General features: G+C 71.3%; 53 protein-coding genes and 1 tRNA gene. 29 read left to right on the forward strand and 25 right to left on the reverse strand.

The window, feature by feature from the left end:
- Window positions 1–19: 19 nt before the first annotated feature.
- The 7 genes from AB0H71_RS25760 to prfB all read right to left on the reverse strand — a co-directional run bounded on the left by AB0H71_RS25760 (window position 20) and on the right by prfB (window position 6,900).
- On the reverse strand, window positions 20–1,075 hold the full coding sequence (locus tag AB0H71_RS25760; protein ID WP_357025889.1) for a metallophosphoesterase: 1,056 nt from the start codon (window positions 1,073–1,075) through the stop codon (window positions 20–22).
- Window positions 1,075–2,931 carry a DNA helicase RecQ gene (gene recQ, locus AB0H71_RS25765; RefSeq protein ID WP_357025892.1) on the reverse strand — a complete coding sequence of 619 codons (1,857 nt, stop codon included), beginning with the start codon at window positions 2,929–2,931 and terminating at the stop codon, window positions 1,075–1,077. The genes AB0H71_RS25760 and recQ overlap by 1 nt, the downstream gene beginning before the upstream one ends.
- Before the next feature lie 83 nt (window positions 2,932–3,014).
- Window positions 3,015–3,920 carry a permease-like cell division protein FtsX gene (gene ftsX / locus AB0H71_RS25770; RefSeq protein WP_357025894.1) on the reverse strand — a complete coding sequence of 302 codons (906 nt, stop codon included), beginning with the start codon at window positions 3,918–3,920 and terminating at the stop codon, window positions 3,015–3,017.
- A complete protein-coding gene (gene ftsE / locus AB0H71_RS25775) occupies window positions 3,920–4,609 on the reverse strand; it encodes a cell division ATP-binding protein FtsE (protein WP_357025897.1) in 690 nt (229 codons plus the stop codon). Before ftsE ends, ftsX begins: the two co-directional genes overlap by 1 nt.
- 45 nt (window positions 4,610–4,654) lie before the next feature.
- Window positions 4,655–4,810, reverse strand: coding sequence for a hypothetical protein (locus AB0H71_RS25780; protein ID WP_357025900.1), 156 nt, complete (start codon window positions 4,808–4,810; stop codon window positions 4,655–4,657).
- Window positions 4,797–5,663 (reverse strand): mechanosensitive ion channel family protein, encoded by an 867-nt coding sequence (locus AB0H71_RS25785; RefSeq protein WP_357025903.1) that lies wholly within the window; start codon window positions 5,661–5,663, stop codon window positions 4,797–4,799. Before AB0H71_RS25785 ends, AB0H71_RS25780 begins: the two co-directional genes overlap by 14 nt.
- A gap of 115 nt (window positions 5,664–5,778) precedes the next feature.
- On the reverse strand, window positions 5,779–6,900 hold the full coding sequence (gene prfB, locus AB0H71_RS25790) for a peptide chain release factor 2 (RefSeq protein ID WP_357025905.1): 1,122 nt from the start codon (window positions 6,898–6,900) through the stop codon (window positions 5,779–5,781).
- A gap of 360 nt (window positions 6,901–7,260) precedes the next feature.
- Between prfB and AB0H71_RS25795 the strand changes: the two genes are divergently transcribed.
- From AB0H71_RS25795 to AB0H71_RS25810, 4 genes are all read left to right on the forward strand, one after another.
- Complete coding sequence (locus AB0H71_RS25795) at window positions 7,261–10,014, forward strand: DUF6301 family protein (RefSeq protein WP_357025907.1); 2,754 nt, start codon at window positions 7,261–7,263, stop codon at window positions 10,012–10,014.
- 271 nt (window positions 10,015–10,285) lie between these two features.
- Window positions 10,286–10,954, forward strand: a complete 669-nt coding sequence (locus tag AB0H71_RS25800; protein WP_357025909.1) for a DUF6301 family protein — start codon at window positions 10,286–10,288, stop codon at window positions 10,952–10,954.
- Between the two features lie 352 nt (window positions 10,955–11,306).
- On the forward strand, window positions 11,307–11,954 hold the full coding sequence (locus AB0H71_RS25805) for a hypothetical protein (protein WP_357025911.1): 648 nt from the start codon (window positions 11,307–11,309) through the stop codon (window positions 11,952–11,954).
- Window positions 11,938–12,465, forward strand: coding sequence for a DUF6301 family protein (locus AB0H71_RS25810; protein WP_357025913.1), 528 nt, complete (start codon window positions 11,938–11,940; stop codon window positions 12,463–12,465). The genes AB0H71_RS25805 and AB0H71_RS25810 overlap by 17 nt, the downstream gene beginning before the upstream one ends.
- On the opposite strand, the gene AB0H71_RS25815 is transcribed toward AB0H71_RS25810, so the two are convergent.
- Window positions 12,396–13,367 carry a helix-turn-helix transcriptional regulator gene (locus AB0H71_RS25815; RefSeq protein ID WP_357025915.1) on the reverse strand — a complete coding sequence of 324 codons (972 nt, stop codon included), beginning with the start codon at window positions 13,365–13,367 and terminating at the stop codon, window positions 12,396–12,398. The two genes, AB0H71_RS25810 and AB0H71_RS25815, sit on opposite strands and share 70 nt — an antisense overlap.
- A 128-nt stretch (window positions 13,368–13,495) precedes the next feature.
- Between AB0H71_RS25815 and AB0H71_RS25820 the strand changes: the two genes are divergently transcribed.
- The 4 genes from AB0H71_RS25820 (at window position 13,496) to AB0H71_RS25835 (ending at window position 17,700) form a co-directional block, all read left to right on the forward strand.
- Window positions 13,496–14,068, forward strand: coding sequence for an NAD(P)H-dependent oxidoreductase (locus AB0H71_RS25820; RefSeq protein WP_357025916.1), 573 nt, complete (start codon window positions 13,496–13,498; stop codon window positions 14,066–14,068).
- Window positions 14,069–14,078: 10 nt separating this feature from the next.
- Window positions 14,079–14,861, forward strand: coding sequence for a histidinol-phosphatase (gene hisN / locus AB0H71_RS25825; protein WP_357025918.1), 783 nt, complete (start codon window positions 14,079–14,081; stop codon window positions 14,859–14,861).
- A 190-nt stretch (window positions 14,862–15,051) separates the two neighbouring features.
- Complete coding sequence (locus AB0H71_RS25830; RefSeq protein WP_357025920.1) at window positions 15,052–16,458, forward strand: acyl-CoA dehydrogenase family protein; 1,407 nt, start codon at window positions 15,052–15,054, stop codon at window positions 16,456–16,458.
- A 24-nt stretch (window positions 16,459–16,482) separates the two neighbouring features.
- Window positions 16,483–17,700 (forward strand): acyl-CoA dehydrogenase family protein, encoded by a 1,218-nt coding sequence (locus AB0H71_RS25835; protein ID WP_357025922.1) that lies wholly within the window; start codon window positions 16,483–16,485, stop codon window positions 17,698–17,700.
- A gap of 84 nt (window positions 17,701–17,784) precedes the next feature.
- Here the strand turns inward: AB0H71_RS25835 and AB0H71_RS25840 are convergent, their stop codons facing one another.
- Window positions 17,785–18,210 carry a DUF4189 domain-containing protein gene (locus AB0H71_RS25840; protein ID WP_357025924.1) on the reverse strand — a complete coding sequence of 142 codons (426 nt, stop codon included), beginning with the start codon at window positions 18,208–18,210 and terminating at the stop codon, window positions 17,785–17,787.
- Window positions 18,211–18,330: 120 nt separating this feature from the next.
- Here AB0H71_RS25840 and AB0H71_RS25845 point away from each other — a divergent pair, with 120 nt between their 5' ends.
- From AB0H71_RS25845 to AB0H71_RS25885, 9 genes are all read left to right on the forward strand, one after another.
- Window positions 18,331–19,440, forward strand: coding sequence for a lipase family protein (locus tag AB0H71_RS25845; RefSeq protein WP_357025926.1), 1,110 nt, complete (start codon window positions 18,331–18,333; stop codon window positions 19,438–19,440).
- Window positions 19,441–19,514: 74 nt separating this feature from the next.
- Entirely contained in the window at window positions 19,515–20,108 is a 594-nt protein-coding gene (locus AB0H71_RS25850; protein ID WP_357025928.1) for a DUF4352 domain-containing protein, read from the forward strand.
- 40 nt (window positions 20,109–20,148) lie between these two features.
- Complete coding sequence (locus AB0H71_RS25855) at window positions 20,149–20,793, forward strand: hypothetical protein (RefSeq protein ID WP_357025930.1); 645 nt, start codon at window positions 20,149–20,151, stop codon at window positions 20,791–20,793.
- A gap of 194 nt (window positions 20,794–20,987) precedes the next feature.
- Window positions 20,988–22,613 (forward strand): acyl-CoA synthetase, encoded by a 1,626-nt coding sequence (locus AB0H71_RS25860; RefSeq protein ID WP_357025932.1) that lies wholly within the window; start codon window positions 20,988–20,990, stop codon window positions 22,611–22,613.
- Between the two features lie 231 nt (window positions 22,614–22,844).
- Window positions 22,845–24,485: an acyl-CoA synthetase gene (locus tag AB0H71_RS25865; RefSeq protein ID WP_357025933.1), complete on the forward strand. Its 1,641-nt coding sequence runs from the start codon at window positions 22,845–22,847 to the stop codon at window positions 24,483–24,485.
- Between the two features lie 50 nt (window positions 24,486–24,535).
- The gene (locus tag AB0H71_RS25870) at window positions 24,536–25,702 is read left to right on the forward strand and encodes a TerD family protein (protein WP_357025935.1); all 1,167 of its coding nucleotides are present in this window, start codon (window positions 24,536–24,538) and stop codon (window positions 25,700–25,702) included.
- A 91-nt stretch (window positions 25,703–25,793) separates the two neighbouring features.
- On the forward strand, window positions 25,794–26,372 hold the full coding sequence (locus tag AB0H71_RS25875; protein WP_357025937.1) for a hypothetical protein: 579 nt from the start codon (window positions 25,794–25,796) through the stop codon (window positions 26,370–26,372).
- Window positions 26,373–26,717: 345 nt separating this feature from the next.
- Window positions 26,718–28,166, forward strand: a complete 1,449-nt coding sequence (locus tag AB0H71_RS25880; RefSeq protein WP_357025939.1) for a PepSY-associated TM helix domain-containing protein — start codon at window positions 26,718–26,720, stop codon at window positions 28,164–28,166.
- Window positions 28,167–28,405: 239 nt separating this feature from the next.
- Window positions 28,406–28,885 (forward strand): SRPBCC family protein, encoded by a 480-nt coding sequence (locus AB0H71_RS25885; RefSeq protein ID WP_357025941.1) that lies wholly within the window; start codon window positions 28,406–28,408, stop codon window positions 28,883–28,885.
- A 67-nt stretch (window positions 28,886–28,952) separates the two neighbouring features.
- Here AB0H71_RS25885 and AB0H71_RS25890 read toward each other — a convergent pair whose 3' ends face one another.
- Together AB0H71_RS25890 and AB0H71_RS25895 are read right to left on the reverse strand one after the other, a co-directional pair.
- Window positions 28,953–29,222: a hypothetical protein gene (locus AB0H71_RS25890; RefSeq protein ID WP_357025943.1), complete on the reverse strand. Its 270-nt coding sequence runs from the start codon at window positions 29,220–29,222 to the stop codon at window positions 28,953–28,955.
- Between the two features lie 12 nt (window positions 29,223–29,234).
- Window positions 29,235–30,926, reverse strand: coding sequence for a sodium:solute symporter family protein (locus AB0H71_RS25895; RefSeq protein WP_357025945.1), 1,692 nt, complete (start codon window positions 30,924–30,926; stop codon window positions 29,235–29,237).
- A 331-nt stretch (window positions 30,927–31,257) separates the two neighbouring features.
- Here AB0H71_RS25895 and AB0H71_RS25900 point away from each other — a divergent pair, with 331 nt between their 5' ends.
- Genes AB0H71_RS25900 through AB0H71_RS25910 form a run of 3 tightly spaced genes read left to right on the forward strand, consistent with a single transcriptional unit; the run spans window position 31,258 to window position 33,949 of the window.
- On the forward strand, window positions 31,258–31,860 hold the full coding sequence (locus AB0H71_RS25900; protein WP_357025946.1) for a pyruvoyl-dependent arginine decarboxylase: 603 nt from the start codon (window positions 31,258–31,260) through the stop codon (window positions 31,858–31,860).
- Complete coding sequence (locus AB0H71_RS25905; RefSeq protein WP_357025948.1) at window positions 31,857–32,426, forward strand: hypothetical protein; 570 nt, start codon at window positions 31,857–31,859, stop codon at window positions 32,424–32,426. The genes AB0H71_RS25900 and AB0H71_RS25905 overlap by 4 nt, the downstream gene beginning before the upstream one ends.
- Window positions 32,426–33,949, forward strand: coding sequence for a GGDEF domain-containing protein (locus AB0H71_RS25910; RefSeq protein WP_357025950.1), 1,524 nt, complete (start codon window positions 32,426–32,428; stop codon window positions 33,947–33,949). The genes AB0H71_RS25905 and AB0H71_RS25910 overlap by 1 nt, the downstream gene beginning before the upstream one ends.
- 171 nt (window positions 33,950–34,120) lie before the next feature.
- Here AB0H71_RS25910 and AB0H71_RS25915 read toward each other — a convergent pair whose 3' ends face one another.
- Entirely contained in the window at window positions 34,121–34,999 is an 879-nt protein-coding gene (locus AB0H71_RS25915) for a DUF6319 family protein (RefSeq protein ID WP_357025951.1), read from the reverse strand.
- A 157-nt stretch (window positions 35,000–35,156) separates the two neighbouring features.
- Between AB0H71_RS25915 and AB0H71_RS25920 the strand changes: the two genes are divergently transcribed.
- Window positions 35,157–36,578, forward strand: a complete 1,422-nt coding sequence (locus AB0H71_RS25920) for a DoxX family membrane protein (RefSeq protein ID WP_357025953.1) — start codon at window positions 35,157–35,159, stop codon at window positions 36,576–36,578.
- A 71-nt stretch (window positions 36,579–36,649) separates the two neighbouring features.
- Here the strand turns inward: AB0H71_RS25920 and AB0H71_RS25925 are convergent, their stop codons facing one another.
- From AB0H71_RS25925 to AB0H71_RS25935, 3 genes are all read right to left on the reverse strand, one after another.
- Window positions 36,650–37,090: an STAS domain-containing protein gene (locus tag AB0H71_RS25925; RefSeq protein ID WP_357025955.1), complete on the reverse strand. Its 441-nt coding sequence runs from the start codon at window positions 37,088–37,090 to the stop codon at window positions 36,650–36,652.
- Window positions 37,091–37,282: 192 nt separating this feature from the next.
- Window positions 37,283–37,567 (reverse strand): hypothetical protein, encoded by a 285-nt coding sequence (locus AB0H71_RS25930; protein ID WP_357025956.1) that lies wholly within the window; start codon window positions 37,565–37,567, stop codon window positions 37,283–37,285.
- An 86-nt stretch (window positions 37,568–37,653) separates the two neighbouring features.
- On the reverse strand, window positions 37,654–38,475 hold the full coding sequence (locus AB0H71_RS25935) for a mycofactocin-coupled SDR family oxidoreductase (RefSeq protein WP_357025958.1): 822 nt from the start codon (window positions 38,473–38,475) through the stop codon (window positions 37,654–37,656).
- Window positions 38,476–38,690: 215 nt separating this feature from the next.
- Here AB0H71_RS25935 and AB0H71_RS25940 point away from each other — a divergent pair, with 215 nt between their 5' ends.
- A complete protein-coding gene (locus tag AB0H71_RS25940) occupies window positions 38,691–38,969 on the forward strand; it encodes a hypothetical protein (RefSeq protein ID WP_357025960.1) in 279 nt (92 codons plus the stop codon).
- A gap of 1 nt (window position 38,970) precedes the next feature.
- On the opposite strand, the gene AB0H71_RS25945 is transcribed toward AB0H71_RS25940, so the two are convergent.
- Entirely contained in the window at window positions 38,971–40,293 is a 1,323-nt protein-coding gene (locus tag AB0H71_RS25945; protein WP_357025962.1) for a deoxyribodipyrimidine photo-lyase, read from the reverse strand.
- Between the two features lie 7 nt (window positions 40,294–40,300).
- Entirely contained in the window at window positions 40,301–40,927 is a 627-nt protein-coding gene (locus tag AB0H71_RS25950) for a lipocalin family protein (protein ID WP_357025964.1), read from the reverse strand.
- Window positions 40,928–41,079: 152 nt separating this feature from the next.
- Between AB0H71_RS25950 and AB0H71_RS25955 the strand changes: the two genes are divergently transcribed.
- Window positions 41,080–41,958, forward strand: a complete 879-nt coding sequence (locus tag AB0H71_RS25955; protein WP_357025966.1) for a MerR family transcriptional regulator — start codon at window positions 41,080–41,082, stop codon at window positions 41,956–41,958.
- 12 nt (window positions 41,959–41,970) lie between these two features.
- On the opposite strand, the gene AB0H71_RS25960 is transcribed toward AB0H71_RS25955, so the two are convergent.
- Window positions 41,971–43,326, reverse strand: coding sequence for a TIGR01777 family oxidoreductase (locus AB0H71_RS25960; protein ID WP_357025968.1), 1,356 nt, complete (start codon window positions 43,324–43,326; stop codon window positions 41,971–41,973).
- An 84-nt stretch (window positions 43,327–43,410) separates the two neighbouring features.
- Here AB0H71_RS25960 and AB0H71_RS25965 point away from each other — a divergent pair, with 84 nt between their 5' ends.
- Window positions 43,411–44,196 carry a nuclear transport factor 2 family protein gene (locus AB0H71_RS25965; RefSeq protein ID WP_357025970.1) on the forward strand — a complete coding sequence of 262 codons (786 nt, stop codon included), beginning with the start codon at window positions 43,411–43,413 and terminating at the stop codon, window positions 44,194–44,196.
- 83 nt (window positions 44,197–44,279) lie between these two features.
- On the opposite strand, the gene AB0H71_RS25970 is transcribed toward AB0H71_RS25965, so the two are convergent.
- Window positions 44,280–45,266, reverse strand: coding sequence for a diiron oxygenase (locus AB0H71_RS25970; RefSeq protein ID WP_357025972.1), 987 nt, complete (start codon window positions 45,264–45,266; stop codon window positions 44,280–44,282).
- A 121-nt stretch (window positions 45,267–45,387) separates the two neighbouring features.
- Between AB0H71_RS25970 and AB0H71_RS25975 the strand changes: the two genes are divergently transcribed.
- Entirely contained in the window at window positions 45,388–45,786 is a 399-nt protein-coding gene (locus AB0H71_RS25975) for a hypothetical protein (RefSeq protein ID WP_357025973.1), read from the forward strand.
- 4 nt (window positions 45,787–45,790) lie between these two features.
- Here AB0H71_RS25975 and AB0H71_RS25980 read toward each other — a convergent pair whose 3' ends face one another.
- From AB0H71_RS25980 to AB0H71_RS25990, 3 genes are all read right to left on the reverse strand, one after another.
- Window positions 45,791–46,432 carry a hypothetical protein gene (locus AB0H71_RS25980; protein WP_357025975.1) on the reverse strand — a complete coding sequence of 214 codons (642 nt, stop codon included), beginning with the start codon at window positions 46,430–46,432 and terminating at the stop codon, window positions 45,791–45,793.
- Window positions 46,433–46,508: 76 nt separating this feature from the next.
- A complete protein-coding gene (locus AB0H71_RS25985; protein WP_357025977.1) occupies window positions 46,509–47,585 on the reverse strand; it encodes an alkene reductase in 1,077 nt (358 codons plus the stop codon).
- A gap of 62 nt (window positions 47,586–47,647) precedes the next feature.
- On the reverse strand, window positions 47,648–48,217 hold the full coding sequence (locus AB0H71_RS25990; RefSeq protein ID WP_357025979.1) for a hypothetical protein: 570 nt from the start codon (window positions 48,215–48,217) through the stop codon (window positions 47,648–47,650).
- A 120-nt stretch (window positions 48,218–48,337) separates the two neighbouring features.
- On the opposite strand from AB0H71_RS25990, the gene AB0H71_RS25995 reads away from it, so the two are divergent.
- Window positions 48,338–48,505, forward strand: a complete 168-nt coding sequence (locus AB0H71_RS25995; protein ID WP_357025981.1) for a hypothetical protein — start codon at window positions 48,338–48,340, stop codon at window positions 48,503–48,505.
- 54 nt (window positions 48,506–48,559) lie between these two features.
- On the opposite strand, the gene AB0H71_RS26000 is transcribed toward AB0H71_RS25995, so the two are convergent.
- Window positions 48,560–48,633: transfer RNA gene (locus tag AB0H71_RS26000), tRNA-Met, on the reverse strand.
- 428 nt (window positions 48,634–49,061) lie between these two features.
- Between AB0H71_RS26000 and AB0H71_RS26005 the strand changes: the two genes are divergently transcribed.
- Window positions 49,062–49,613, forward strand: coding sequence for a transglycosylase family protein (locus tag AB0H71_RS26005; protein ID WP_357025983.1), 552 nt, complete (start codon window positions 49,062–49,064; stop codon window positions 49,611–49,613).
- A gap of 181 nt (window positions 49,614–49,794) precedes the next feature.
- On the opposite strand, the gene AB0H71_RS26010 is transcribed toward AB0H71_RS26005, so the two are convergent.
- A complete protein-coding gene (locus AB0H71_RS26010; protein WP_357025985.1) occupies window positions 49,795–52,767 on the reverse strand; it encodes a UPF0182 family protein in 2,973 nt (990 codons plus the stop codon).
- Window positions 52,768–52,879: 112 nt separating this feature from the next.
- Here AB0H71_RS26010 and AB0H71_RS26015 point away from each other — a divergent pair, with 112 nt between their 5' ends.
- Window positions 52,880–53,476, forward strand: coding sequence for a PPA1309 family protein (locus AB0H71_RS26015; protein ID WP_357025987.1), 597 nt, complete (start codon window positions 52,880–52,882; stop codon window positions 53,474–53,476).
- 3 nt (window positions 53,477–53,479) lie between these two features.
- Here AB0H71_RS26015 and AB0H71_RS26020 read toward each other — a convergent pair whose 3' ends face one another.
- Window positions 53,480–54,505 (reverse strand): PDZ domain-containing protein, encoded by a 1,026-nt coding sequence (locus tag AB0H71_RS26020; protein ID WP_357025989.1) that lies wholly within the window; start codon window positions 54,503–54,505, stop codon window positions 53,480–53,482.
- Window positions 54,506–54,623: 118 nt separating this feature from the next.
- On the opposite strand from AB0H71_RS26020, the gene AB0H71_RS26025 reads away from it, so the two are divergent.
- Window positions 54,624–56,126, forward strand: coding sequence for a zinc-dependent metalloprotease (locus AB0H71_RS26025; protein ID WP_357025991.1), 1,503 nt, complete (start codon window positions 54,624–54,626; stop codon window positions 56,124–56,126).
- The last annotated feature ends 85 nt before the right edge of the window (window positions 56,127–56,211 follow it).

Below are 56,211 nucleotides of genomic sequence, written 5' to 3' on the forward strand. Positions count from 1 at the left end.
GCCGGGTGTTCGCGGCGTGTCAGGCCAGCGCACCGCGGAATTCGGACGATGCCGCGCCGGAGCCGGGATCCACTGTGACGACCTCCAATTCGATACCGCCGCGGCGGAACTCCGCGACCATGAAGCCGAGCTGGTGCCTGGTGTCGAAGCGGGCCGGGTGGGTGCCAGCCCCGCCGGTCGGCAGCCCGGTGGCGGTCTTGGCGGCGGCGCCGCTGACCAGCTGCGTGGTGCCGCGCGTCGCCGGGCTCGGTTCCAGCACCTGGAGGGTGTGGTCGTGGCCGGAGAAGAGCAGCTGACAGCGCCCGAGGACGTGCTCGTCCAGGAAGCGGCGCACGTGCACGCCGTTCACCGGCTCGACGGTGAGCCCCTCGTAGCGGCCCGCGTCGCCGTGCGGGCCATTGCTCCAGAACGGCTGGTGCGTGCAGGCCACCTTCCACTGCGCGGGTGACTCGGCGAGCGCGCGGTCCAGCCAGGCGGCCTGCTCGGTCATGAAGGTGCCGGTGCCGGACCAGTACGGGTCGAGCGGCGGCAGGTAGGCGGCGGCCGGGTTGATGTCGAGCACGAAGAACTCGACCACCGGGTTCTGCTCCGGCACCCGCACCGAGTAGTACCGGCTCGGCATCCACCAGCGCGCGGAGAGCGCGTGGTAGGCCACCTCGTCGTTGCCGCGCAGCAGCCAGCCGCCGTCGCCGGGCAGCGCCGAGCTGTTGTCGTGGTTGCCGAGCACCATGAGCCAGGGGAAGTCGAGGCCGTGGTTGGGGTGCTCGAACTTCTCGGCGAACTGCACGTCGCCGGGGCTGTCCGGGCCGTGCTCGTAGATATTGTCGCCGAGGCCGAGCGCGAGGCCGAAGGGCGCGCGGGCGTGCGCGGCGCGGGCCGCGTCGGCGACCGCCCACTGGGTGGCGGTGCCGGTGCCCGCGTCGCCGGTGACCAGCACGCGCACCGCGTCACCGGAGGGGAACGGGTACTTGGCCACCACGGGGGTGACCGCCTGCGCCGGGGTGAGCCCGAGCAGCGGCACCCCGGCCACGGTGATCGCGGCGCCCGCCAGGAAACCGCGTCTGTCCAGTGCCATCAACTCTCCTCGGCGAGCGCGGCGAGCAGCTGCTCGCCGTATTTGGCCAGCTTGTTGTCGCCGACGCCGCCGACGGCGCCGAGCTCGCTCAGGCTGCCCGGCTTGCGGGCGGCGATCTCGCGCAGCGTGGCGTCGTGGAAGACGACGTAGGCGGGGACACCCTGCTCCTTGGCGGTGCTCGCGCGCCACTGCCGCAGCCGCTCGAAGACCGGGACGTCGGCGGCGGGCAGGTCGGCGACCGCGGCCTTGGCGCCGCGGCTCGACCGCGAGGGCCGTGCCGCGCGCTCCGGCTCCCGGCGCATGGGCACCTGGCGGCCGTCGAAGAGCACCTCGTTCCCTGCGTCGGTGATCGAGAGCACCCCGTAGTCGCCGTGCACCGCGAGCAGCCCCTGGGCCAGCAGCTGCCGCACCACCCCGCGCCACTCGGTGTCGCGCAGGTCGGTGCCGATGCCGAAGACGCTCAGCTCGTGGTGGTCGTACTGCTGCACCTTGGCGTTCTGCTTGCCGAGCAGGATGTCGATGATGTGCCCGGCGCCATAGGACTGGCCGCGCTCGCGCTTCAGCCGCAGCACCGCGGAGAGCAGCTTCTGCGCGGCGACGGTGCCGTCCCAGGTCTCCGGCGGGGTGAGGCAGGTGTCGCAGTTGCCGCAGGGGTCGCCGGGCTGGCCGAAGTAGGCGAGCAGCCGGGTGCGGCGGCAGCTCACCGTCTCGCAGAGCGCGAGCATGGCGTCCAGGTGCAGCTGCAGCTGCCTGCGGTGCGCGGCGTCGCCCTCGGAGCTCTCGATCAGCTTGCGCTGCTGCACCACGTCGCTCAGGCCGTAGACCATCCAGGCGGTGGAGGGCAGCCCGTCGCGGCCGGCGCGGCCGGTCTCCTGGTAGTACCCCTCCACCGATTTGGGCAGGTCGAGGTGGGCGACGAAGCGCACATCGGGTTTGTCGATGCCCATGCCGAAGGCGATGGTGGCGACCACGATGAGCCCGTCCTCGCGCAGGAAGCGGGACTGGTTCTCGGCGCGGGTCCGGTTGTCCAGCCCGGCGTGGTAGGGCACCGCGGCGATGCCGTTCTGGTTCAGCATGGCGGCGGTCTTCTCCACCGAGTTGCGGGAGAGGCAGTAGACGATGCCCGCGTCGCCCGGGTGCTCGGCCTTGACGAAGTCGAGCAGCTGCTTGTCGGGGCGGTTCTTCGGCTCGATGCGGTACTGGATGTTCGGGCGGTCGAAGCCGGCGACGAAGCGCCGGGCGGTGCCGAGGTCGAGCCGCTGGACGATCTCCTCGCGGGTCTTCTCGGTGGCGGTGGCGGTGAGCGCGATCCGCGGGACCTCCGGCCAGCGCTGGTGCAGCACCGAGAGTTCCAGGTAGTCGGGGCGGAAGTCGTGGCCCCACTGGGAGACGCAGTGCGCCTCGTCGATGGCGAAGAGCGCGATCTTGCCGCGATCGAGCAGCCGGCCGGTGGACTCCAGCCGCAGCCGCTCCGGGGCCAGGTAGAGCAGGTCGAGCTCGCCGGCGACGTACCGGCGCTCGACCTCGCGGCGCTCGTCCATGTTCTGCGAGGAGTTCAGGAACCCGGCCTGCACGCCGAGCGCCGCCAGCGCGTCCACCTGGTTCTGCATGAGCGCGATGAGCGGCGAGATCACGACACCGGTACCGGGCCGCACCAGCGCGGGCACCTGGTAGCAGAGCGACTTGCCGCCGCCGGTCGGCATCAGGACGAGCGCGTCGCCGCCATCGACGAGGTGCGAGACGATGGCGTGCTGCTCGCCGCGGAAAGCGCTGTAGCCGAAGACGCGGCGTAGCACTTCGTGCGCGGCGTCATCGGTTCCGAGGTCGAGCTGGGCGGTCGCGGCGGGTGAATCCACGCGGCCATCCTACGAGTGCGCGGCGACCGCGCACAGCCGCGCAGGCCCGCCTGTGGATGAACCGCCGGCTGGGGACGGACCCCTCACTCCCGGACGTAGTAGCGCAGCGTCGCGTACGCCGTGGCGGCGGCGAAGACGATGCCGACCGGCGCGATCACCAGCGCCGTCGTCGCGATGTCCTCGCCGGTGATCCGCGGGAAGACCTTGCTGTCGAAGAGGTCGCCGAGCGCGCTGTCGATGACGAGGGGCCGCGCCACCGCCAGCCCGATCACCGCGAGCAGCGAGCCGGCCAGCGCGGCGACCACCGCCTCCAGCAGGAACGGCAGCTGGGTGTACCAGCGGGTGGCGCCGACCAGCCGCATGATGCCGACCTCGGTGCGCCGGGTGAAGGCCGCGATCTGCACCATATTGGCGATCAGCATGATCGCCGCGACGGCCTGCAGCACCGCGAGCCCGAAGGCGGCGTTGCGCAATCCGTCGAACAGGCTGACCAGCCGGTCAACGATGTCCTTGTCGTTGCGCACGGTGCCGACGCCGGGCCGCAGCGAGTACTCCTCCAGGATCAGCGGGTAGTTGGAGGCGTCGGTCATCTTCACCCGCAGTGAGGCGGGCAGCGGGGTCTCGCTCACGTACTGGGCCAGCTCGGGCTGGTCCTTGAAGGTCTTCTCCTTGGCCTCGCGCACCGCGTCGTCCCGGTTCAGGAACTGCACGGAGACCACGCCGGGGGTCGCCTTGAGGTCGGCCATCAGGTCGCCGCAGAGCGGCTGCGAGCAGTCCGGGTCGGTGGCCGAGATCTCCTCGGTGAGGTAGAGCCGCACCTCCAGCCGGTCCAGGAAGTACTGCTCGGTCTTGTCCGCGATGCGCACCGCGAGCAGCCCGCCGCCGAGCATGGTGAGCGAGACCGCCGTGGTCAGGATCATGGCGATGGTCATGGTGATGTTGCGGCGCAGCCCCTCGGAGACCTCGCCGAACAGGAAACTCAGCCGCATCAGTGACCAACTCCGTAGACGCCGATCGCATCGTCGCGGATCAGCCTGCCGCGATCGAGTTCGACCACGCGCCTGCGCATGGCGTCGACGATATTGTTGTCGTGCGTCGCCATCACCACGGTGGTGCCGATACGGTTGATCCGCTCCAGCAGGTACATGATGTCGGCGCTGGTGTCGGGGTCCAGGTTGCCGGTGGGCTCGTCGGCGAGCAGCACCAGCGGCCGGTTGACGAAGGCGCGCGCGATCGCGACGCGCTGCTGCTCACCGCCGGAGAGCTCGGAGGGCAGCCGGTCGGCCTTGCCGCCGAGCCCGACCATCTCCAGCACCTCGGGGACCGTGCGCTCGATGAACTCGCGCCGCTTGCCGATCACCTCCAGCGCGAAGGCGACATTCTGCTGCACCGTCTTCTGCTGCAGCAGCCGGAAGTCCTGGAACACGCAGCCGATGCGCTGCCGCAGCTTCGGCACCTTCCGGCCCGGTAACCGGTTCACCCGGAAATCGGCGACCCGGATCTCACCCTCGGTCGGCGTCTCCTCCTTGAGCAGCAGCCGCATGAAGGTCGACTTGCCGGAGCCGGAGGGGCCGATCACGAAGACGAACTCGCCCTTGCCGATCTCGACGGTGACGTTGTCCAGCGCGGGCCGCGTCGACGTCTTGTACGACTTGGTGACGTTGCGCATGGTGATCACGGGGAGCCAGTCTAGCCAGCGTGCCTGCCGGATCCGCGCACGCCGCTACGGCGCGGGGAGAGGGACACTGTCCACCACCGAGACCAGCGACGGCCACTGCGGGCCCGAGGTCGACGGCTCCGCGGGCTTGACGAACAGATACAGGACGAACGTGGCCACCCAGGCGGTGACCAGGATCGCCGTGGACTTACGTGGTCTCACTGATACCTTCCCGGCGCAGCGCCGCGGCGACCCGGACCCGCAGCTCGCGACCGACTTCGAATTGTTTGCCCGGCAGCGTGCGCGCCACCATGCGGATGTTCATCTGATCGACGGTGAGATCCTCGACGCCCATCACCGACGGCTCGTCGAGCAGCAGCGGCTGCAGCTTGCTGTCCTGGTAGGCCCGGGTGCCGACCTCGTGCAGGATCTCGTTGACGCGGGTGATGTCGGCGCTCGCCGAGACCGGGACGTCGATCGCGGCCCGCGCCCAGTCCTTGGACAGGTTGGTGACCTTCACGATCTGCCCGTTCGGCACCGTGATCACCTCGCCGTCGGCATTGCGCAGCGTGGTGATCCGGAGCGTGACGTCCTCGACCGTGCCCTCGGCCTGCTCGGCCGAGCCGGTCACCGAGATGCTCACCACATCGCCGAAGCCGTACTGCCGCTCGGTGATCAGGAAGAACCCCGCCAGCAGGTCCTGCACGATCCGCTGCGCGCCGAAGCCGAGCGCGGCGCCGAGCACCGCGGCGGGCGCGACCAGCCCGCTGACCGCGAAGCCGAGGCGGGCGAGCACCTCCATCCCGATCAGCACGTAGGCGACGGTGAGCACCACCCAGGTGACCACCTGGGCCAGCGCGTGCCGGTGCTTCGCCGCCTCGGACCGCACCAGTGCGTCACTGCTGCGGAACCCCGCGTCGATCTTGCGGGTCACCCGATCCCGGATGTAGGTGGCGAACCGGCTGAACAGGACCGCGCCGAGGAGCAGCAGCACGATCTCCAGCCCGCTGGAGCGTAGCCAGGCGGTGGTGTCCGCCGCGGGCGCCAGTGCCAGGGCCGTACCGAGCCCGTTCACCGCCACCACCTCCGAGATTCACCACTGTCCGGAACACGCACGCCGACCACATTACAACGATTCGGCCACGATCCAGACCTCAGCGCGGAAACCCCGAAAAAGGTTGAGCGGCAACCTACCCCGACTGCTGGGCGTCCGACATGCGCCAGCGGATGCCGGATTCGATGAAGGCGTCGATCTCGCCGTCCAGCACCGCGCTCGGGTTGTTCACCTCGTAGCTGGTGCGCAGGTCCTTGACCATCTGGTAGGGGTGCAGCACGTAGGAGCGCATCTGGTTGCCCCAGGAGGCGCCCTCGTTGGTCTTGAGCGCGTCCATCTCGGCGCGCTCCTCCTGCCGCTTGCGCTCCAGCAGCTTGGCCTGCAGCACGCGCATGGCCGAGATCTTGTTCTGCAGCTGCGACTTCTCGTTCTGGCAGGTCACCACGATGCCGGTCGGGATGTGGGTGAGCCGCACCGCCGAGTCGGTGGTGTTGACGCTCTGCCCGCCCGGGCCGGAGGAACGGTACACATCCACCCGGATATCGCCCTCGGGGATCTCGATGTGGTCGGTGGTCTCCACCACCGGCAGCACCTCGACCTCGGCGAACGACGTCTGCCTGCGGCCCTGGTTGTCGAACGGGCTGATCCGCACCAGCCGGTGCGTGCCCATCTCCACCGAGAGCGTGCCGTAGGCGTACGGCGTCTTCACCGCGAAGGTGGCGCTCTTGATCCCGGCCTCTTCGGCGTAGGAGGTGTCGTAGACCTCGACGCCGTACTTGTGCCGGTCGGCCCAGCGGATGTACATGCGCATGAGCATCTCGGCCCAGTCGGCGGCGTCCACGCCACCCGCGCCCGCGCGGATATTGACCAGCGCGTCGCGCTTGTCGTACTCGCCGGAGAGCAGCGTGCGCACCTCCATCGCCTCGATGTCGCCGTGCAGCGCGGTGCGCTCGGCGTCGGCGTCGGCGAGCGCCGCGGTGCGCGCCTCACCCTCCTCTTCCTCCGCCAGCTCGTAGAGGACCGGCAGATCCTCCAGCCGCTGCCGCAGCTCGGAGACGCGGCGCAGCTCGCTCTGCGCGTGCGACAGCTCGCTCGTCACCTGCTGGGCGTGGTCCTGGTCGTTCCACAGGTCCGGATCGGAGGCCTGGTGCTCGAGCTCGTCGATGCGGCGGCGCAGCTCCTCGACGTCGAGCACCGACTCCACCGTCTTGAGGGTGGTGTCGAGTTCGGTCAGCGCTGCGGAGACGTCGGGATGCACGAGGGTCAAGGTTACCGGGCGGCGGATCGCAGCCCGGCAGCGTGGTCCCGGTGTCGAGCGCAGAGCAGGATTCGCTCGGGGTTGCCGTTGACAGCCGCGGCGGTAATCGGTGACACTTGGCACAGCGCCACAGGTCTGCCCGCACCTCGAGATGCCGGCCCCCGATTCGCGCGAATCCCCTTCGCCCTGTACCGGCGGCCTTCCCGGCTCCCGGCGGATGACCTGTCGCTGCTGCTCCCGCCCGCCGAGGCAACCCCCGGCCGGTATTCCCCTCTCGGACGGACTCCACCCGTACCGCGATCCCCTCTCAGGGGCCGTTCCAATCGGAACGGCCCCTTTTCGTGTCAGCGAGGTATTGCTGTGGCCATCCAAGACCCCGATCCCGGTCGCCGTCTCGACGGAAAACGCGGAACCCACCACGCCTTCGATCCCTACCCGCTCATCGGCGTGGGGCCGGACGGCGCACCACTCCCCGGCGGCGGCCCGGCCCAGGGCGCAGCCAACCCCTACGACCCCACCGGCGTACTCGGAATCCCCGCCGACCCCCGCCCATCGGGCACTCCCGGCACCAGCAACACCACCACCCCCCGCCCCGAATCCACCACCACCTACCCGCGAACCGGCAACCCCGGCGCCACCGCCGAGGTCCCTCAGGACCTCGAATCGCTGCTGCTCCCCACAACCACCGACGGCCATCCGGGCACTCCGGCCACACCGCCCCCCGGCATCGACTTCGCAGGCCAGCTCCTGCTCGAATACGCACCGCCGGGAAGCCGATTCGAAGGACGAACCAGCCACAACGAGGACGGAACCTCGGTCACCGACTGGAACCTGATCGTCCCCGGCGAAGAACCCACCTACTGGTCCCGAACCCAGCACGTCCCCCTCGCCGACGGCAAGAGCATCGACCTCACCTACGGCCCCGACGGCACCCCCGTCCTCGGCGCACCGGGCCAGGGACAGCCCGCAGCCAAGGTCCGGCTCCCCGGCACCGACGGCGAGCTACCCCGCTGGGCAGTCCTCAACGACCGCGGCGAGTACCTGTTCACCATCGACGGGGCAGGCAACACCCACCAATCCGGCCCCGACGGGCAGATGCCGGGAATGGGAACGGGCACCACCATGGCAGGCGGCGCGGCGGCGGCGGGCGCCCTCGCTCTGACCGCAGGTGTCGAAGCCGCCGGAACCGGCGCCGCGGCCGGGGCACCGCTCGGCCCGGTCGGCGCGGTGGTCGGCGCCGGGCTCACCCTCGCCGTCGCGGCCGGACTGACCTACCTGATGTACGAGCAGGGCATGGTTCCCGGCACCGACGAATACAACAAACGCAACACGACCCCGATCGACCCCGGTTCCATCCCTGAGATCACCCCGCCACCACCGGCCACCTCGGCGTACCCCGGACAAGAACCGACGATCAGCGTTCAACCCGGACTCGGCGGTGCCAGCGCTTCCTCCACGCCTCGACCGACACCAACGGAGGACTCCGGCACGGTCTCCGAGCAAGTCCTCTTTCCCAGTGCGAAACCAGGCCAAAGAGGAGTCCCGCGCCCAGGCGCGTACTGGTTGGGTGGTTCGCTGGTATGGGATCACGGAAACACTGAGGGCGGACGACCCGGGAGATTTGCCGGGCAGGTCTTGGGCGACCTGCACCTGAAAGCATTGCTGTTCGAACTCGAGCATTGGAACCTGGTCGATATCGAAGAACAGTATCGAGGTCCGGTCACGGCAGCGATCGCGATGGTGGAAATCACCCGGCTCTACCGCGAAATGCAACTCGCCGCTATACGGGTGCTCGCCCCCGGCGCCGACATCAGCAACCTCACGTCGGTTGACAAGAGCAAGCGCGACGGCGAGTTGCTGTCCCTGCGAAGTCACGGGGTGGACGTCAGCACTATCCGGTACTTCCTGGGTGTTTGGTCGGATGGGAAGGTGCCGGAGGATAGAGCCAAGGAGCGGCTCGGCGAGCAAGGAGCTATCGCGGTATTGAGGTCCGATGGCTGGACAGTGAATCACCGGCCGCTGGGCTCCGGCAGTCACGACATAGTCGCCGTTCGTGACGGCGAGCTGATCGTCGTGGAAAGTAAGGGCGGTATCCCAGGGAAGAAGCCACAACCGGGCAAAGGTGCGTCGGTCCCCGATGGCCCCGACAGCTCCACCAACATCAACGCACATCAGATGACCGACCCCTACCTGTGGGCAAAACTGAAAGAAGACGCCGCAGCGAATCTTGAATTCAAACAGTGGCTGATCGACAACAATGTTTGGGATGCGGTCGAGAACGAAGACCCGACCAGGGTCGGCTATCGGCTCGGCAAGACCGATACCAACGGAAACGTTACTTTCTACGGCTCGACACAGGTACCCAGCACCGCCGGTGCACCTCCCTGCCTTCATCCCCGCACGACGGCACAAGCCGGAGAATCAATCCCTCACCATCACCATCACACCATCGCCCGCTCCGATCGATATAGTCAGCCGGGACGAGGCTCTCCGATGCCTGACCTACTCGTGAAGCCACCCCGGTCCGCGGCGGTGAGCGGCACGCAGGTCCCACTCCCCCCCCGTGTCGAGCAGAAAGGGTTCTCCATCGTGCAGGTCGACATGGATGGCGCCATACGAGCTATACAGGCAGCGCGGGAGTTCACATGGTCATGGACCGCCGGAGACCTGCCCGCTTTCGCCGCTCGGGCAGGATGGAGGACGGTCGATGTCGGCGAGAGATATCCGGGCCTCGTCACAGACCTCGAGGTGAATCGGCCGGACACCATGACATTCGTCGCCGAAGTGCCTTCGCCGTTCCCGCCGGGGCAATTGAATCAGATCACCTTCGATATCACCGATGTCGTTGTGGACCAGCCCGAGCTGGAGTCCGCTTTGCACGCGGTATTCGACGAGTTCGTGCAACGAGTATTCGAAACGGTGCGGCTCCGACCGACCGGTTGGTGGATCGAGCCCACCCGCGGTCTGCGCTGGACTCTTCCCGAACTCGTCCTCGAGGTAACGGTCAGTGAGCACCAAGTCTGCGTGAGCTTGAACAATCCCGCCTATCACCAGTGGGACGAGGAGATGGCGCGGAGTGCCGAAGAGGAGCGGCAGGAAGAGGAAGACGACTGAGCGGATCGCCGCCGGAGGACACAAGTACCATTTTCGCGTCGAGCCATACGCCGGCCGCGCACCGGCTGAATAGCACAGCCCGCAGATGGCGATCAGGGTGACGAGAGCGAGCAGTCCGCAGCCTCGCTCGGTGCGGCCCGGCGATCGGCGCGCCGACCACTCCGGACGAGGCCCTCCGCTGCCTGACGTACTCGTGACGCCGATCCCCCGTCCGCCGGTGTGAGACGGTTCATCTGCCCCTCGGCCCCGTCAAGCAGAGGGGCTGACCGCCGTGCGCGTCGATATCGATCGCGCCATCCGAGCTGTGCACGCAGCGCGCGAATTCGCTTGGTCATGGACCGTCGCTGACCTCCCTGCCTTCGCCAAGGCAGTGGGGTGGACGCTGGTCGACTTCGACAGGAAGTATCCGCGCTTCATCACAAATCTCGCAGTGAACGGGCCCCACACTCCGGTGAGTATCGCCGTGCCGCCCTCCCCGTTTCCGCCCGGCCAGCTGAACCGGACCGGCTTCAACGTCACCGATGTCGTGCTCGACGTTCCCGAAGTGAAGACCGCCGTCGACAAGGCGTTCGACGAACTCGTGCACCAGCTGTTCCAGACCGTACAGCTGCGCCCCACACACTCGTGGACGACGCCGACGCGCGGCCTGTACTGGGAATTTCCCCATCTTGTTCTCGAGGTGACGGCAAGTAGCCGGAAGGTCGGGGTGAGCCTGATCAATCCCGCCTACCTCCGGCGGAACGAGGAGATGGCGGAGATTGCCAGGCAAGAGGAAGAAGACGACTGGCCGTCTCGGCACCAGGTCAGTACGAGACCGCCCACAGCTCGCCCCGGTGTCGACCTGCGAGCTCGGCAAGGGCGGCTCGTGCACCTACCGGCGGACGACGCCACCGCCGCGGTCCGACGGGGACCGCCGGGACGGGGCCGGGCGCCATCATGACCAGCGGGGGTGCCGCTACCGCGGGTGCACTGGCGCTGACACCGTGCAGGCCCTCGCGCCCGGTGCGATCTGAGTAGGTTGACATCGGTCGACGAGAGCGTCAAAACACAGGAACTGGAACTCCTCCGTGACCGGGGGCTGGACCGCGACGCCGTGGAACTCGTAATCTCTCAATGGTGGGCCGCGAAAGGGCCGGAGGACCGGGCCAAGGAACTGCTCGGTGAGGCAGGCGCTATCGCCGTTCTGCGATCCGATGGGTGGACCGTGAATCAGCGCCCCAAGGGACCGTACAGTCACGACATCGTCGCGGTGCGGCGCCATGGTTCCCGACGGCCCTGACAGTCTCACAGCGATGCGCGCACAACAGATGACGGACCCCTATCTCTGGGCAAAACTGAAACAGGACGCCGCGAACGATCCCGAGTTCAAACAATGGCTGATCGACAACAACGCCTGGGATGCGGTCGAGAAGGAGGACTCGGCCCGCGTCGGCTACCGTCTCGCGAAAACGGACACCGACGGGAACATCGTCTTCTACGGTTCGACACAGGAACCCGCCAACGGCTGGGACGCCGACGATACGATCATCGGGAAGACAACCGGTAATGCACCGGATACACCGGAGGCCGAACGCAACCCCGGGCCTACCGTGTTCGGCATCGCCCAGCCGATCACCACCGGCGGCCCACTGGCCTGGGCGGAGGATCTGGCTCGGAATGGGATGAGCGCCCCACCGGCGCTCGCCTGGCTCGCCCCGCTACCGTTCCAGCCGCCTGCCAACCCTGCGGCACGACGACGTGGACGGGACAACCGGTCCTTGACCATCACCATCACGCCCAGAGCCGTCCCGATCGACGTCGTCTCGCAGGCCGAGGCTCTCCGATGCCTGACTTATCGTGACGCCGAAGCGATTCGACGGGTGTGGGAGAGTACAGCAGGCTCGCCGCCCGCCCCCTTTCGCCGGACCAGGAGGCTTCACCGTCGTGCACGTCGATATTGATCGCGCCGTACGCGCTGTCCGCGCGGCGCAAGAATTCGCCTGGTCATGGACCGTCGCGGACCTCCCTGTCTTCGCCGCGGCGGTGGGGTGGACGCTGGTCGACATCGGCAAGGAGTACCCGCGCCTCGTCACAGATCTGGCGGTGAACCGACCCGAAACCTCGGCGAACATCGCCGTGCCGCCCTCGCCGTTTCCGCCCGGCCAATTGAACCGGATCGGCTTCGACGTCACCGATGTCGTGCTCGATGATCCCGAGGTACAGCTCGCGGTGGACGAGGCATTCGACGAATTCGTGCACCAGCTGTTCGTGACCTTACGGCAGGGCCCCACAAGCTCGTGGGCAGCGCCGACGCGCGGGCTGCGCTGGGAATTTCCCCATCTCGTTCTGGAGGTGACGCCGGGTAGCCAGAAGGTGTGGGTGAGCCTGATCAATCCCGCCTATCACCATTGGTACGAGGAGATCACAGAGCTTGCCAGGCGAGAGGCCGAGGAAGAGGCGGACGACGACTGACCGCCTCGGCGCGAGGCGGATCGGCAAGCTGAGACGCGCCGAGGCGAGGTCAGTTCGAAATTGCGCGCAGCCCGCCACGGTGGCGGCCTGCGAGCTCGTTCAGGGCGGTGGAGGTAGCCTCGTCGGCCGGGAGGTGGACGTGCAGCTGCTGGTCGTCGTCGGCGGGGAGGTCGAGGGTTTCGTGGGTGAGTCGTAGTGACCCGGCCTCGGCGTTGCTCGATGCGGGTGGTGCCGGTGGCGGCGGGCAGGCTGGGGACGGTGGCGACGCGGCGGGTGAACTCCGTACCAGCGACGATCTCGAGTTCGTCGGCCAAAGCCGCTATCGCTGGGTCATTGCGGAAGGGGCCCTGTTTGAGCGCGGCTACCTGCTGGTCGGCGATGTGCTCCCAGTCGGGGTAGAAGGCGCGGGCTCGGGCGTCGCCGAAGATGAAGAGGGCGAGGTTGGCGGTGGACGGGGTGTCGAGCAGGCCCGTCGGAGCCATCAGGCGGCGGTAGCCGTCGGTGTGGGCGAGGACGTCGCCGAGACGGTTGACGACCGCGGCGGCGGCCGGTTCCAGGTGACCGAGGATGGCGCGGACCGAGGGGCGGACGGTGCGGGCGGGGATCGCGTCGCCCATGCAGGTGAAGCCGGGGTCGCTCGCCTTGGTGAGGCGGTGCAGGTGAATGCGTTCGCTGGGCGTCAGCTGGAGGACGCCCGCGATAGCGGCGAGCACCGAGGGAGATGGGCGCCGGTCACGGCCTTGTTCGAGCCGGACTATGTATTCGACGCTCACTCCGGCGAGGGTGGCGACTTCGGCCCGGCGCAGGCCGGGGGTGCGCCGGCGCGGGCCCGCGGGGAGCCCGACGCGGGCGGGGGTGACCGCCTCGCGGCGGCTGCGCAGGAAGAAGCCGAGCTCGTTCATCCTTCGACGGTACGGCGCGCGGAGCCCCGGAGGGTGGCCGTCTCACTACCACCCTCACCGCGGTCTCCCCCGGCCTGCCGGACCCGCCGAAGCTCGGAGGCGACCCGAACTTCCGAGGAGGAAAACCCATGAGCACCCTGCGTCTCGCCGTCGTCATCGGCAGTGTCCGCGACGGCCGCTTCGGCCCGACCGTCGCGCGCTGGTTCGCCGAGATCGCCGAGAAGGACGGCCGATTCACCGTCGACGTGATCGACCTCGCCGACCACGAACTCCCGGTCGGGCTCCCCGCCGTCTCACCGCGAATGGACCCGAACCCCGAACGCCCCGAGGGCATGCGCGGCCTCACCGCCGCCCTCGAACGAGCCGACGCCTTCGTGATCGTCACCCCGGACTACAACCGCAGCTATCCGGCCGCGCTCAAGGCCGCCATCGACTGGCACTTCACCCCGTGGGAGCACAAGGCCGTCGGCTTCGTCGGGTACAGCGGGGCATCGGGCGGCCTGCTCGCCATCGAGCACCTGCGGCAGGTCTTCACCGAGCTGAACGCGCACACCGTCCGCGACTATGTCTCGTTCCCCCGCTACTACCTGCTCTTCGACGAGAACGGCTCGCTGCGCGAGCCGGAAGAACCGGCCGCGGCGGCACGAGAACTGCTGGACCAGATGCACTGGTGGGCGACCGCGCTGGCAGCGGCTCGATAGGGTCGATGCCGTGGCTGCCTACACCGACGACCTCGAACTCGCCCTGACCCTGGCGGACGCCGCCGACACCATCACCGCGGCCCGCTTCGGCGCCCTCGATTTGCGGGTCGACGCCAAACCGGACCTCACCCCGGTCTCCGACGCCGATCTCGCGGTGGAGCGCGAGCTGCGCAGGCTGCTGGCCGAGCACCGGGCGGGCGACGCGGTGCTCGGTGAGGAGTTCGGCGGCGCGGCGGAGTTCAGCGGCAGGCAGTGGGTGATCGATCCGATCGACGGCACCAAGAACTTCGTGCGCGGCGTGCCGGTCTGGGCCACGCTGATCGCGCTGCTGGAGGACGGGGTGCCGGTCGTCGGCGCGGTGAGCGCGCCCGCGCTGGCCCGGCGGTGGTGGGCGGCGAAGGGCTCGGGCGCGTGGACGCGGTTCCATCCCGGCGCGCCGCAGCCGATCACGGTGTCGAAGGTGGCGGAGCTCGCGGACGCCAGCCTGGCCTTTTCCAGCCTCTCCGGCTGGCGCGAGCGCGGGCTGCGGGAGAACTTCCTCGCGCTCACCGACGATGTCTGGCGGGTCCGCGGGTACGGCGACTTCTTCGGGTACTGCCTGGTCGCGGAGGGTGCGGTGGACGTCGCAACCGAGCCGGAGGTCTCGCTGTGGGACCTCGCCCCGCTGGACATCCTGATCCGCGAGGCCGGCGGCCGCTTCACCGCGCTGAACGGCGACCCCGGCCCGCACGGCGGCGACGCCATAGCCAGCAACGGCCTGCTGCACGACACCGTGCTGACCAGGCTCACCTGACGCTCACCGTTTGATCGAAACGGACCCCTCGGCGCCTGCGATGGCGCGCTCCCGGCGGCCCGGCGGACACTGGCGCCCGGCCCCGGTCAAGCAGGCTCTCGACGCACTTCTTACTCTGGAGTAAGGTAGTCTTACTCAGGAGTAAGATAGCTGGGACCAGAACTCACCCCACGCTCGAGAAAAACAGGTGATGATGAGCACGCGAGACAGCGCGACGAAGCGACGTCCGGAGTCCGGCCGGAGCGAGGACTCCGCCGTCGGCCTGCACCAGCCCAAGCGGGACTGGATGGGCGCGGCCATGCGGGTGATGACCACCATCACCGGCTCGGAGCTCGCCGAGAAGTACAACCTGCGCAAGCCGATCGAGCGCGCCACCTACGAGGGCACCAGGACCGGGTTCCGCACGCTCGGCGCGGCGACCCGCGCCTTCTCCCGGGTGGCGGGCAACGGCGCGCCGAAGCGGCTGCCGGACAACGAGGCCAAGTCCAAGGGGTTCTTCGACCTGACCCCGTCCGACGACCAGAAGATGATCGTCGAGACGGTCAAGGAGTTCGCCGCCGAGATCCTGCGCCCGGCCGCGCACGACGCCGACCACGCCGCCGCCGCGCCCAAGGACCTGCTGGAGCGCGCCGCCGAGCTCGGCATCACGCTGATCAACGTGCCCGAGGAGCTGGAGGGCGCGGCGAGCGAGCGCGGCGCGGTCACCAACGCGCTGGTCGCGGAGGCGCTGGCGCACGGCGACATGGGGCTGGCGCTGCCGATCCTGGCGCCGAGCGGGGTCGCGGTCGCGCTCTCGCAGTGGGGCACCGACGCGCAGCAGAAGACCTACCTGCCCGCCTACACCGGCGAGAACGTGCCGCAATCGTCCGTGGTGATCTCCGAGCCGCGCGCGCTCTTCGACCCGTTCGCGCTGCAGACTAAGGCGGTCCGCTCGCCCAGCGGCTACCGGCTGACCGGCGTGAAGAGCCTGGTGCCCGCCGCCGCGCAGGCCGAGCTCTTCGTGATCGCCGCCGAGCTGGACGGGCGCCCGGCGCTCTTCCTGGTGGAGTCGGACAGCAAGGGGCTGGTCGTCGAGGCCGATCCCAGCATGGGGCTGCGCGCCGGCGGCCTCGGCAGGCTGATCCTGGACGACGTCGCGGTGAGCACCGAGGCGATCCTGGGCGACGGCGATGCCGCCACCCGCGCCGCGGAGTACGCCGACGCGGTGCGGCTGGCCCGGCTGGGCTGGGCCTCGCTGGCGGCGGGCACCGGCCGCGCCGTACTCGACTACGTGATTCCGTACGTGAACGAGCGCGAGGCGTTCGGCGAGCCGGTCTCGCACCGCCAGGCCGTCGCCTTCATGGTCGCCAATATCGCGATCGAGCTGGACGGGCTGCGGCTGGTCACGCTGCGCGGCGCCTCCCGCGCCGAGCAGGGGCTCTCCTTCGGCCGCGAGGCCGCGCTGGCCCGCAAGCTCGCCTCGGACAAGGGCATGCAGATCGGCCTGGACGGCGTGCAGCTGCTCGGCGGCCACGGCTTCACCAAGGAACACCCGGTCGAGCGCTGGTACCGCGACCTGCGGGCCATCGGCGTGGCCGAGGGCATCGTCCTCATCTGACTTTTTCTCCAGGAGACCTGAACAATGATCAACCTCGAACTGCCGAAGAAGCTGCGGGCGAGCGCAAACCAGGCGCACCAGGTGGCGGCGCAGATCTTCCGCCCGATCTCGCGCAAGTACGACCTCGCCGAGCACGAGTACCCGGTGGAGCTGGACACCATGGCCGCCATGGTGGAGGGGCTCAACGACTCCGGCACGCAGAAGATCGGCGGCGCCGCGGGCGGCCGCTCGGACGACGGCCACGCCACCGAGCTGCTCGGCAATACCAACGGCGGCAATATGTCCGCGCTGCTGAACGCGCTGGAGACCTCCTGGGGCGATGTCGGGCTCATGCTCTCGATCCCCTACCAGGGGCTCGGCAATGCCGCGATCGCCGCGGTCGCCACCGACGACCAGCTGGCCCGGTTCGGCAAGGTGTGGGCCTCGATGGCGATCACCGAGCCGTCCTTCGGCTCGGACTCGGCCGCGGTCACCACCACCGCCGTGCTCGACGGCGACGAGTGGGTGCTGAACGGCGAGAAGATCTTCGTCACCGCCGGTGAGCGCTCCACCCACATCGTGGTGTGGGCGACCGTGGACAAGTCGCTCGGCCGCGCGGCGATCAAGTCGTTCGTGGTGCCGCGGGACGCCCCCGGCCTCTCGGTGGCCCGGCTGGAGCACAAGCTCGGCATCAAGGCCTCGGACACCGCCGTGCTGCTGCTGCAGGACTGCCGGATTCCGGCGGACAATATCCTCGGCAGCCCGGAAGTGAACGTGGAGAAGGGGTTCGCGGGGGTCATGCAGACCTTCGACAACACCCGCCCGCTGGTCGCCGCCATGGCCATCGGTGTCGCCAGGGCCGCGCTCGAGGAGCTGCGCTCCATCCTCGCCGACGCCGGCGTCGAGATCGATTACGACGCCCCGGCCAACAACCAGCACGCCGCCGCCGCCGAGTTCCTGCGGATGGAGGCCGACTACGAGGCCGCCTACCTGCTCGCACTGCGCGCCGCCTGGATGGCCGACAACAAGAAGCCGAACTCGCTCGAGGCCTCGATGTCCAAGGCCAAGGCGGGGCGGACCGGTACCGACATCACGCTCAAGGCGGTCGAGCTGGCCGGGGCGATCGGCTACTCGGAGCGGCTGCTGCTGGAGAAGTGGGGCCGGGACAGCAAGATCCTGGACATCTTCGAGGGCACGCAGCAGATCCAGCAGCTGATCGTGGCGCGGCGGGTGCTCGGGCTCACCAGCACCCAGCTGAAGTAGTTCCTGACGAAACGGCCCGGACCAGTGACTGGTCCGGGCCGTTTCGCATTCGAGAGCCGGGACCCCCGATCCCGGCCGCCGCGCTCAGCGGGCGTTGCTGGTGCAGACCACCTCGACGATGTGCGCGCCGCTCAGCTGGGCGGAGCCGGTGTTGGCGAGCACCGCCGTCGGGGTGATCTGCGAGATCAGCTCGTAGGCGGAGCGCTCGGCCTCGGCGCGGTTCGGGCCGGAGCGGGCGGCGTAGCCGTCGTCGCTGGCGACCAGCGCGCCGCAGCCGTTGGCCCAGGCCACCAGGACCTCGCAGTCCGCTTCGCCGCACTGGTCCAGCGCGACGCCCTTGGCCTCGTCGTAGTTCGCCGTGTCCACGCTGACGCCGTAGTACAGCGTGCTGTTGCTCACCGCGATCGCCGCGTACTGGCCGGCGGCATGGGCCGAACCCGCGCCGAACACGCTCCCCACCGCAAGGGCGCCCGCCGCCACGGCGAAGCCGACCTTACCCATAACCCTCATCGATTCATCCCTCTTGTCGAAACCTGCTCCGGGTCCGGAACCTGGTCATCATTCCCGCCGGTGGGGAATTCGTCCAGACGGGACAAATCAGGTCGTCCGCGGACGTGGGAGCATGGGCGCATGATCCGGACGATCGTCGTGCTGCTCGCCGTGGTGGTGGGGGTTGCTGCGGCACCCGCGCAGGCCGCTCCGGAGGCGCGTGGTGCGTTGAGTTCGGTTGTGCGGCTGGGGGACGCGCTGCTGGTGGACTACGTGACGGCCGACGAGTCCGGCGGGCAGGTTCCCGCTCGGGGGCTGGTCTACCTGCCGCGCACGGCGCCGCCGCCGGGTGGGTGGCCGGTGGTGTCGTGGGGGTACGGCACCGCGGGGCTCGGCGACCAGTGCGCGGCGTCGGTGCGGCTGCGCGACGGGGTGGAGCCGACGCAGGCGGCGGCGATCTCGGCGCCCGCCATCGCGGCGCTGGTGGACAGCGGATATGCCGTGGCGGCAACGGATTACGCCGGGCTGGGGACGCCGGGGGCGCACCACTACCTGTCGGCGGTGGCCGAGGCGAACGCCATGATCGATATCGTGCGCGCGGCCAGGGCCGCGGACCCGCGGGTCGGGGCGGTGTGGGCGAGCGCGGGGCACTCGCAGGGCGGGCAGGCGGCGCTCATGGCGGGGTGGCTGGCCGATACCGCGGCGCCGGAGCTGGAGTTCCGCGGCACCGTGGCCTTCGCGCCGGAAACGAATGCGGAGTACGGGCTTTCGCTGCTGAGCCCGGCCTTCCCGCCGGGCGAGCTGCTCACCCCGCTGTCGTCGCTGCTCGTCTACCTGCTGCACGGTCTGCGCGCGGCGCGCCCCGAGCTCCCGGTGAACGACTACCTGAGCCCGCGGGGCCGGGCGGCGGTCGACTCGGCGGAGCAGCGCTGCGCGACCGAGCAGCGCGCGGCGCTCGACGGCACCCCGCCGCGGGCCCTGCTCGCCCGGCCGCTCACCGACCCGGCCTTCACCACGGCGCTGCACGCCTACCTGGGGCTGCCCGGCGCCGGGTGGACGCACCCGGTGCGGCTGCTGCACGGCACCGCGGATCAGGTGGTGCCGCTGCCGCTGAGCCTCGCCTTCGAGCGGGGGCTGCGGGCGTCGGGCGCCGATGTAAAACTGGACGTGCGACCGGGAATCGACCACTTCGGCATTATCGACGCCGGTTTGCCAGCACTGCTGGCAAACATTCAGACAGTGCTCGACTGAGCGAACCCTGCTCCCTACCTCACAACGTAGACCCCACTATTCCCTTATCGCGGGTGATGACGCACACTTCGAGGATGCAGGGGAACACCGTGAGCCACGGATTGCCGTGGCATCGGCGATCAGGGGGCAACCATTCGGCGGAGCCGGGGGAGCCGGTGTGCGACCGGCTGCCGCCCGGCTTCACGACCCCGCCGCCCGGCTTCCGGGCCCGCCCGGCCCGGGCAAGCGTGCTCACGGTGCCGCTCGCCATCATCGGGGGGATCCTGCTGCTCTGGGGCGGCGCCTTCACCGTCGCCAGGATCGCCACCGACCCGGCGCCGCTGCCCAGCGCCGAGGTGCGCGACGCGGCGCTGGCCTTCCGGGTCACCGAGATCGAGCCGCCGGTGAAGTCGATCGGCCCGGCCACCGCGACCGGCGAGTACCGCGTGCTCACCGTGCTGGTGCGGAACACCGACGACGAGCCGCGCTCCTGCGCGGGCTGCGATCAGACGCTCGTCGACGACCGGGGCCGGGAATACCCCGCCGCCGCGATCCCGGGTTCCGCGGTACCGCCCGGTGACACCGTTACGGTGAAGGTCGCCTTCGACGTCCCGGTCGGCACCGTTCCCGCGGTGCTGGAGGTGCACGGCTCGCAGTCGTCCGCCGGGGCGAAGGTGGATCTGCGCTAGACCAACCAGCGTTACCACGACTCTTCGAGGAGAACTGGGTATGCATCGAGTGGGTTCACTGCGTCGTCTCAGCCTCGCCGTCGCCGCCGTGGCGACCGGCGTTTTCACCCTCGCGGGCCCCGCCGCCCCCGAGCCGGCGCCGGCCCCCGCCATCGACCCGATCGCCGCCGCGCAGCAGCTGCGCACGGCGGCGGCGGGCAATCCGGACGCCGCGGCCGCGATCGAGCGGCTGCTCGCCGACCCCGCGGCGATCGCGCGGGCGACCGAGATCGCGCCGATGGCGCAGCCGTTCCAGGTGCCCGCGCAGTCCGATATCGGGCGCGGCGACGGCGGCAGCCTCTACGGCAACGGCATCGCCTTCGGGTACGACGGCTTCCGCTTCGGCTTCTTCGGCGGGCCGGGCACCATCGCGCCGAACCAGGGCGACGCCAGGCTCGAGGTGATCTGGCTCAACCTCGCCACCGGCCAGAGCGGCACCAACCAGCTGATCGAGCACCAGGACATCCCGGTGGACACCACCATCCGCACCGCCAAGCTGAGCACCGGCGCCGGCCCGGTGGTCGCCGCCATCTACGGCACGCTCTGGCACCGCTGGCCGGTGCCGGTCAGCGCCGAGCACCCGGACGGCTTCGCCTACCAGCGCGGCACCGTCACCATGCCGACCTTCGGAGCGGTGTACAACTGACCCGGCGTGGCCGCCGCCCGGCCCGGGGTGGCGGCCCCCACCTGGGGCTACGCGCGAGTAGGTACCAGCGGTCCGGTTTGTCGGCTTTCCCTGTGATCTGCCGCACTCACACTGCTACGGTATGCGTTCGTAGAAGTCCGGTGGGTTCGCGCTTCGGGCACGAGGGCGGATCCCGGTTGTGGAGGTGTTCGCCCATGAAGTTGGCCCATGCGCTCGAGGTCGTGAAGGCGCTGGGGGTGCTGCGGCAGAACGGGGTCAGCAATCCCAAGGCGCCGGTGGAGACGCTGCGCACCATGCGGGAGTCGCAGATCTACGGCCCGCAGGCGACCCTGGTCCGGCACTCCGCCCGGATCCTGCCGGAGCAGCCCGCGCTGGTCGACGAGCGCGGCGAGCTCTCCTACAGGGAGCTCGACGACCAGTCCACGGCGGTGGCGCGCGGCCTGCAGGCGGCGGGCATCACCCCGGGCACCGTGATCGCGGTGCTGGCCCGCGACCACCGCGGCCTGTTGCTCTCCATGATCGCGGCGGGCAAGCTCGGCGTCCGGATCGCGCTGATGAACACCGGTTTCGCCAAGCCGCAGTTCGCCGAGGTGTGCGAGCGCGAGAAGGTCAAGGCGGTGCTGCACGACAGCGAGTTCCTCGGCCTGCTCGACGCGCTGCCGCCGGAGCTGCCGCGCTACCTGACCTGGGTGGACGAGGGCACCGAGCTGCCCGCGGGCGCGCAGACCCTGGACGACCTGGTCGGCGCCAACTCCGCCGAGCCGCTGCCCGCGCCGCCGCGCCCCGGCGGCTTCATCATCCTGACCAGCGGCACCACCGGGCTGCCGAAGGGCGCGCCGCGCACCAAGGTCTCGCCGCTGGCCACCGCGCAGATCGTGGACCGGCTGCCGTTCGTGCAGCGCGGCACCATGGTGATCGTCTCGCCGATCTTCCACAGCACCGGGCTCGCCACCTGGCTGGTCGGCACCGCGCTCTCGAACACGATCGTGATGCGGCGCCGGTTCGACGCCGAGGCCACGCTGCAGATGATCGCCGACAACAAGGCGAACATGCTGGTCGCGGTGCCGACCATGCTGCACCGCATGGCCGAGCTGCCCGCCGAGGTGCGCGCCAGGTACGACCTCTCCTCGCTCACCGGCATCGTGCTGGCGGGCTCGGCGCTCTCGCCGGAGCTGTGCGTGAAGGCCACCGAGGCGTTCGGCCCGGTGCTCTACAACCTGTACGGCTCCACCGAGTGCGCGGTCGCCACCGTCGCGCAGCCGGACGAGCTGGCCATCGCGCCCGGCACCGTCGGCCGCCCGCCGATCACCTGCGAGGTGCGGCTCTACGACGAGGACGACAAGCAGGTGAGCGCGAAGAACACCACCGCGCGCATCTTCATCCGCAGCGGCGCGCCGTTCGAGGGCTACACCGACGGCAGGCACAAGCAGATCATCGACGGCTTCATGTCCAGCGGCGATGTCGGGCACTTCGACGAGCACGGCCTGCTCATGGTGGACGGCCGCGACGACGACATGATCGTCTCCGGCGGCGAGAACGTCTTCCCGCAGGAGGTGGAGAACCTGCTGCTGGAGCGGGCCGACATCTTCGACGTCGCGGTGGTCGGCGTGGACGACGTGGAGTTCGGCAAGCGGCTGCGCGCCTTCGTCGTCCCGGAGCCGGGGCAGAACCCGGACGCCGAGGAGATCAAGGCGTACGTCAAGAACAACCTCGCCAGGTACAAGGTGCCGCGCGAGGTGATCTTCCTGGACGACCTGCCGCGCAACCCCACCGGCAAGCTGCTGCGCCGCGTCCTGGTGGAGTACGAGGTCAACGCCTGAGCCTTTTCCGCCCGCCCGGCGCGTCCCACCGGACGCCCGGGCGGCTCCAGGTTCACTTCTTCCGCCGCGAGACCTTCGCCACCTGCGGCGACACCGAGTCTTCCGAAACGAGACGTGCGACACGGGTGATATCGACCGCTGCTATTGTCGCCGCATAGCACTGGATCTCGAAGCTGCGGTCCCCGCCACCCCTCGCTCGCCGGTGGCCGGGCCGCGCGGAAGGCGTAGCAGATGGCACTCCCGGCTCCGATCCGCAGGGCGAGCGATCTCGCTCTCGGCGTCAACGTCATGGTCAAGCGGCGGCTGTTCAACCCGCTGCGGCTCGACCACGCGGCCCGCTCGGCGATCAATGTGCTGAAGTTCGGGCCGTTCGCCGGGGTCGTCATGCACGCCGCGCAGACCAGGCCGGATGCCGCCGCCATCGTGGACGAGCTCGGCGAGATCACCTTCGGTGAGCTGGACCGCCGCGCCAACGCGCTGGCCCGCGGCTTCACCGACAACGGCATCGGCCCCGGCGACGTGATCGCCGTGCTGGCCCGCGACCACCGCGGCATGGTGCTCAGCCTGCTCGCCGCGGGCAAGCTCGGGGTGCGGGCGGTGCTGATGAACACCGGCTTCGCCAAGCCGCAGTTCGCTGACGTGGCCGAGCGCGAGAAGGTCAAGGCGGTGCTGCACGACAGCGAGTTCCTGGACCTCATGAGCGTGATCCCGTCCGGCATCCCGCACGTGCTGACCTGGGTGGACGAGAAGGACGGCGCCGATCCGGCCATCCCGACGCTGGACTCGCTGATCGCGGGCCGCGATACCACTCCCTTCCCGGCGCCGGAGAAGCCGGGCGGCATGGTCATCCTGACCAGCGGCACCACCGGCACCCCCAAGGGCGCCCCGCGTGATCGGGTGAGCCCCTTCGCCTCCGCGCAGTTCATCGACCGGGTGCCGCTGCCGCGCAACGGCACCATGATCATGGCGGCGCCGATCTTCCACGGCACCGGGCTCTCGCAGTTCACCCTCGGGCTCGCGCTCGGCAACCGGGTGGTGTTCCAGCAGCGCCGGTTCAACCCGGAGGGCACGCTCGCCAATATCCAGAAGTACAAGGCCGATTCGCTGGTCGTGGTGCCGACCATGCTGCAGCGCATGCTCGACCTCGGCGACGAGGTGCTGGCGAAGTACGACGTGCGCAGCCTGAAGGTGATCTTCGCCGCGGGCTCGGCCATCGCGCCGGATGTGGTGACCCGCGCGCTCGATCACTTCAACGACAGCCTCTACAACCTGTACGGCTCCACCGAGTGCGCGGTCATGACCGTGGCCACCCCGGCCGACCTGCGCAAGGCGCCGACCACCGCGGGCAAGGCGCCGGTCGGCATCCGGATCGTGCTGCTGGACGAGAACCGGAAGCCGATCACCGAGCCCGGCGTCACCGGGACCATCTTCGTGGACAACGGCTTCGCCTTCACCGGGTACACCGACGGGCGCACCAAGGAGATCGTCGACGGCATGATGAACAGCGGCGATGTCGGGCACGTCGACGCCGACGGGCTGCTCTTCATCGACGGCCGCGACGACGACATGATCGTCTCCGGCGGCGAGAACGTCTTCCCGCTCGAGGTGGAGAACCTGATCGCCGGGCGCGACGACGTCTTCGAGGCGGCGGTGGTCGGGGTGGACGACCGGGAGTACGGCAAGCGGCTGCGCGCCTTCGTGGTGCCCGGTCCCGGGTCGAGCCGGGATCCGCAGGAGATCAAGGAGTACGTCAAGGCGAACCTGGCGCGGTACAAGGTGCCGCGCGAGGTGGTCTTCCTGGACGAGCTGCCGCGCAATGCCACCGGCAAGCTGCTGCGCAAGCCGCTCGCCGAGATGGACGTGGAGGGCTGATCCCCTAGGCTCGAATCCGTACGAATCGGACGAGCGATGAGGGGTCGGCAGTGAACTCGAGTCCGGGTAGCGCACTGCCGAAGGGCGGCAATGTGCCGCTCGGCGGCGGGCAGGTGCGAATCACGGTGGCGCCCGGCGGTATCGACGTGTCGGTGCTGTGCGTCGGGGCGGACGGGAAGGTCGGCGGGGATGCCGACTTCGTGTTCTACAACCAGCCGGAGTCGCCGGACGGGGCGGTGCGGTTGGCCGGAGGGGCGGTGAGCGTCGATCTGGCCCGGGTCGCGGGGCGGGTCGAGCGGCTCGTCGTCGCCGCCTCCGTCGATACCGGGACCGTCGCGGCGGTTCCGCTCGCGGTGCGGGTCAGCGATGGTGCGGCCGCGCACGAGCTGGTGGTCGGGGGGTTGAGTACCGAGACGACGGTGGTGCTCGGAGAGATCTATCGGCGCGGTGGGGCGTGGAAGTTGCGCAATGTGGGGCAGGGGTATGCGTCCGGGTTGGCCGGGTTGGCGACGGATTACGGGATCACCGTCGATGACCCCGGCACCCCGGCTCCTCCCGCGCCGCCGCCCCCGCCACCGGTGGCGGCTCCGGCCCCGAATCTGACGAAGCGCTCGATCACCATAAAGAACTCGGCGCCGGTCCTGCTGCGGAAGGCGCCGGTGGTGCGGCTGCGGGTGGCGTGGACCTCGGGCACCGACTACGAGGCGTACGCACTGGTGGTGCTGACCGACGGCACCGTGGTGCACGTCGCCACCTTCGACGCCCAGGGCATTCCGGCGAACCCGCAGTTCAAAGACCTGGTGCGGCACCTGGGCGATCGCGGGCGCGGTGACGTGAACCGCGGCGGCGGGAGCACCGAGGAGATCATCGAGGTACGGTTCGCGCCGGAGATCGCGGCGGTGGTGCCGGTGGCGTACTCGGCGATCAACAACGGCACCGGCTCGTTCCACAAGTACCGGGTGACGCTCGCCATCGACAGCGGCGGCGAGGAGGAGGTCACCATCCCGGCCGACCAGGCCAAGAAGTCGAGCTGGATCTTCACCTGCGTCCCCGGCATCGTCTACAACCGCCCGGACGGCGTGCTGGTCGAGCGGCTGGAGCTGTACAGCAGGCGGATGTCCGAGCACCGCCCCAAGGCGATCCTGCACCCGGACGGCCGGGTCGAGGTCAAGATGGACAAGGGCCCGCTGAATACCTTCAAGCGCGACAACACCTGAGCCCCGCACGGAAGGCACTGCCGCGCAAGGGTTCCGGTCCGGGTGCGCGCGAGGCGGCGGGTGGGCCGGGGGCCCCGGGTAAAATCGGTCCGTGCTGTGCCGGTCCGGCCGCGGGAACGCGGGTGCTCCCGCCGCGGTCGCGCGGGTGCGCGGCGCGGCGGCGGGGGCGCTGTCCGCGTGCCTGTCGGTGGCCGCGCACGGCTGGGCCGCCGCCGGGAGCGGAAGCGGGCTCGAGGTACCCGGCTCGACCGCGCTGGTGCTGCTGCTCGCCGCCGCCGCGGTGACCGGGGCGCTGCTCGCGAGCGCGCCCGCGCTGCGGGAGAGCGCCGCCGCCCTGGTCGCCGTGCTCGGCGCGGGGCAGGTGCTCGGGCACGTCGGGCTCGGGTTCGAGTCCGGGCATCTGCACGGCGGTGATCTCCAGCTGACGCCTGCCATGCTCGCCGCGCACGCGATCGCCGTGCTGGTCGCGGCGCTTCTCGTGCACGGGACGGGCGCCGCCTGCCGGGCCGCGCTCGGCGCCCTGGCCCAGGCGCTGCCCGCGCGCGCCCCCGCCCCGCCGGTCGCGGACCGGACGATGCTGCCGATCGCGCACCGCGATCGGGTGGTGCTGCGCGTCTTCGCGCGGCAGGGGCTGAGCAGCCGCGGGCCACCGCCGGGGTTCGTCCACTAGATCCCTTCTCGCCGCCGGTCGGAACACCGGCGCGCGCCGTCGTGCACGCACGAGGAATATGCACGCCCGAGGCGGCTGCTCCGGACGGTGCGGGCACACGCCCCGCACGACGCCCGAGCGCACGCCGAAGGCTCACCGCCGTGCTCAGGCGCGTCCCCGCGACCTGCCACCCCGGTGCGCGTACCGGACCCGCCTCGCGGAGCCACGGCCCGGCCGACACCCGAGCAGTGCCCAGCACGAGCGGGAACCGCGACGTCCGAGCCGTGCCAGCACGAACCGGCGACCTGCCGTGCACCGCGCCCGCAGCGAGAAGAGCCGCCAGCCCTTCGAACGAAACGAACCCCCATGAGCGTCACCGACGTCAGCCCACCCGACACCTCCCCCGACGACGTCCCCGAGCGGGCCCCCCGCCGAACCCTGCACCCCCTCGCCCTCCGCCTGCACTTCTACGCGGGCCTCTTCGTCGCCCCCTTCATCCTGATCGCCGCCGTGACCGGCGCGCTCTACGCCATCTCCCCCACCCTGGAAGCCCTCACCTCGAAGGACCTCCTGCGCGTCCCGGTCGGTGCGACCGAGGCGCCGCTGGCCGAGCAGGTGCGCAACGGCGTCGCCGTCCGCCCCGACCTCACGCTGGTCGCGGTGGCCCCCGCCCCGGCTCCGGGCGAGACCACCCGGGTCCTGTTCGCCGACCCCACCCTCGGCGAATCCGAGCGCCGCGCGGTCTTCGTGAACCCGTACACCGCCGAGCCGGTCGGCGAATCGACGGTCTACGGCAGCTCCGGCGCGCTCCCGCTGCGCACCTGGATCGACCAGCTGCACCGCAACCTGCACCTGGGCGAGCCGGGCCGGCTCTACAGCGAGCTGGCCGCCTCCTGGCTGTGGGTGGTCACGCTGGCCGGGCTGGTGCTGTGGATCCGCCGGGTGCGGGCACGGCGGGCCCGCAACTCCGCCGCCTGGCTGCTCGCCCCCGACTCGGCGCAGCGCGGCCGTAACCGCCTGCTCACCTGGCACGGCGCGCTCGGCACCTGGGTGCTGCCGATGGCGCTCGTCCTCTCCGCCACCGGCATGACCTGGTCCACCTACGCGGGCGCGAATATCGAGGAGCTGCGGGCCCAGCTGAGCTGGACCACCCCCGCGGTCAGCAGCACGCTGCCCGGCGCCGAGCCCGCGCACGAGCACGGCGGCGACCACCACGACGCCGGGCACGCCCCGGCCGCCGAGATCGACCCGGCCACCCGGATCGCGGAGCTGGACGCCGTGCTCGCGGCGGCCCGCGCCGACGGCATCACCCAGCCCGCCGAGATCGCCGTGCCGAGCGACGCGGGCCAGGCCTTCACGGTGAAGGAGCGCCGGATCCCCGGCACCTACACCGCCGACGCGGTGGCGGTGGACGGCGCCACCGGGCAGGTCACCGACCGGCTCCCGTACGCGGAGTGGCCGCTCATGGCCAAACTCGCCAACTGGGGCATCCAGTTCCACATGGGGCTCATGTTCGGCCTGCTCAACCAGCTGTTGCTGCTGGTCAGCATGGTCGGGCTGAGCGCGGTGATCCTGCTCGGCTACCGCATGTGGTGGCGTAGGCGCCCGGCCCGCGCGACCGGCCGCACCCTCGGCGGCCGGGCGCCGCGCCGGGGCGCGCTGCGCTCGACCCCGCTGCCGCTCGCGGTGGCGGCGGTGGTGGCCGCGCTGCTCGTCGGCTGGTTCGTGCCGCTCTTCGGGCTGAGCCTGCTCGGCTTCCTCGCGGTCGACGTCCTGCTGGGGCAGCTCCGCCGCGCCCCGGCCGGAACCGACTGACCCGCAGCGCCGTTCGCCGACAATTTGCCACCAGCTGAGGCGGTGCCGCGCAGCCACCGCCTCAGCACGGCAGACCGCCGATATTGCCGCGATAACCGCTGAACCGACCCACGCAATGCGGTGGTAACGGTTGTTTGTGCCCGCAGGCCCCGGGTAGCCGGTGAGTGTCCCGGTCGTCCAGCAGGACGACACCCCAGCCCCGGTTCCCGGAGTATTCCGGCAGGGGAAAGGAGTTACCCATGAGCACGATGACCGCGGCAGTCGACGTCGAGGTTCCGGTTCGGACCGCCTACAACCAGTGGACCCAGTTCGAGTCCTTCCCGCACTTCATGGAGGGCGTCGAGGAGATCAGGCAGCTCGACGACAAGCACACGCACTGGCGCATCAAGGTCGGCCCGGTGACCAAGGAGTTCGACGCCACGATCACCGAGCAGCACCCGGACGAGCGGGTGGCCTGGAAGTCGGACAGCGGCCCCGAGCACGCCGGCGTCATCACGTTCCACCGGCTGGACGACACCCGCACCAGGGTCACCGCCCAGATCGACGTGGACCCGGACGGCTTCCTCGAGGAGGTGGCCGACAAGACCGGCGTGCTGAAGCACCGCATCAACGGCGACCTCGACCGCTTCAAGAAGTTCATCGAGAAGCAGGGGCACGAGACCGGCGCCTGGCGCGGCGACGTCCCCCGCCCGGACCAGCAGGCGCCCGGCGCCATCTGATCCGAACCCGGACAGCACGAGGGCCCCGGCCGCGGAGAACATCCGCGGCCGGGGCCCTCGTCGTGTGCTACTTGGCGGGCGTGATCCCCTCCGGGTCGAGCGGCGCCTCCGGGTCGGCGGCCGGGGTCGGCTCCAGCGCCTTGACCGGGCGCAGCAGCACCCAGGCGATGAAGGCGAGCCCGGCGACCAAGATGCCGATCCCGGCCCACAGGTTGACGTTCCAGCCACCGGTCTTGGCCTGCTCGGCCGCGGTGTTGTGCACCAGCCCGGTGACGAGCAGGACCACGCCGTAGATGCTCAGCAGCGAGCCGACGATGGTGCGGATGTCGAAAAGCATCGGGGGAGCTCCTTATCCGACGACGATATTCAGCGCGATGACCAGCACCAGGGCGATGCCGGCGAGCAGCACCGGACGCTGGTACCAGGGCAGGGAGTCGGCTTCGGGATCGGTGCGCATCTCCTTCGGCGTCTCCGAGTACACCAGCCCGGCCAGCTCGGCGGCCGGCTTGGGCGCGGTGAACTGGGTGACCACCACGCTCACCACGATATCGACGACGAACGCCGTGCCCGCGGCCACGAAGCTCGCGCCCTGCCCGGAGAGCGAGATCACCCCGGTCTCGTTCAGCAGGAAGACGAAGATCGCCGAGGCGGTGCCGGCGACCAGCCCGGCCCAGCCCGCGGTCGGGGTCATCCGCTTCCAGAACATGCCGAGGATGAAGGTGGCGAAGAGCGGCGCGTTGAAGAAGCTGAAGAGCGTCTGCAGGTAGTCCATGATGTTGGCGAAGCCGCCGGCGATGAAGGCGGTGAAGACCGCGGCCACCGTGGCGCCGACCGTCGCGATCCGGCCCACCTTGAGGTAGTAGCCGTCCGGCCGGTCCTTCTTCACGTACTGCTGCCACAGGTCGAAGCTGAACACCGTGTTGAACGCGGAGACGTTCGCGGCCATACCGGCCATGAACGCGGCGAGCAGCCCGGCGAGCCCGACGCCGAGCAGCCCGTTCGGCAGCACGTCCTTCATCAGGTAGAGCAGCGCCTGGTTGTACGAGGTGTCCCCGGTGAAGTCCGGGTTCGCCGCCCGCTGCGCCTTGTACTCCGCCATCTCCGGCACCAGCACCGCGCTGATCATGCCCGGGATCACGACGATCAGCGGAATGAACATCTTGGGGTAGGCGCCGATGATCGGGGTGCGCCTGGCCGCCGAGATGGAGTGCGTGGCCATGGCCCGCTGCACCTCGACGAAGTTCGTGGTCCAGTAGCCGAAGGAGAGCACGAAGCCGAGGCCGAAGACGATGCCGAGGATCGAGAGGAAATCATTGGCGAACCCGCTCAGCGCATTGCCCGGCCAGGACTCCAGCTGCGCGGCGCCGCCGGGCGAGTCGATGATCCGCTCCTGCAGCCCGCTCCAGCCGCCCGCCTTGTGCAGCCCGACCAGGGTGAGCGGCAGCAGCGCCGCCACGATCACGAAGAACTGCAGCACCTCGTTGTAGATGGCGGCCGAGAGCCCGCCCAGCGTGATGTAGGAGAGCACGATCACCGCGGCGACCACCACCGAGACCCACAGCGGCCAGCCGAGCAGCACGTTCAGGATGGTGCCGAGCAGGTACAGGTTGACGCCGGCGATCAGGATCTGCGCCACCGCGAAGCTGAGCGCGTTCACCAGGTGCGCGCCGGTGCCGAAGCGCCTGCGCATGAACTCCGGCACCGAGCGCACCTTGGAGCCGTAGTAGAAGGGCATCATGACCACGCCGAGGAAGAGCATGGCGGGGACGGCGCCGATCCAGAAGTAGTGGAACGTCGGGAAGCCGTACTCGGCGCCGTTCGCCGACATGCCCATGATCTCGACCGCGCCGAGGTTCGCCGAGATGAAGGCGAGGCCGGTCACCCAGGCCGGCAGCGAGCGGCCGGAGAGGAAGAAGTCGATGCTGGACGAGACGCGCTGCCGCGCCAGCAGCCCGATGCCCATGACGAAGACGAAGTAGAGCGCGACCAGCGCGTAGTCCACGGCGCTCGCGTCCAGCCGCAGGGACTCGGCGGCGAGCACGGCCGGGTCGGTCGGTAAGGGGACTGCGGGTGGAACGGAGGACAACACGGATGAGTCGGGAAGCGGCACTGCATTCCTCCTGTCGAACCTGATTCGGGTCCTGTCCGGAGATTGTGCACCACCGGGGCGCTCCGCAGTGGGAGAAATCCTGGACAGTCGCCCAGGCGATCCCGAAGCTCCATCACCGCAGGCCGGAAGGGGTATGGACACCGAAGGCGGCGGCACCGATCCGGCGAACCACGCTGCGAACCCGGCCGAGTTGGCGCACAGTCGAATTCGTTGCTGAACGTGGCCCGCGCACGCGGCGGGCCGGGGGAATCGGAGGGGCACCATGATGCACAACACCGCGCGCGAGGCGGTCTCGGCCCAGCGCAGCGCACTGCTCGGGCTGCCGTGGGTGGAGCGATTACGCACCCCGGCGAGCAGGCAGGCCCGCGCGGCCCGGTCGTCCGGTATACCACTGACCATCGAGATCGGCGCGGCGACCGGGAGCGGCCCGACCGCGCTGGCGGCGTTCGACGCGGCGCTGCGCGAGCTCGGCGTCGGCGAGGCGAACCTGATCCGGCTCTCCTCGGTGATCCCGCCGCGCGCCCGGCTGGTGCGCGGTGCGCGGGTGCGCAAACCGATCGCCTGGGGGGATCGGCTGTACTGCGTCTACGCCGCGCAGAGCGCGGCGCCGGGCGCGCGGGCCGCCGCCGGCATGGGCTGGGTGCTGCGCGCCGACGGCTCCGGGCTCTTCGTCGAGCACGAGGCCGGGAGCGCCGCCGAGGTGGAGGCGCTGATCCGGGCCAGCCTCACCGACATGACCCGCCGCCGGAGAGCCGATTTCGGCCCGATCCAGCTGTGCGTCACCGAGATTCGCGCCGCCGCCGAGCCGGCCTGCGCGCTGGTGCTCGCCGCATACCGGGCCGCGGGCTGGGACGGCGCCCGGTGAGCGGGCTGCACGTGACCGTGGAGAGCAGCGTCCCGGAGCCGCAGATCGCGCTCTTCCAGCGCGTCTACGAGGAGGCCTTCGGCCCGCTGCGGGCCAGCGCCGCCGCCCGGCAGGTATTGCACCCCAGCGAGTTTCGCGCGGAGATGGTGGACCCGCGGATCCACAAGCACGTGGCGCGGCTGCCGTCCGGCGAGCCGATCGGCGTCACCACGCTGACCCGGTGCCTGGAGACGGTGCCCTGGATCAGCCCCGAGTACTTCGCCGCGCGATACCCGGAACACGCCGCGCGAAACGCCATCTTCTACGCGGGTTTCACCCTCGTTGCCCCGAGCGCACGGCACGGCGCCGCGTTCCATGTCATGATCGAATCAGTGGTTCGGGTACTCGTGGCCGAGCACGCGGTCGTCGGCTGGGATATCTGCTCGTACAACAACACTCGCTTCTCGTTCGCGGACGGTATCAGGGCCGCGCTGGACGAGCGGGCGAGCGTCGACGTCGCGGTGGAGGATTCCCAGATCTACTACGCGGCACGGTTCACCGGGAACGGCGCGACCGAGGGGGGCTGATGAACGTGCACGACGGACGACCGGCCGGAAAGCTCGCACAGCCGGGGGGCGGGTGCTGCGCGCTGCTGCTGGCGGCGGGCGCCGCCGCCATCGGGGTGCAGCTGCTGGCCGGCTCCGGCCCGGTGGCGTTCGGCGCCACCGCCGTCGTCGTGCTCGGCTCGCTCGGCATGATCGGGTTCGGGCTGTGGCGGTACCGCCCGGCCCACCCGCTGCCCTGGTACCTGCTCTCCGGCTCGGCGGTGGCCTTCGCCGCGGGCAGCACGCTGCGCGGCGCCGGGCAGCAGCCGCTGGACGACATCTGCACCCTGACCGGGTACGCCGGAATCGGCGCGGCGGCAACGCTGTGGCTGCGGCCGCGGCAGGCGCGCGCCAACCACGACCTGCTGCTCGACTCCGGGCTGATCGGGCTCGGCGCGCTGCTCGCCTCCTGGACCTTCCTCATCTCGCCCATCCTGAGCTCGTCCGGGCCGGGGGCGGTGGCGCTGATCGCGGCGGCCTACCCGGTGCTCGACGCGCTGCTGCTGACGCTGGTCGCCTACTCGATGGCCACCGGAAGCCCGGAGCCGTCCCGGCGGCTGCTGCACATCGGGCTGCTCGCCATCCTCATCGGCGACCTCGGCTACAGCCTGGACACCGTCGGCGCCCGGCTCGTCGACCACGACGTGCTGCAGGCATCGCTGCTGGTGGCGTACCTCACCGTCGGGGTGGCCGCGGTGCACCCCACCATGACCGCGCTCACCACCCCGCGGCACATCCATCCGCAGCACTCGCGGCAGCGCGCCAGCATGATCGCGGTGGCGCTGATCGTGGCCGCGCTGGTGCCGGTGGTCGGCTCCAGCCCGACCTTCCTGGACCGGGTGGTGGTCTCCACGCTCTTCGCGCTCATGCTGATCGGCGTGCTGGTGCGCAGCGAGCGCGCCATCGTGCGCAGCGCCCGCAGCGAGCGCAGGGCCCAGTACCAGGCCGACCACGACATGCTCACCGGGCTGCTCAACCGCACGGCGCTGCTGCGCAGGCTCGGACAGAGCCGGACACGCGGGCCGGAGCACCCGCTCGCCCTGCTCTTCCTCGACCTGGACGGCTTCAAGATGGTCAACGACAGCTACGGCCACGCCGTCGGGGACGAGCTGATCGCCAATGCCGCCTCCCGGATCCGCCGGGTCGTCGGCAACCGGGACGTCACCGCCCGCTACGGCGGCGACGAGTTCGTCGTGCTCGCCCCGCTGGACCGGGAACAGGCCGGTGCGCTCGCCGAGCGGCTGCTCACCGCCTTCCTGCGGCCGTTCGAACTCAGCGTCGGCGAGATCCCGATCACCGCGAGCATCGGCATCGCCTGCGACGGACCGCGCCGCTTCGACGCCGGCGTCTACGAACTGCTACGCGAAGCCGACTCGGCGATGTACCACGCGAAAGAACGCTCGCTCGGCTACGCAGTGTTCGATTGGCCCGCCTTCGGCGGGCGGGTTCGCGGCCCCGAGGAGTCTCGCCGTTCAGCACTCGAGACTCGCGCCTTCGGCGCATAGCTGTGTTGGATTTGCCCGGCTTCGCCGGGCGGGTTCGCGGCCCCGGGAAGTCTCGCCGTTCAGCACTCGAGACTCGCGCCTGCGGCGCGTGCGCTTTCGAGTGCTGAACGGCGAGACGGGCCGCGAACGGGGCTCGTAAGACTCGCCCCCTGGGGGCTGGGTGGGGGGTTTTCAGTCGCCTAGTTCGGTGAGGAGTTTTCTTGCTTGTTCCAGTTCTGCTTGGAGCTGGGCGACCTTGGCTTGCTGGTCGCGGCGGACGGCCTCGAGGATGCCGGCTACGACCTCCTCCACCTCGGGGTGCAGGATCTTGGCCGCCTGGGAGACGGCGGTGGTGCTGATGGCGAGGCCGCGGACCGTGCGCTTCTTGCCGCTCACCACGTCGACCGTCCACTCGCCCTCGGCGGTGCCGTTGAGCGTGATGGTGACCTCCGGCGTCTTCGCCTTGCGAGCCGGCGCCTTGGCCGGGCGCGGCTTGGGCTCGGCGGCGGCCGCCGGGGTGGCGGGTTTGGGGGCCGGGGTCGGCTGCGTCACGGGGGTGTCCTCCCTGGGGGTCGGTGTGGGGGCAACAGTATTCGCGGGTGCGGCGCCCGCGGGCGCGGGGGCGGGCGCCGCCCCCGGAGCGGGGCGGGAACCGGTGCCGCCGGGTGCGGAGCCGGCCCCGGCGGTGCCGGAACCCGCGCTCGACGCGGCGGTGCCGGAACCCGAGCCGGACGCGGCAGGGCCGGTGCCGGACGCGGCGGTGCCGGGAGGCGAGCCGGGGGCGGGTGGCGCCTTGGCGGGCGCCACCTTGGCGGGGCGCGCGGGCTTGACCAGCGTCACCTCGACCGGCGAGAAGGAGAGCACATCCTTCGAGCCGGTGGGTTTGACCTGCAGGAAATCACCGTCGGAGGGATCACCGAGGGAGAGCACCTTGCCCGACCTGCCCTCCGGAACGCCGACCGCGGCCGAGGTGAACCACACCATCGGCGGCCTGCCCGCGGCTATCTCCGCCGCGATCTGGTGGATCTCGCTGTCGGACAGGGGCTTCGGCCGGTTACGTGGCGAGGGCATTGGCGGGCTCCGAGCAATCTGCGTTGGTGGTGACGGGTGTGCGTCGATGATGCCGCACGGCACCGACAGATGAGCACCGAGCCGGGTGGAACGGTCCCCGTTTGAGGGCGGCGGGGGCGGGAACCCGGTCCGTATCCATCGAGGAAGGGGTTCTGTCATGTTGTTGCGCCGACTCGCGCGACCCTTGCTGGCCAGTGCGTTCGTCGTGGACGGGATCGATACCCTGCGCAATCCGGAACCGCGGGTGAAGGCAGCGACCGACCTCGTGCAGAAGGGCCAGCGCACGCTGCCCGAGGATGTCGCCACCAAGTTGCCGTCCGACACCGCCACGCTGGTCAAGGTGAATGCCGCGGCTCAGGTGGGCGCGGGCACGCTGCTCGCGCTCGGCAAGGCGCCGCGGCTCGCGGCGCTGGTGCTGGCCGCGACGGTCGTCCCGGCCACGATCACCGAGCAGGATTTCTGGGCCGAGGAGGATCCGGACCGCAAGTCCGCGAAGCGGGCCGCGTTCCTGAAGGACGTGGCGCTGCTCGGCGGGCTGATGATCGCCAGCGCCGACACCGAGGGCAAGCCCTCGCTGGGCTGGCGCGGCAGGCGGGCGGCGAAGAACGCCGCGGCTACCGTCTCCGCGGCGCTGCCGATCGGGGCGAGCGCCGACGGCACCGGCGACGCGCTGCGCAAACACGCGCACGAGGTCGCCGAGGCGGCGCGCAGCATCGCCGGCACCGCGGGCGCCAAGGGCGCGGTGATCGCCGAGGTCGCCAAGGACCGGGGTTCGGAGCTGGCCGAGGTCGCGAAGGACCGCGGCTCGGACTGGGCCGAGGTCGCCAAGGACAAGGGTTCCGATCTCGCCGAGATCGCGAAGGATCGCGGCGGCGACTGGGCCGAGACCGCGCGCAAGCAGAGCCGCCGGGCGGCCAAGAAGGCGCGCAAGCGCGCGCCGGTGCTGGCCGAGGCGGCGCGCGAGCGCGGCGCCGAGCTGGCGGAGCTCGCCCGCGAGCGCGGCTCCGAGCTGGCCGACGTGGCCAAGGACCGCGGCGCGAAGTTCGCGGATGTCGCCAAGGACCGCGGCTCCGACTTCGCCGACGTCGCCAAGGACCGGGGCGCCAAGTTCGCCGACGTCGCCAAGGACCGCGGCTCGGACTTCGCCGATGTGGCGAAGGATCGCGGCGCGACCTGGGCGGCGCTGGCGAAGGATCGGGGCTCCGACCTCGCCGACACCGCCAAGGACCGCGGCGTGGACTGGGCCGAGCTGGCCAGGGGTCGCGGCGGCGACTGGGCGGACACCGCCCGCAAGCGGGGTCCCGAGCTCGCCGACACCGCGAAGAAGCGCGGCCGCCGGGCGGCGAAGAAGGCGCGCAAGCGCGCGCCGGAGCTGGCCGACGCGGCCCGCGAGCAGGCGCTCACCGCGCGTGAGCGCAGCGCCAGGCTGGCCGAGATCGCCCGCGAGCGGGCCCCCGAGCTCGGCGATGCCGCGCGCTCGCGGGCCGAGCTGGCCCGCGACCGCAGCGTGCACCTGGCCGAGCTGGCCAGGGCCCGCGCCGAGGTGGCGCGCGACCGGGCCGAGGCCCGGCTGCGCTGAGGTGGAGTTCTCCGGGCGCGGGTTTCGCCGAACCCGCGGCCGGAGACGCTGGACTGTGTGCCGGCGACCGGTCAGCCGGTCGCCGGCATGCGGCGTTCCCGGTGCCCGAGGATGGTGGCCAGCGAGGAGACCCGGCGCAGCCGCTCCCCGGCCCCGCCGATCTCGACCGCCCGATCCACCGGACGGGCCCCGGTGATCCACACCAGCCGCAGCTGCGAGCGGTCGGCCGCGCACTGCGCGTCGAGCAGCACCCGCAGCCCGGCGGCCGCGAGGAAGGTCACCGGCGTCAGGTCGACGACCAGCGTGCCCGCGCCGTCCGCGGCGGAGCTGAGCCGCTCCTTCAGGACCGGCGCGGTGGAGAGGTCGATCTCGCCGCCGACCGTGAGCAGCGTGATGTCCCGTCGCAGCCTGGCCTCCGAGAAGCACACCGCCGCATCGCTTCCCGGCGCGACCAGATCGGGCTCCGGACGGCGCGGGCGGTCGGCACCTGACCCTGCCGGATGAGCGGCCATCGAACTCCTCGACCGGGCGGCACGGAACCGGGCCGGGACCGGCCGCCCATGCCTCTCCCGGCTTACAGCGATACCGAGAGCATAGGGCTCCCCGCGCATTTCGTCCGCGTGTCTTTCCGGCGGCGCGGCTCGGAGCCCGGAAGAGATTGTCCCCCAGCATGTTCCGAAGGACCGATACCGGACGGCCCGGCGCTACACCGTGTCCGACTCCGGGAACAGCGCCTCCAGCGAATCCGAGACCGTGCCGCAGCCGCTGCACTCGAACCGGACGCCGAGCGCGAACCACCACTCCAGCCGCAGCGCGCAGTTCTCACAGAGCAGGTCGATTCCGCTCGCCCGGCAGCAGCCGCGGCCGCGCGCCCAGCGATCGGCCCTGGTCGCGCAGGGCGAGCCGTCGATCCGGAGGGTGCAGCCCGGCAGCTCGGCGAGACCGGGCACCAGGTCGTCGAAATGCTGTGCCGCCGTGGTGTTGTCCACCGTTCTCCCCTTCTCCTTCGCTCCGTCCACCCCGTTCATCGAACCCCGCCGAAGCGGTGTTACCGCAGGTGGGGTGGGTCACCTGCTCAGACGGTGCCGCCGGACATGCCGTCCGAGATACTCAGCGCCTCGCCGTTGAACCGGCCGCCGTGCGGGCCGACCAGCAGCAGCACCAGCCGGGAGACCTCCTCCGGCTCGATCAGCCCGCCGCCCTTCGCGAACATGGCCTCGGCGTCCTCGCGGGTGGGGTTCTCGAGGTCGGGCAGCAGCACGCGGTAGGTGGCGGGGTTCATCACCATGTCGGTGCGGACACCGGAGGGCAGCACCGCGTTGGCGGTGATGCCGGACTCCCCCACCTCCAGCGCGAGCGATTTGATCAGCCCGATCACGCCCCACTTGGCGGCGGCGTAGGCGCCGGAGCCGGTGGCGCCCATCCGGCCGACGATCGAGGAGGTGGCGACGATCCGGCCCCAGCGCCGCTCCAGCATCGTGGGCAGCACCGCTTTGATGCTGTGGAAGACGCCGGAGAGGTCGATATCGATGGTGTCGCGCCAGGTGTGCTCGTCGGTCTCGGCGACGGTGCCGTGTGCGGCGATCCCGGCATTGGCCAGCAGGATGTCGATCCGGCCGAATTCGCGCAGCGCCTCGGCGGCCACCCGCTCCATGTCGTCGCGGCTGCGCACGTCGGCGCGCACGGTGTGGCAGCGCCCGCCCGCCGCGCGCACCAGCTCGGCGGTCTCGGCGAGGTCGGCGGGGGTGGCCAGCGGGTACTGCAGGCCGGGCAGCGGGGCCGCGAGGTCGGCGAGCACGATGTCGGCGCCCTCCGCGGCGAGCAGGGCGGCGTGCGAGCGGCCCTGCCCGCGCGCCCCGCCGGTGATCACGGCGACCCGGCCGTCCAGCTGTCCCATGTCAAGCTCCTCACCCGCGCTCGTGGACCCGGTTGCCGGCGACCCTACGCGCGCGCACCGGCTCGCGCGGCCACCCGCTGCGCGGACGGCGGCGGCGCGTCGTACCATGCGTCACAATCCGCGCACCCGTCTCGAGGACGTGGCCGTTCCGACGGCGACACCTTCCGCCCGTTCGTGGTGGACGAACGAAATCCACAGATTGAGAGCACTGCGCCGTGAAACTCGACCAGGACGAACACCGGACCGTCGACGACCTGCTCGGCGGTGGCGTCGCGACCGTCGTCGGACCGGACGAGCCGAAGGCCCTACCCGGCGAGCCCGCGGGCGACGACGCCGTCGCGGCCCGCTTCGCGCTCGCCGGGCTGCGCCGGCTGATGCGCAACGCCGCCGGGCTCTCCCCCGAATCCATCGACCTGCTCGCCGCCATCACCGACCGGTTGCGCGCCGCCGAGGGCGCGCTCGCCGATCCGGCCACCTGCGACACGGTGCGCTGACCTACATCCCGTTGACGTCGATGATCGGCGCCGGGTAGTCGGCGAGCGCCCGCCACGGCCGGTGGATCTCGGCGCCGGGCAGGTGCGCCAGCTCCGGGATGTAGCGGCGCACGTACGCGCCCTCCGGGTCGTACCGCTCGGCCTGGCGCAGCGGGTTGAGCACCCGGTTCGGCCTGGTGTCGGTGCCGGTGCCCGCCACCCACTGCCAGTTCAGCTGGTTGTTCGCGATATCGCCGTCGACCAGCCAGTGCAGGAAGTGCGCCGCGCCGATCCGCCAGTCGATCCGCAGCGACTTGCTCAGGAAGCTGGCGGTGATGAGGCGGCCGCGGTTGTGCATCCAGCCCTCCTCGTGCAGCTGCCGCATGGCGGCGTCGACCAGCGGGTAGCCGGTGCGCGCTTCCTTCCAGGCGGCCGCCGACTCCGGGTCGTCGCGCCACTCGACCGGGCCGGGGCGGTAGTCCTTCGTCGCGGCGTCCGGGCGGCCGCCGAGCAGCTGCGCGTAGAAGTCGCGCCAGGCCAGCTGCCGGACGAAGGCGTGGCCGCCCTCGGTGTCCATGTCCACCCGGTGCACCAGCTCGACCGGGGAGAGGCAGCCGAAGTGCAGGTACGGCGAGATCTTCGAGGTGGCGTCGCCGGCCAGGTCGTCGTGGTTCCCGGCGTACTGCCGCACCGGCCCGGCCAGCCAGTCCCTGACGATCTTGCGCCCGGAGGTCTCGCCGCCGACCGCGAGCCGCGGCGATGGCGCGCCGCCGCTCAGCCGCGCGGCGTCCGGCAGCGGTTCGCCGCGCACCTCGGGCACGGTGAGCGCGCGCGGCTTGCCGAGCGGGCGGCGCTGGTGCGTCTGGGTCCAGCGCCGGAAGTACGGCGAGAAGACGGCGAAGTGGTCGCGGCCGGTGGAGGGGGTGAGCAGCTCGGGGTCGGCCGCGGTGACGACGGCGGTGTGCACCACGAGCGCGCGGCCGTCGGCAGCGAGACCTTCGCGCAGCGCGCGCTCCCTGCGGCTGCTGTAGCCGCTGGCGTCGGCGGCCACGTGCACCTCGGCGGCGTCCACCTCCGCGGCCAGCCGGACCACCTCGTCGGTGACCCGGCCGCGGCGCAGGATCAGCCTGCCGCCGATGGCACGGAGCTCGGCGTCCAGCTCGTCCAGCGCGGCGAGCAGGAAGCGGAGCCGGTTCGGGGCGGCGTACGGGCCGCCGAGAATGGCGTCGTCCAGGACGAAGACCGGGACGACCGCACCGCACCCGCGGTGGGCCGCGGTGAGCACCGGGTTGTCGTGCACCCGGAGATCCCGGGTGAACAGGGCGAGTGCGGTGCGCGCTTTCACCGCCGGGTCACCGGGTGCAGAGCGGGGCGACGGTGTCGATGCCGCCGGTGGTGGGCGAGGTCAGGTAGACACACGGGCTCTGGCCCGCGGCCTCGATGGCGCCGCGCACCTGGTCCCAGGTGGCGTCGTCGAGCGCGGGCTGGCGGGAGAGCACGAAGCCGGAGAGCCGGGAGGGGTCGGTGACGACGGCCCACGAGTAGTCCGGGCCGAGCGCGGTCACGATGTAGTTCGGCGTGCCCGCCGGATCCTCCTGGAAGGGCACGTTCGGGAACTCCACCCGCAGCTGCGCCCTGCTCACCTGGTCGATGATCCTGGCGGTGCCGCGGATCTCGTTGGTGCCGCCGTCCCAGGTGGTGCAGCGGTTGAAGACCGCGACATTGCCCTGCGGATCCAGGGTGTAGTTCGCCTGGGTGTCGCGGGCGCACTCCAGGTTGAACGGCGCCGGCACCGCGGCCAGCTGGTTCCAGGTGCCGAGGTAGCTGGGCACATCCAGCGCGGGCACCGGGGCCGGGCCCGCCGCGGCGGCGGGGCCCGCGGTGAGCGCGGGGGCGAGCGCGGCGACGGTGGCCGCGGCCAGCGCGAGCAGCCGCCCTCCGCGCCGGGGCGTGGGGCGTTGCGTGCGGAATGGGTTCACCGGAACTCCTCGTTCTCGACGTCGTAGCCCATGGTAACGGAAACGATGCATAATCGATTCATTCCGTGGACGGGCGTGGCCCGGATCGGGCGTCCCGGACGCCGGATACCCCGGACGCGCCGCGCTACCCAGCCCCATCGAGAGGAGGGCCGATGACGGGGATCGCCCACAGCGGGCAGAATGACGTCATGCCCGCCGGTTCCACCCCAGTCACCGAGACGGCCGGCTACACCGTCCGCGCGGTGGCCGACCGCCTCGGGATTCCCACCGCCACGCTGCGCAGCTGGACCCGCCGCTACGACATCGGCCCCGCGCAGGAGCGGCCGGGCAAGCACCGGCTCTACTCCGAGGCCGATATCGCCCAGCTCGGGCGGATGGTCACCCTGATCAAGGAGGGCGCGAGCCCGGCGGGGGCGGCGGCGGCCGTGCGCGGCCCGGCCCCGCTCCGCGGTGATCGCACCGGGCTGCTCGCGGCCGCCTTCGCGCTGGACAGCACGGCGGTCGGCGCGATCATCGAGGCGCACGTGCGCGCCTTCGGCGTCGTCGACACCTGGGATCTGGTGTGCCGCCCCACCTTCGCCGATATCGTCACGCGCCAGCTCGGTGGCGAGAGCTGCATCGACGTCGAGCACCTGCTCTCCTGGTGCATCACCTCGGTGCTGCACCGCAGCTGCCCGCCGCCCGGGTCGGGGCGGATCGCGGTGGTGCTGGCCTGCACCGGCGGCGAGACGCACACGCTGCCGCTGGAGGTGCTGCGCGCCGCGCTCGCCGAGCAGGGGGTCGGGGCGCACATGCTCGGCGCGAACGTGCCCACCTCCGCGCTGGCCGACACCCTCGGCCGCGGCACCGGCGCGACGGCGGTGCTGCTCTGGTCCCAGCAGGAGCCGACCGCGCTCTCCTCGGCCGTCCTGACCTGCATCGAAGCCGGGGCGCGGGTCCTCGCGGGCGGGCCCGGCTGGGAGTCGGTGATCCTGCCCGAGGGCGCCCGGCGGGTCGGCAGCCTCGCCGACGCCGTCGCCCGGCTGCGCTGAGCGGGCAGTGCCTCAGCCGCGCGGCGTGCGGCCGAGGACGTGGCGCAGCGCGGACTCCAGATCCGGGTTGCGGAAGTGGTGCCCGGCGGCGCGCAGCCGAGCGGGCTCGACCCGCTGACTCGCCGCCGCGACCTCCCGCGCCCCCTGCTCGCCGAGCAGCAGCGCGGGCCCGAACCTCGGCACCGGGAGCAGCGCCGGGCGATGCAGCACCCGCGCCAGCACCTTCGTGTACTCGGCATTGCGCACCGGCTCCGGCGCGACCGCATTGACCGGGCCACGGAGGCTCTCGTCCCAGAGCGCGCGGTGGTAGACGTCGACCAGGTCGTCGATCCCGATCCAGGAGAACCACTGCCTGCCGTCGCCGATCCGGCCGCCGAGCCCGGCGCCGAAGAGCGGCCGCAGCAACCGCAGCGTCCCGCCCGCGGGCGACTGCACGATCCCGGTGCGCACCGCGACCGTGCGCACCCCCGCCTCGGTCGCCGGGCGCAGCTCGGCCTCCCACTCCGCCACCACGTCGGCGAGGAAGCCGTCGCCGCGGCCGGAATCCTCGGTCAGCGTCTCGTCGCCGCGGTCGTAGCCGTAGAAGCCGATGGCGGAGGCGCTCACGAAGTCGCGCACCCCCGCCCGGACGGCGACCTCGGCCAGCTTCCGGGTGGGCCCGATCCGGCTGCTCGCCACCGCCTCCCGGTGCGCCTCGGTGAAGCGGCCCGCGATCGAGGCGCCCGCCAGGTGCACCACCGCGTCGACGCCGTCCAGCAGGTCGGGGGCGGGATCGTCCGGCTGCCAGCGCCGCTCGTCGGCGGTGCGCGGCGCGTGCCGGACCAGGCGGAGCACCCGGTGCCCGCCGGTGCTCAGAAAGGCGGCGACCGCCGAGCCGACCAGCCCGGAGGCGCCGGTCACCGCGACGGTGCCGGGCCGGTACCCGTGCCCCGCCGCCGCGGCGTGCGCGGCGAGATCGCCCGTGAGCTGGCGGTACCGGTAGTCGAACATGGCGCGCAGCGCGAACTCGGGCACGGTGCTCTCGACCCGGTCGACGACCCGGGTGTGCGCGGCGTCGACCTCCTCGAAGTCGTGCACGTGCCGCCAGCGCAGCACCGTGCCGGCCGGGGCCGAGGCGATGCCGTCCACCGCGATCTCGTCCACGAAGCGGCGCGGCGGGTCGTACTCGGCGGCCCGGTGCCGGGCGACCCAGCGCAGCCCGCCCGGCAGCCGCAGCACCGCCGTGCCGTCGCGCAGCGAATCGGCCTCGGCGGCCAGCGTGACCGGCTGCCACGGCGGGGTGAGCCGGGCGAACGCGCCCGGCCTGCCGTACCAGGCGAAGACCTCGGAACGCGGCGCCGGGACGACGGCGCTCGACTCGATTCCCATGATCGGACAGTAGCCACGGAACGGCCCGGCGAAACGTTGACGCATCGTTCCGCCGAGAATTGCAACACGTTCTAGAATTGCCGGATGGCACCGGATTCCGCCCCCGCCCGCGACGACCTGCTCACCGCCGTGCTGGCCTCCCCCGCCGCGGTGGCGGCGAAGGACCGGGCCGGGTGGCTCGCGCTCTTCACCCCGGAGGCGGTGGTCGAGGACCCGGTCGGCTCGCGCCCGCACGCCGGGCTCCCGGCGATCGGCCGCTTCCACAACACCTTCATCGCGCCGAACACCATCACCTTCCAGCCGGACGCCGATATCGTCACCGGCCGCACCGTGCTGCGCGATCTGGCCATCACCATCCGGATGTCGACCGGCGCCACCGTCCGGGTCCCCATGCACCTGCGCTACGACCTGGTATGGCACGAGAACTCATGGCGCATCGACCATCTCGCCGCGCACTGGGAGTTCGCGCCGATGGTGCGGCAGCTGCTCGGCACCGGGCTGCCCGGGCTCGGCGCCGGGACGCTGCTCGGCGGGCAGCTGCTCCGCCACCTCGGCCCCGGCGGCGCGCTCGGCATGCTCGGCGCGGTGCGCGGGGTCGGGGCACGCGGGCGGCGGAGCGCGGAGCGGGTGCTGCGCGCCGCCGCCGCCGGGGAGCTCGCGGAGCTGGCCGGGGTCGCGCTGGAGTTGCCCACCGGCCGGGTGCGGCCCGCCGAATTCGCCGCCTACCTGCGCGGGGCCACGGTCTCCAAGGTGCTCGCCGCCGGGCGCACCGTCACCGCCTCGGTCCGGCTCGGCGACCGCCCGGCCGTCGCCATCGCCGAGTTCGCCGGTCGACGGGTTGCGAAGCTCCGGCTCGTCGCCGAGGAGTGACCGAACCGGTACCCGTGACGCTCCCGGATCGGCGGCGGCACGGCCCGCGCTGCCGGTCACGCGCGGGCGCACCCCCGGCCGGGTCAGGCGACGGCGTGCCGGGAGCGCACCGGCTCCGAGCGGTACCGGGCGCGCGGCCCGTCGATGCCGAGCGCCCGCCAGAGCCGCCGCGTCACCGGGGTCATGAGCCCGAGGTCGTCGGCGAGCGCACGGACATCGGTGAAGTACCCGGCCAGAATCCCCTTGGCCTGCGGCGACCGCCAGAACGCCGCGCGGAACACCTCGTCCGGAATGTCGAACTCGCGGGCGAAGGAGCGCGGCGGCACCATGATCTCGCCGGCCAGCCAGCGCATGGCGAGCGGAAAGGCGAGTCCGCAGACGGCGGTCGTGACCGGCCCCAGCTTCGGCACCTTCGCCTTGAGGAACTCGTTGGCGAAGGAGATGTGCCGCGCCTCCTCAGCGATGTGGATCTCCATGGTGCGCAGCACCGCGGGCGGCAGCTCGGCGCCGCGCCGGATCAGCGCCTTCTGGTAGTGGTCGATCGGCTCCTCGCCGCCGAGGATGCCGATGAAGAGCACGATGTGCGCGTACCCGCCCGCCACGCCGATCAGCGGGGAGAGCCGCCGGAAGAGCGGCCGCATGCCGGGCACGTCCACGCCGATGCGGTTCACCAGCTCCTGGAACATCTGGATGTGGTTGCACTCCTCGGTCATCTCGTGCATGCAGTAGCGGAACTCCGGAGCGCCGTTCGGCAGCTTCATGGCGTACTGCATCATGCCGCGGATCAGGACGCTCTCGAAGGCCGCGCCGACCTTGATGGCGTTCGCCATCCGCCACTTGCCGATCTCGATCTGCCGCTCCCGCGGCAGGCTCCGGTACCAGGCGGTGGCGCCGAGCGGATCCAGCTCCGGAATGAGGATCCAGCGCGGATCCTCCGGGTCGATGGCGAGCTCGGGCGAGTCCCAGTCGATATCCAGGTAGGGATCGAATTTCCGGTGCACCGAGCCCTCGGAGAGCGTCTGCACCATGTCGCGATAGGCCTCGGCCCGATCTGAAGTGGACAGCGTCATCGGTGTCTCCTCACGTCTGCGGTGTGATCCGCCGCACCCTCCAAGTTAGCGGAACTCACGGTATCAGTAAACACCTGCATGGAGATACCGAACGGTTTGCTGGATGGGCTAGGATTCGAACATGAGTTCGACGGACGACGAGCTACCAGCGGCCGGACCCGACCGAACCACCCCGCGCGCGCGGCCCGTCCCGCGCACCGAGGGCACCCAGCCCGAGCTGCGCTTCCCCAGCGCGACCGGGCACTACTACCGCACGGCGACGTACCCGCCGCGCCCGGTCTGGGTGCGGCTGGACGCGCTGCTGATCCGCGACCCCGGCACCCCGAGGCACGTGAACGGCGCCGGGGTGGAGATGAACGGCGAGTGCGCGGGCACCCTCACGCACTGGGTGCCGACGGTCGACGGCTTCTGGCTCGGCCGCGTCTCCTACACCGTCCGCTACGCCGACGGCCGCCCGCCGCTGCACGTGCGCGACCAGCTGGTCCCCGCCTACGCGCTGCGCCCGCGCGACCTCGGCTGAGGGTTCAGGCCAGCACCGCCGGGTCGATGAAGCGCGGCTCCAGCGGCGCCCCGACGCGGTACTCCCCCGCGCCGTCCCAGGACTCCTCGCCCTCGGCCATCCGCTCGACCAGCGCGAAGAACCGCTCCTCGGCCGGGCGCAGCCCGGCGATGACGGCGGTGAGGTCGGCCTCGGCGACGAAGCGCGCGCCGCCGCGCCCGACGGTGAGCACCGCCAGCCAGCCGGGCCACTCCGGGCCGGGCAGGTTGCCCCCGGTCTCGGCCCAGAACAGCGCGGTGTGCCGCGCGTCGTCGCTCGCCAGCGCGCCCGCCGCGGCGAAGGCGAGCAGCGCCGTGTGCACGAAGGACTCCAGGTAGCCCATGAGATCGCAGAGGTAGACCCGGAGCGCGCCGTCCTCGTGGGTGAGCACGCAGGAGACCGGCGAGCCCGCGGCCGCGCCCGCCACGCAGCCCTTGAAGAACTCGCGCGGGGTCGTGCCGGGGGCCTGCCACACATCGGCGGCGCGCTTGCCGTCCCAGAACCAGCCGTCGAACATGGCGTCCGGGTCGGCGATGGACCCCGGCCCCGGGATCGGGGAGTCGAGCCAGCGCTGGAAGTCCGCCCTGGTCATCGGGATCTGGGTGGCCAGCAGGAAGCTGTCCGACACGGGCTCTCCTCACGCGCGAAACGCCGGAGCCGGAACGATTTCCGGCTCCGGCGAGGGAGCATAGCTTCAGGCGGTGTCAGACTTCGGCGAGGAACGGGTAGTCGGTGTACCCCTCGGCGCCGTCGGTGTAGAAGAAGGCGGGGCGCAGCGGGTTCTCCGGGTGCGCGCCGCGCCAGCGCGCGGCGAGGTCGGGGTTGGCGATGAGCGCGCGGCCGACCGCGACGGCGTCGGCGTGCGACTCCTCGATCAGCGCGAGCGCCTCCTCGCGCGTAGTGGGCGAGGAGAAGCCGCTGTTGGCGACGATCGGCCCGGCGAACCGCTCGCGCAGCTCGCGCACCAGGTCGCCGGTGGGCTCGGCGTGCAGCACCGAGAGGTAGGCGAGGCCGAGCGGGCGCACCCGGTCCAGCAGCGCGCCGTAGGTGGCGCGGACGTCGGCGCGGTCGGTCTCGTACGCGTCCTGGATATTGTGCTCGGGCGAGATCCGCAGCCCGACCCGTCCGGCGCCGATCTCCGCGGCCACCGCCTCGACCACCTCGGCCACGAAACGCGCCCGGCGCTCCGGGGTGCCGCCGTAGCCGTCGGTGCGCCGGTTCGCGGCCGGGCTGAGGAACTCGTGCAGCAGGTAGCCGTTGGCGCTGTGCACCTCGATGCCGTCCAGCCCCGCCTCGACGGCCCGGCGGGCGGCCGCGACGAAGTCGTCCCGGACGGCGTGCGCCTGCGCCACCGTCAGCTCGGCAGGCACCGGGTAGGGCTGCTTGCCCGAGGGCGTGCGGGCCAGGCTGTCGATGGCGATCGCGCTCGGCGCGGTGATCGGCCCGCCGCCGTTGATCTCCGGGTGCGAGACCCGCCCCGCGTGCATGACCTGCAGGACGATCCGCCCGCCGCGCGCGTGCACCGCCTCCGCCACCCGGCGCCACCCGGCCACCTGGGCGTCGGTGACGATGCCGGGCTGCCCCACGAAGGCCTGCGCGTCGTGCGAGCTGTAGGTGCCCTCGGTGATGATCAGCCCGGTGCCCGCCCGCTGCGCGTAGTGCTCGGCGACCAGCTCGCCGGGGATGCCGTCCGGCCCGGAGCGGCCGCGGGTGAGCGGCGCCATGACCAGGCGGTTGGCGAGTTGCAGGGCTCCGAGGGTGACGGGGGTGAACAAGTCCATGCACGGACGCAACCGCCCGGCCGCCGGCGGGATTCCAGGGGCCGGGCGGTTTGCGAGATGTGTCACCGCGGGCAGTTGACCACGTACTGCCAATCGGTGTGCTGACCGCCGTTGACTCGGACGGTCACTGCGTTCGCGGCACCGGGCGGCAGCGTGACCACTACCGATCCGGTGCCCTCGTTGGTGTTGTCACCGACCCAGCCGGTGCTGCGCACGAGCGAGCCTTCGTAGAAGACCTCGATCAGGTCGGGCACGGCGAAGGTCTCGTAGGCCAGCACGAAGGAGGTCGGCCCGCTGCGGCCGAGCTCGTGCCGGGTGGTGGTGATGCCGTCGTGCCCGGACTGCGTGGTCTGGTTGCACTGCTGCGTCTGAGTGCCACCGCCACCCCCGGACCCGGTATCCGGCAACCCGAGCCCCAGCCCGAGCCCGTCCAGCACCGCACTCCCGCTGTCCAGCACCCCGCTGCCGCTGTTCAGGATCCCGCTCCCGGTGTCGATCACCCCGCCCGCGCTGCCGGTGTCGATCCCGGCGCTCCCCGACGGCTGCGCCGACACCCCGGCGGCACCGCCCGCCGTCACCAGCGCCGCCAGCGCGCCGATCGCCGCGACCCGTCGAATACCGTTCTTGCTCAAACCTTTTCCCTCCGCGAAACCGGTCCAATCCTCTCCGGGACCAGACTTCCATCGCGGCTCGGTGTCCGATATCTACTGTTCGGGCGACAGCCGTTCGGCCGACGCGGTTATCGTCGAGGCATGGGTGTCATAGGCGAGATGTTCCCCGGCGGCAAGCTGCAGGACGAGTCCGGCCAGTCCGGTGACGGCCAGTCGCACCGGCCCGCCGTCGAGCTGGACCTGGACTCCGGCGTCGTGCGCCTGACCGCGCCCCGGCGGGACGAGGACGGCGAACCGGCCGCGGAGTAGCCGAGCAAACGAAAACGGCCCCCGGAGAAATTCTCCGGGGGCCGATCCCACTAGTAGCGGGGACAGGATTTGAACCTGCGACCTCTGGGTTATGAGCCCAGCGAGCTACCGAGCTGCTCCACCCCGCGTCGGTGAATACAACATTACACACGGGTGCGCCGCCAAAGCAAATCGCCCCGCTACCTGCGCGGATGCGCCGCCGTCGCGCGTCGCCCACCGGAGACGGCCGGGAAACGTGAGCCAGGCCACTATTTCGCGGTGATCTCCGGCACATAACAGACCAATCACGGCCGGGATTCGAATGCGGGAATCGCCGAATTAACCAGCGCGTTCGCCGGACGCTTGCGGATGAAACCTCTCGCAACCCATCGTTACCGGGACGTGATCTGACCGAGATTTGCCGTTACCGTCGGAACCGGCTCGGGGCACATGCGCCGGGCCAGAACACGGATCGCCGAACACCGGCAACCCTGCCCCGCGGCCGTGTCACCCCGACTTCCTGGGGGCAGGGATACGTGCGAACGGCGCGGCGGTGGGCGCGGGGAGGGAATCCCACATGTCTCGAAACCGGAAGTTCAGCACCCGCGCCCTCGGCTTCGCCGCCGTCACCGGCGCCCTCGTTGCCGTCCCGTTCGGTCTCTCCACCGGAACCGCCTCGGCCGCCGCCCACAACTGGGACGGCGTCGCGCAGTGCGAGAGCGGTGGCAACTGGAGCATCAACACCGGGAACGGCTACTACGGTGGCCTGCAGTTCTCGCAGAGCACCTGGAACGCGCACGGCGGCGCCGGCTCCGCGCACACCGCGAGCAAGGCCGAGCAGATCCGGGTGGCCGAGAACGTGCTCGCCAGCCAGGGCGTCGGCGCCTGGCCGAGCTGCGGCCGCTACCTGACCCAGGGTTCCTCGAGCGATGTCGAGCCCGCCGCCGAGCCGGAGCCCGCCCCCGCGCCCGCGCCCGAGCCGGCCGCGCCCGCCCTCGAGGGCACCGCCGCGCTGGTGGAGCAGGCCAAGACCGCCGGTGGCGAGCTCGCGAAGCAGTACGGCCTGGAGGGCCCGTTCCAGGCCCTGATCGAGCAGAACGCCGGGCTGATCGACAGCATCGGGAGGTAATTTCGGCCCGGCTTCGCCGGGCGGGTTCGCGGCCCCTTCGGGGTCTCGCGGGTCGGCGCTCGAGACTCGCGGCTGCGCCGCATGCGCTTCGAGCGCCGACCCGCGAGACGGGGCCGCGAACGTGGTGCCACTGAAAAGGGGCCCCGTCACCTGGTGACGGGGCCCCTTTCGTACTTCCGGGCTACCGGGTGGCGTCCTGGTACGCCTTGACCGCGGCCTCCAGATCATCCAGCGCCTTGCCGAACTCCTCGAAGTTGCCGGTCCGCATGGCCGTGCGCGCCGCCTCGATCCGGCGGTTCAGGTCCGCGGCGGCGGCATCGCGGGCCGCCGTGGAGGCGGGCGGCGGGGCGGTGCCGTTGCTCGCCGGGGGCGGGGTGCTGCCCTGCTCCGGCGGGGTGCCGCCGCTCCCGGTGTTCGGCGCGGCGGCGCCCGGCTTGGTCGCCACCCCGCCCGCGCCGGGCAGGATCTGGTTCAGCGCCTCCTCCAGCGTGGGGGCGTAGCCGACCTTGGGGCTGTTCGACCCCGGCTCCTTGTAGCTGACCAGCACCTTGGCCAGCTGCGGGAAGGTCGCCGACGGCGGCGCGTTGCGCGGCTCGGTGTAGAGCGGCTCCACGTAGAGGATGCCGCCCTGGGCGATCGGCAGGGTGAGCAGATTGCCGTACTTGATGTTGTTCGACGCCAGCAGCGTGCGGTCGCTCGACACCGGCGGGAAGGTCGTCATCGAGTTCTGCGTCTGCTGCGGGCCCTGGGTCTGCGAGTCGGTGGGCAGCCGCAGGATGGTGAACTTGCCGTAGTCCTCCGGGTCCGAGCGCACCGAGATGTAGGCCGAGAGGAACTGCCGGTTGTAGCCGACCATCGCGCTGGTCAGGTTGAACACCGGCCGGCCGGTCTTCGGGTCGCCCATGAGCATGTAGTAGGGCGGGAGCGCGCCGGTGCTGCCCTCCACCGTCGGGTCGGCGGGCACCGACCAGAAGGCGTTGTTGGTGAAGAACTCGCGCGGGTCGTTCACGTGGTACTTGGCGAGCATCTCGCGCTGCACCTTGAACAGGTCGGCCGGGTAGCGGAAGTGCGCGCGCAGCTCCGGGCTGATCTCGCTCTCCGGCTTGACCACGCCGGGGAAGACGCCGCGCCAGGCCTGCAGCACCGGGTCGTTGGCGTCCACCTCGTAGAGCGTGACGGTGCCGTCGTAGGCGTCGACGGTCGCCTTCACCGAGTTGCGGATGTAGCTGACCTCCTCGCGCGGCAGCATGCGACCGGTCTTCTGGTCGATGCTGTCCTCGACCGCGCCCTCCAGCGAGGTGCGCTGCGAGTAGGGGTAGGCATCCAGCGTGGTGTAGGCGTCGACGATCCACTTGATCCGGCCGTCCACCACGGTCGGGTAGATATCGCCGTCGGCGGTCAGCCAGGGCGCCACCTTCTCCACCCGCTCGCGCGGATTGCGGTTGAAGATGATCTTGGAGTCCGGGCCGATGGCGCCGGAGAGCAGGATATTGCGCTCGGCGTACTTGGTCGCGAAGGCGAGCCGGTTGAACCAGTTGCCGATCGACACGCCGCCCGCGCCGTCGTAGGTGAACTGCGCGGCGTCGCTGTCGTACTCGCGCGGGCCCTGGCCGTCCACCTGCCCGACGATGGCGTAGTCGGCGTCGGTCTGCGAGATGAGCTCGCCGAAGTAGATGCGCGGCTGGTCGACCTCGATCAGCTGGTTGTCCTTCGGCGTGGCCAGGTCGCTGGTCACGGTGTACTCGGGGTAGCCGGTGTCGGTGCTGCCCGCGGCGGCCGCGTCCTGGACCGGCGGGCGGTTCACCCGGTTCGCCGGGGCCGCGACGAAGCCGTCGCCGTGCGTGTAGACGGTGTGCCGGTTGATCCAGTCCGTCTGGTTGCCGGTCAGGCTGCTCGGGGTGAGCTCGCGCGCGCCGACGATGTAGTCCTGCACCTCGCCGTCGATGGTGTAGCGGTCGATGTCGAGCGGGTCGCGGAAGCCGTAGAAGTTCTTCAGCTGCTTCTGCTGGGTGAAGGTGCGGGAGAGGATGTTCGGGTCGAGCAGCCGGATCTTCTGGATGGTCTCGACATCGGCGGGCACGTCCACCGGGTTCTTGGTGCCGTCGCCCTTGTAGTCCTGGTAGTCGATCTTGTCGGGGGTGATGCCGTACGCCTTGCGGGTGGCGTCGATATTCCGCTCGATGTACTCGCTCTCCTTGTCCGCCGCGTTCGGGCGCACCGAGAACTGCTCGACCAGCAGCGGGTACACCGAGCCGACCAGAATCGAGGAGAGCACCAGCAGCGCCGCCGCCATGGCGGGCACCCGCAGGTCACGAAGCACCACCCCGGCGAAGAAGGCGATCGCGCAGATCACCGCGATGGCGAGCAGGATGAGCTTGGCCGGGAGCACCGCGTTGATATCGGTGAACGAGCCGCCGAAGAAGGTCGGCTCCTTCCTGGCACTGGAGAGCAGCTCGTACCGGTCGAACCAGTACGCCACCGCCTTGAGCAGCACGAAGATCCCGGCCAGCAGCGCGAGCTGCACCCGGGCGGCGGTGGTGAGCGTGCCCTCGCGGCCGCTCAGCCGCAGCCCGCCGAAGATGTAGTGCGTCACCAGGTTCGCGAAGAAGGCGATCACCACGGCGACGAAGAGCCAGTTCAGCACCATCCGGTAGAACGGCAGGTCGAAGACGTAGAAGCCGACGTCGATGTGGAACTGCGGATCCTCGGTGCCGAACGAACCGCCGTTCAGGAAGAGCTGCAGCGTCACCCAGTTCGACTGCGCGACCAGCCCGGAGAGCAGCCCGAGCAGCACCGGGATGCCGATGCCGAAGAGCCGGAGCCTGGTCATCACCGTCCCGCGGTACCGCGCGATCGGATCCTCCGGCCCCGCGACCGGGACGAAGACCGGCCGCGAGCGGTAGGCGAGCAGCAGCGCCAGCCAGACCACCAGCCCGACGAAGATCGCCACCGCGGCGAAGAGCAGCAGCCTGCTGCGCAGCACGGTCAGGAAGACGCCCCGGTACCCCACCTCCCCGAACCACAGCCAGTTGGTATAGGTGTCGACCAGCCGGGGCCCGAGCAGCAGCAGGGCCGCGAGCAGAACGGCCGCCACCAGCAGCACGCGGCTGCGTCGGGACAGCGATGGTAAGCCGGTGGGGGGCCGCATGCCCACGATGCCACGCTCCAGGGTCCGGGGATATCGGTGGGCGGGCCGTTGCCGGACCGCCCGAGCCCACTCTACGGAAATCGGACACCATGCCGGTGCCAGGGGCGAATTTGACAGGATGTGCGACGTGACCGCTGACCTGCACGCCGAACTCGCCCTTGCCCGCTCCGTCCGGGAGGTCGCCGAATTCGTCGACGCCGAGGGCTGGGGCCGACCGCCGCAGATCTTCGCGCTGGTACCGACCGGTGACCTCGTCGCGGCCGAGCCCGGGCTGGTGGACCAGCTGGACCAGGGCGCCGAGTACACCCCGATCGCACAGGAGCCCTTCCCGGAGGACATCACCGGCGGGTCATGGGCGCTGGACGAGTTCCTGGCGACCACCACCTGGCCGCCCGCGGTGCACGGCTGCCTGCTGGTGCAGGAGATCGTGGTGCTCCCCCCCGACGCCGAGACCGCGCTGGACGACGCGCTGGCGCCGCTGCTCGCCGACCCCGAGGCCGCGGACGCGGCGGCGCGCACCGCCGCCGCCGAGCACCCGGGGCGGCGGGAGGCCAGGCTGTTCGCCGCGGTGCTGCGCGGCGGGACGTCGCTCTGCCTGCTCCAGGTACGCCCGGACGAGGACGCGGAGACCGACGACTTCGGCGATCTCGACCTGCGCACCGCCCCCGGACTGGCGCCGAACGTGGTCGAGGCGCTCCGGCACACCCTGGACTGAAGCTCAGCCGCAGTTCGGGGTATCCCGGCCCGCGCCGATATCGGCGAGCGACTGGACGGCGCCGGTCAGCGTCTCGACCTTGACCAGCCGCAGCCCCTCGGGGGTGCGCTGCCGCGCCTCGGCGCAGTTGGCGGCCGGGACCAGGAAGGTCTCGGCGCCCTCGTCGCGCGCGGCCATCATCTTGTACTGGATGCCACCGATCGGGCCGACCGCGCCCTCCTGGTCGATGGTGCCGGTACCGGCGACGAAGCGGCCGTTGTCCAGCTCGCCGGGCGAGAGCTTGTCGATCAGCGCGAGGCTGAACATGAGCCCGGCGGAGGGGCCGCCGATATCGGCGAGGTTGAAGGTCACCTGCAGCGGCGGCCGCGCCCCCTCGGTGGGGGTGATGCCGAGGTAGCCCTTGGCGGCGTCGTCCGGCCGCGCGCCGAGCGTGACCGAAAGCGTCTGCTCGGCGGCCTCCCGCCGCACCACCAGGGTCAGCACCTCGCCGGGCGCGCGCCCGGAGACCGCGTCCACCACACCCTTGGGCGTGGTGATCGGGGTGCCGTCGATGCTGATGATCTCGTCGCCCGCCCGCAGTACCCCGTTGGCGGGCCCCTCCGCGCCGACCTCGCCGATCAGCACCACGGTGGGCAGGTTCAGGAAGTGCAGCGCCGCCACCTCGGCGGATGCCTCGGAGTTCTCGAACTCCTGCTGGTTGGAGCGGTCGATCTCCTCGCGCGGCACCCCGGGCGGGTACACCTCGGCGCGCGGGACCAGGCCGTGCTCGCCGCTCACCCAGAAGCCGAACGCCTCGAAGATATTGAGCCGGTCGCGCACCGACACCGTGGTCATGTTGAGGTTGCCCGTGGTCGGATCCACCTCGGCGCCCTGCACGTCGACCACCTGCTTGCCGTCCACCTCACCGAGGGTGTTGAAGGTGGGGCCGGGGCCGAGCGCGACGAACGGCACCGTGAAGACGCTGCCCGCCAGCCCGAGCACGAGCACCGGGACGAGCGCGGCCAGCAGGGTGAGGATGCGGCGATTCACCCGGCCCACAGTAATGAGCGGCGGCCGCGCGGCGTGGCACCGGCCCGCCGCGGTGTCCGCAATGGTTTCGCGCTCCGCGAACACAGAGGTGGGCGGGGTTCCGCGTACCGTTGGGGACATGAGTGACATCCCGTTCGGCTTCTCGAACCGCGACGACGACAGGGAACGGCGCGACGACGAGCCCGGCGCGGGCGGCAATCCCTCCGGTGACAAGGCCGGCGGCGCGGGCAACCCGTTCGGCGGTGCCGGCAACCCGTTCGGCGGTGGCGCGGGCAATCCATTCGGCTTCCTCTTCGGCGGCGCGGGCCCGGCCGGCGCCGGGGCGCAGGGCGCGGGCCCCGGTTTCGATCCCTCGCAGCTCGGGCAGATGTTCACCCAGCTGGGTCAGATGTTCAGCGGTGCCGGTACGCAGGCCGGCGGCAGCTCCGGCCCGGTGAACTACGACGTCGCCAAGCGGCTGGCCCGCCAGCAGCTCGGCACCGCGGGCAACCCGGTCTCCGAGCAGCAGAAGAAGGCCGTCGCGGACGCCGCGCACCTGGCCGAGCTCTGGCTGGACGGCGCCACCACGCTGCCGGCGGGCGCGAGCCGCACCGTCGCCTGGACCGCCACCGAGTGGATCGAGCAGACGCTGCCGACCTGGCAGCGGCTCTGCGACCCGGTGGCCGAGCAGCTCGGCGGCATGTGGAGCAGCCAGCTGCCGGAGGAGGCCAAGCAGTTCGCCGGGCCGCTGCTCGGCATGATGACCCAGATGGGCGGCATGGCCTTCGGCTCGCAGCTCGGCCAGGCACTCGGCCAGCTCGCCAAGGAGGTGCTGACCTCCACCGATATCGGGCTCCCGCTCGGCTCGGACGGCACCGCCGCGCTGCTGCCCGCCGCCGTCGCCGAGTTCAGCAGCGGGCTGGAGCAGCCGGAGAGCGAGATCCTGGTCTTCCTCGCCGCCCGCGAGGCCGCGCACCAGCGGCTCTTCGCGCACGTGCCGTGGCTGCGCCAGCAGGTGCTCGGCGCGGTGGAGAGCTACGCGCGCGGCATCAGGATGGACTTCTCCGCGCTGGAGCAGGCCGCGCAGAACCTGGATCCGATGGCGCTCGCCGATCCCTCCAAGCTGGAGGAGATCCTGGCCGCGGGCGCCTTCGAGCCGCAGACGACACCGGAGCAGAAGCAGGCGCTGGAGCGGCTGGAGACGCTGCTCGCCCTGATCGAGGGCTGGGTGCAGGTGGTGGTGGCCGAGGCGCTCGGCGACCGGCTGCCCGGCGCGGGCGCGCTCGCCGAGACGCTGCGGCGCAGGCGCGCCACCGGCGGCCCGGCCGAGCAGACCTTCGCCACCCTGGTCGGGCTGGAGCTGCGGCCGCGCAAGCTGCGCGAGGCCGCCGCGCTCTGGCAGCGGCTCACCGACGACGCCGGGATCGACGCCCGCGACGGGGTCTGGGCGCACCCGGACCTGCTGCCCGGCTCGGACGATCTGGACAACCCGGCCGGCTTCATCGACGGCGTGCTCGGCGGCACCGCCTCCAGCTTCGACGACCCGCTCGCGCAGCTCGCCGCTACCGAGGAGCGCGAGCGCAGGGAGCAGGCGGAACCGCCGTCCGAGCCGGAGCAGGACGGGGAGTCCGGCAAGCCCTGAGCGAATGCCCCTGTGAACAGGGGCATTCCTGTGGATAACTCGCGTTCGCCCGGCCCGGGCGCGGCGCGCGGGTGGCAATACTGCT

It is taken from the genome of Nocardia sp. NPDC050697 (genome assembly GCF_040654395.1).
GTDB lineage: Bacteria > Actinomycetota > Actinomycetes > Mycobacteriales > Mycobacteriaceae > Nocardia.

Coding starts and splice junctions, on each gene's coding strand:
- AB0H71_RS25760 (WP_357025889.1), bottom strand. CDS start 1,075: ATGGCACTGGACAGACGCGGTTTCCTGGCGGGCGCCGCGATCACCGTG.
- ftsX (WP_357025894.1), bottom strand. CDS start 3,920: ATGCGGCTGAGTTTCCTGTTCGGCGAGGTCTCCGAGGGGCTGCGCCGC.
- AB0H71_RS25805 (WP_357025911.1), top strand. CDS start 11,307: ATGCGCGCACAACAGATGACGGACCCCTATCTCTGGGCAAAACTGAAA.
- AB0H71_RS25815 (WP_357025915.1), bottom strand. CDS start 13,367: ATGAACGAGCTCGGCTTCTTCCTGCGCAGCCGCCGCGAGGCGGTCACC.
- AB0H71_RS25820 (WP_357025916.1), top strand. CDS start 13,496: ATGAGCACCCTGCGTCTCGCCGTCGTCATCGGCAGTGTCCGCGACGGC.
- AB0H71_RS25830 (WP_357025920.1), top strand. CDS start 15,052: ATGATGAGCACGCGAGACAGCGCGACGAAGCGACGTCCGGAGTCCGGC.
- AB0H71_RS25835 (WP_357025922.1), top strand. CDS start 16,483: ATGATCAACCTCGAACTGCCGAAGAAGCTGCGGGCGAGCGCAAACCAG.
- AB0H71_RS25840 (WP_357025924.1), bottom strand. CDS start 18,210: ATGAGGGTTATGGGTAAGGTCGGCTTCGCCGTGGCGGCGGGCGCCCTT.
- AB0H71_RS25845 (WP_357025926.1), top strand. CDS start 18,331: ATGATCCGGACGATCGTCGTGCTGCTCGCCGTGGTGGTGGGGGTTGCT.
- AB0H71_RS25850 (WP_357025928.1), top strand. CDS start 19,515: ATGCAGGGGAACACCGTGAGCCACGGATTGCCGTGGCATCGGCGATCA.
- AB0H71_RS25855 (WP_357025930.1), top strand. CDS start 20,149: ATGCATCGAGTGGGTTCACTGCGTCGTCTCAGCCTCGCCGTCGCCGCC.
- AB0H71_RS25860 (WP_357025932.1), top strand. CDS start 20,988: ATGAAGTTGGCCCATGCGCTCGAGGTCGTGAAGGCGCTGGGGGTGCTG.
- AB0H71_RS25865 (WP_357025933.1), top strand. CDS start 22,845: ATGGCACTCCCGGCTCCGATCCGCAGGGCGAGCGATCTCGCTCTCGGC.
- AB0H71_RS25880 (WP_357025939.1), top strand. CDS start 26,718: ATGAGCGTCACCGACGTCAGCCCACCCGACACCTCCCCCGACGACGTC.
- AB0H71_RS25885 (WP_357025941.1), top strand. CDS start 28,406: ATGAGCACGATGACCGCGGCAGTCGACGTCGAGGTTCCGGTTCGGACC.
- AB0H71_RS25890 (WP_357025943.1), bottom strand. CDS start 29,222: ATGCTTTTCGACATCCGCACCATCGTCGGCTCGCTGCTGAGCATCTAC.
- AB0H71_RS25900 (WP_357025946.1), top strand. CDS start 31,258: ATGATGCACAACACCGCGCGCGAGGCGGTCTCGGCCCAGCGCAGCGCA.
- AB0H71_RS25910 (WP_357025950.1), top strand. CDS start 32,426: ATGAACGTGCACGACGGACGACCGGCCGGAAAGCTCGCACAGCCGGGG.
- AB0H71_RS25915 (WP_357025951.1), bottom strand. CDS start 34,999: ATGCCCTCGCCACGTAACCGGCCGAAGCCCCTGTCCGACAGCGAGATC.
- AB0H71_RS25920 (WP_357025953.1), top strand. CDS start 35,157: ATGTTGTTGCGCCGACTCGCGCGACCCTTGCTGGCCAGTGCGTTCGTC.
- AB0H71_RS25925 (WP_357025955.1), bottom strand. CDS start 37,090: ATGGCCGCTCATCCGGCAGGGTCAGGTGCCGACCGCCCGCGCCGTCCG.
- AB0H71_RS25935 (WP_357025958.1), bottom strand. CDS start 38,475: ATGGGACAGCTGGACGGCCGGGTCGCCGTGATCACCGGCGGGGCGCGC.
- AB0H71_RS25955 (WP_357025966.1), top strand. CDS start 41,080: ATGACGGGGATCGCCCACAGCGGGCAGAATGACGTCATGCCCGCCGGT.
- AB0H71_RS25960 (WP_357025968.1), bottom strand. CDS start 43,326: ATGGGAATCGAGTCGAGCGCCGTCGTCCCGGCGCCGCGTTCCGAGGTC.
- AB0H71_RS25965 (WP_357025970.1), top strand. CDS start 43,411: ATGGCACCGGATTCCGCCCCCGCCCGCGACGACCTGCTCACCGCCGTG.
- AB0H71_RS25970 (WP_357025972.1), bottom strand. CDS start 45,266: ATGACGCTGTCCACTTCAGATCGGGCCGAGGCCTATCGCGACATGGTG.
- AB0H71_RS25975 (WP_357025973.1), top strand. CDS start 45,388: ATGAGTTCGACGGACGACGAGCTACCAGCGGCCGGACCCGACCGAACC.
- AB0H71_RS25985 (WP_357025977.1), bottom strand. CDS start 47,585: ATGGACTTGTTCACCCCCGTCACCCTCGGAGCCCTGCAACTCGCCAAC.
- AB0H71_RS25995 (WP_357025981.1), top strand. CDS start 48,338: ATGGGTGTCATAGGCGAGATGTTCCCCGGCGGCAAGCTGCAGGACGAG.
- AB0H71_RS26005 (WP_357025983.1), top strand. CDS start 49,062: ATGTCTCGAAACCGGAAGTTCAGCACCCGCGCCCTCGGCTTCGCCGCC.
- AB0H71_RS26015 (WP_357025987.1), top strand. CDS start 52,880: ATGTGCGACGTGACCGCTGACCTGCACGCCGAACTCGCCCTTGCCCGC.
- AB0H71_RS26025 (WP_357025991.1), top strand. CDS start 54,624: ATGAGTGACATCCCGTTCGGCTTCTCGAACCGCGACGACGACAGGGAA.